Here is a 57,671-nt window from a genome sequence, read left to right on the forward strand (position 1 = left end):
TCTAGCTGGGCGATTAGGATCAATAACTGCTTTAACGGTGTCTTTTGGAACCAAAGAAATCTCTTCTTGTGCTCTTCCTTCAAAACTCAGAAAAAGACAAGTTAAAATAAATATGTATTGAAGTTTTCTCACTAAGAATTAATTAGTTTCAAGATGCGATTAAAATCTTCTTCTGAATGGAAAGGAATCGTTATTTTTCCTTTTCCGTTACCCGCAACTTTAACGTCAACTTTTGTTCCGAAATAGTTAGCAAATGCTTTTTTCTCATCTTCTTTGATGTCAAATGAGTTACCTTTTGTAGGTTTAGCAGTTTTTGGTTTTAAACTATCTTGATAATTTTTAACCAAAGTTTCTGTTTCTCTAACCGAAAGATTTTGCGTTACCACTTTATGATAAATATCGCTTTGAACATCTTGATTGTCAATGTTAATCAACGCTCTTCCGTGTCCCATCGAAATAAAACCATCTCTCATTCCTGTTTGAATAATTGGATCTAATTTCAATAAACGTAGATAATTGGTAATAGTTGAACGTTTTTTACCTACGCGCTCGCTCAATTCTTCTTGGGTTAAATTAATTTCTTCGATTAATCTTTGGTACGAAATAGCAACCTCAATTGGATCTAAATCATGACGTTGGATGTTTTCCACCAAAGCCATTACTAATGATTCATTATCATTCGCTAAACGAATGTATGCCGGAATCGTTTTCAATCCAATTAATTTAGAAGCACGCAAACGACGCTCTCCCGAAATTAATTGGAACTTATTAAATTCTAATTTTCTAACAGTAATCGGCTGAATTACACCTAATTCTTTAATCGATTTGGCTAATTCTTGTAACGTTTCTTCGTTGAAATTTGTTCTCGGTTGAAACGGATTAATTTCAATCGATTCAATATCTAACTCAATAATATTTCCTACTACTTTATCTGCGTTTTTGTCCTCAACCGATTTAATATCGTTTTCAGGATCTTTCAATAAAGCCGATAATCCTCTTCCTAAGGCTTGTTTTTTTACCGCTTTTGTCATCTTCTCTATTATTGATTTTTCTTAATAATTTCCTCGGCCAAGTTCAAATAATTAGAAGCTCCTTTACTCGTAGCGTCGTAATTAATAATACTTTCTCCAAAACTTGGTGCTTCGCTCAATTTGATATTTCTTTGAATAATCGTTTCAAAAACCATATCGTTAAAGTGTTTTTGTACTTCTTCCACTACTTGATTTGACAAACGTAAACGTGAATCGTACATAGTTAATAGCAAGCCTTCAATATCTAAATTTGGATTGTGAATTTTTTGAACACTTTTAATGGTGTTTAATAATTTTCCTAAACCTTCTAAAGCAAAATATTCACATTGAATAGGAATTACAACACTATCTGCGGCTGTTAACGCATTAAGAGTTAATAAGCCTAATGATGGTGCGCAATCTATTAAAATATAATCGTATTTATCTTTTATACTTTCTAATGCTTGTTTTAGCATGTACTCGCGATTTTCTTTATCAACAAGTTCAATTTCAATAGCAACCAAGTCTATATGAGCCGGAATTACCGATACATTTGGTGCAGAACACGAAACTATTGCTTGCTCAGGAGTAGCACTATGTTCTAGAACTTGATAAGAACCAATTTCAACACTTTCTACATCAATTCCTAATCCCGAACTAGCATTTGCTTGTGGATCAGCATCAATTAAAAGTACTTTTTTTTCTAAAACACCAAGAGAAGCAGCCAAATTAACCGAAGTGGTTGTTTTTCCTACGCCACCTTTTTGATTGGCAATTGCAATGATTTTACCCATTTGATAATTAAAAAATTTAAGTGGTAAAAATACAATTATTTATGGTTTTTTCAAGGCAATTTTGTTAACAATGGGTTAAAGTGTAACTTAACTGATTTAGAGACAGAAAAATACCGAAATAAAAATATTTTGAAGCCACACTTTAGGCGTTTTTTAGAGGTCGTTTCCCGCTTTCCGTTACAATAATTTTGCATTTTTTTTTTAACTTTTACAAAATGGATTTTCACTACAATCGGGGCTACAATCAATCGTTTAGGAATTAAAAACAAAAACACGAAGATAATTCGTGTTTGGATGTGTATTAATCACGCTTTGGCGTATTTTTTTTAGTTCGTTTTTCTTCTTTTTTCTCTTTTGCGGTTTTCAAAGGTTCTTTCTTTGCCGTTTTCTTCGCGTCTTGACTTTTTGCCATAATTTCTAGGTTTTTAGTAAATGTAGTAATTAAAAAGCAAATAGCACTTAATTTTTCTCATTTAACTATCATCGAATCAAACTGAAATTAGCTCTAAATTTCTTAGTGGCATTACTTTCTTGGTAATCAATTGTAAACCAATAATCACTTGATGGTAATTGATTTCCATTGTATCTGCCATCCCAAGATAAATTAGTTTCAGAAAGTTGTGTAATTAATTTTCCATAACGATCAAAAATCGAAATTTTCCAATTTTCAAAACTATTCATACCTACAATTGTCCAAAAATCATTTATACCATCACCATTTGGAGTGAAATAATTAGGATAGTTAATTACAAAAATATCTTCAGATAGAAAATTGCCACATCCATTCTGATCCATTACGGTTATGGTGTGATTTCCTGCGCTAACATTTTCGAAGATATTACTTTCTTGAAGCGCTCCATTATCTAGTTGATAATAATAATTTCCTGATGGAATTGCAGTAATAGTAATGCTTTGATTGTTTGTGAAAATATCTGAAATTAAATAAAAGAAATCTTGTAATTGAGATTCTAAAATGCTTACCGCAATAGTTTGAGGATTAGCACACGATCCCAAATTTGGTGTAAAAGTATAACTGCCTGAAACTAAATTATCAATTATACCAGGTGACCAAGTTCCTGAAATTCCATTTGGTGAAGTAGTTGCTAAAATAGGAGGTGTTTCTCCTGTACATAATGAAATGGTGCTAGGAAAATCGGGAGAAAAGCTGTTTCCAACCGTAATATTTATTTGGTAGGGAAGAATATTTTGGCAAGAACCCACTTGCGGCGTAAAAGTATACGTTGTAGTTCCTGATGTTGTTGTGTTTATCGTTGAAGGATTCCAAGTTCCTAAAATTGGAGTTGTATTTGAAGATGATGTTGGTAAAACTTCAGGTGTTGCATTTATACAGTAAGTAGTAGTTATTGGTGGAAAAACTAAAGCAATAGTAGTTGCAGGCGTTACAGTTACAACAATAGTTTGGGGAGTTCCAGTACAACCATTTAAAATGGGTATAACCACATAAGTTACAGTTCCTGTTGTTGTTCCATTATATTGTAATGTTTGATTGATACTTGTTCCCGAACCATTTGAAAATCCAGTAACATCAGTAGAGGAAGCAGTCCAATTTAAAGTAGCATTTACATCAGAAGCTACAAGTGAAATAGCTGTATTGCTATTCGTGCATAAAGTTGTTGGTCCTGAATGTATAACTGAAATTGCGGGCAATAATGTTACTGTCGTTCTTGTTGTGCTTCTGCATCCGTCAGAAATTGTAACTGTTTCCGCATAGTAATTTCCGATGGAAGGTGGAGTAAAAGTGTTTGAATTTGCTAATAAAAGATTTCCGTTTGTGGAACTATCATACCAATTTACACTTTCTCCAGCCAAAACACTAACGCTTAAACTCGTTGCTTGATTGGTACAAAAACGTTGGTCACCATTAGAAATAGGTGCATTAGGTAATGGAATAAAAATAACACTATAAATATCTGAAAAAGTAGAACAAAAGGGATTGTTTAAATTAGCAATGTCTTGCGCTACTTTAACTCGGTAATACGTTGTAGTTGTTATGTTTGGAATGGTATAGTTTGCTGTATTTTCACCAGGAATATCTGTGAAATTTATGTTGTCATTACTTTGTTGCCATTGGTAAACATGAGAAATACTTCCGGTTGTAACCACTTGTAAATTTGGGTTAGTAATGCTTGAATTTTGACAAACGGTCATCGCACTTCCAGTTGTAGCTGTGTTTATAATGGCGCTATTTTCGCCACAAGCTTTAAACATGATATCATCAATAGCTAAATCATTTCCACAACCTCCAGCACCATTATTTCGCATTTTTAAAATCGCTGAAGTTTGTCCAGCTGGCATAGTAAAAACCAAACCAAATTGATTCCATATTGGAGTTGAAGTTCCTGCAATATTTCCTGTATTACCAGATTGTAATAAAATGGTATCGGTTTGATCCCAAATTTCAAAAGTAACGTTAATTGGAATTCCAGTTCCAGAACAACCACCTGAAGCTGAGTTGTATATATTCAAAACCCAAGCCGAAAATTCAAAGCGTGTATTACTGCATAAACCAGTAACGGTTCTTCTGTAAAATTGTCCAGGCGAATTACTAGCATTTACAATTAAACATTTTCCGTTTAAACCGTCAACTTCATTATCGGGTGTGCGGTCTAGTGAAAAAAGCCAATTAGGAGAATTCGGAATTATGTTTGTTCTGTGAAACAAAGTATATTGACCATCTTGAGGAAAGCCAGTATTAACGTAGCTATAATTGGATACTCCAGTAGGTAATGCCGGACCGTAATCTAAACCGCTTCCAAAGTTTTCTAAAAAAATAGGAGCGCCACTACTACCATTACAAAAACCTAACTGTCCATACGAAAAGAGAGAATAAAAAAGTAAAATGGTAAAAAAGTAAAATTCCTTTAATTTTAGTGACATGTTTTTCGAGATATTCATAACCTCTTAAAATTAGAATATCTTTTCAAGAGTTAGAAGCTAAAATCTGTCATAAAAACTATACAAATATTCATGAAGCAATTAATATCAACATTTACTGACTTTAAGGCTGATTTGATGGTTTAAATCGTTATTTTGTATAGGTATTGTTTAGGTTAAAATTAAATTTGCAAACAAATAAATTCGTTGTTTTTAAATATAACACAGTTTTTTTGCCGCTGCAATCAAAGTTTCATCGGTCTTTGCAAAACAAAAACGAAGCATGTGTCTGTCTGTAGCATCATTATAAAAAACTGAAATCGGAATAGAAGCTACACCGTGATTTACAATCAATTCTTTAGCAAAATCCACATCATTTTTAGTTGAGATTTGATTGTAATTCACCACCTGAAAATACGTTCCATCACAAGGCATTAATTCAAAACGGCTGTCTTTGATTAGGTTTTGAAACAAATCGCGTTTGCGTTGGTACATTTTTGAAACTTCGCTAAAATCAACCACATCCAAATATTCCGAAATCGCATGTTGCGAAAAACTATTCACACTAAATACCAAAAACTGATGCACTTTTTTCATTTCGTACATTAGATGTTCAGGAGCAATTAGATAACCTACTTTCCAACCCGTAACATGCAACGATTTTCCAAAAGAAGAAGCAATAATTGTTCGTTCTACTAATTTTGGACGTGTATTAAACGAAATATGCGGTTGCGAAAACGTAATGTATTCGTACACTTCGTCGCCCAAAATAAGAATTTGAGGATGTTTTTCTAAAATAGTTTCTAAAGATTCAAAGTCACTTTCTGTCCAAATTCTCCCAGTAGGATTGTGCGGATTATTGATGACAATCATTTTGGTTTTAGGTGAAATCGCACTTTCAATACGGTTGAAATTAGGAGTATAATCATCGTTTAATGAAACACGAACTGGTTTACCACCCGCTACCAAAACTGAAGGCTCGTAACTGTCATAACTTGGATCTAAAATCAACACTTCATCACCATGATTTACAAACGTGTTTATCGCTGTAAAAACGCCTTGTGTAGCGCCAGCGGTAATTAACATTTCATTTGTGGGATTGACTTTTCTACCGTATTGTTTTATCGTTTGTTTCGCAATTTTTTCCAATAACGAAGGTAAACCTGCCATTGGTGTATATTGATGAATGTTTTCTCGAATAATACGTTCCGAAATTTGAAGCAAACGTTCGTCTTCAGGGAAATTTGGAAATCCTTGTGATAAATTAATGGCTCTGTGCTCGTTCGCTAATTGCGACATTACAGAGAAAATACTGGTGGTGATGTTAGGTAGTTTTGACATGAGATAATTTATTGAAAACGAAAATGCAATTTAAATTTGGTTATATTGTTAATAATTTTCTTATTGATAATGAATTAACCACATAGAAACATAGTTAAAAAGATAGTTATAGACAATTCATTGTTACACATAGCTATGTTTTTTATTGCAAAGTGAAACGACTTTTAGAGTTTATGAATATCTATGTTTCTATGTGGTTTAAATTTTCAAAAATAAATTCAATTTGATTTTATAATTTTTCAAAAATATAAAAAATATACACGCTATAATTTCTTCAAATTACTTTATTTTGTGATTTAATTCAAAGATTTTGAAGATAATCATCCTAACACCGATGGAAATTGAGCGAGAAAAAGTCCTAAACGCTTTAGCTCGAATTCCTAATTTGAATCATACTTACGAAGTAATCGTTTCTGGAATTGGTCGTGAAAGTACGGCTAAGGCGATGATGCAAATGCCACCACACGATATTTGTGTGTTAATGGGTTTTGCCGCTGTAGTTGGAAAAGAAGCCCATTTACCCGATTATTTGCATTTAGGAAAACCCATCGAAATTACCAATGCTTCGTTATACGGTTACGAAGGCGGCTTGTTTGAAAATGGAAAACCCATTATCACCGAAAAGCCAAAGCTAAATTTACCTTGTTTGTCGTCTTTAACTTCCGATAAATTTGTAAGAACAACCGATTTAGCCGAAAAAACGGTTGTAAATATGGAAGATTACACCTTTAAATATTTGAAAAAACCACAAGATTTTATCGTGCGCATCATCTCCGATTTTTTACCTCACGAAACCGAAATCGACTTTTTTGAAGAAGTGAAAAGTATTGATTTTTTGGAAGGTGTAAAGGCAATGGATGAGCATATTTATAAGAAATTTTAAAATTTATTTGGAATATTGAAAAAATTAACCAAATCTTTGCATCAGAAAATTAATAACCTTTTAAAACGAAGAAAAATGTTTGTATTCAAATCATTACCTCAAAGCAATTCATCAGTGGGAACTGGTGTGGCTCTTCTTCGTGGCTTAACGCAATCATAGATAAAAAACATATATGAAAAAGCCCGAAGACATTTAGTTTCGGGCTTTTTTTTGTTTATTCTAGAACCTTCAAAAAATTTCCCGAAACGTATTCAAAAATATTGCAATGTGCTAAGTATGCCTTTTTGGTTTGCTGTAGTTCATTGTTATGAATCATTTTTAAAATAATCATGGGAAATAAACTATCTGGGAAAGACTTAATTAAATTAGGCTTCCCAAAAAATAATGCAATAAACATTGCCTTAGGGCAAATTAACAGATATCGAAAAAGAGAAAAAAAGGAAAGTATTTTAACCGAAGCCAAACAAGTATTGCTGCATCCAGAAAAATTCAAAGGAGATGGCACTTGGGGAAAAGTAGCGGAAGGTTTAGTAAATCCAGTTCAAGTAAAATTCAATCAATTGAAAACAACTCGAGCACCTTTTTCCATCTTTGGAGAAAACGAAATTGATGAACAAGCTAAGTTTCAATTGTACGATGCTTTAAAATTACCAATTTCGGTAAAAGGTGCTTTAATGCCCGATGCGCATTCAGGTTACGGATTACCAATTGGCGGTGTTTTAGCTACCGATAATGCAGTGATTCCATACGGAGTAGGAGTGGATATTGGCTGTAGAATGAGCTTGTCGATTTTTGATTTACCAGCGTCTTTTTTCAAAGGGAAAGACCATCAATTACAAGCCATTTTGAAAGACAATACCAAATTTGGAATGAGTGAAACGCATAAAGTTAAAGCCGATCACGAAGTGTTTTACAAAGACGAATTTAAAACCATTCCAGTTGTGAAACAGTTGTTAGACAAAGCGTACAAGCAATTAGGTTCATCTGGTGGAGGGAATCATTTTGTGGAATTCGGAATTGTGAAATTAGACAATCCATTGCCGGAATGGAAATTGGAAGCCAAAGAATACGTAGCGGTTTTATCGCATAGTGGTTCTCGTGGATTGGGTGCCAATATTGCTAAACATTATACGTATTTGGCAAGTAAGCAATGTCCGTTACCAAAAAATGTACAGCATTTAGCTTGGTTGGATTTGAATACGCATGACGGTCAAGAATATTGGATGGCTATGAATTTAGCGGGAGAGTATGCCAAAGCTTGTCATGAAGATATTCACAGAAGATTGGCTAAAGCTTTAGGAAAACGCATTGTGGTAACCATTGAAAATCATCACAATTTTGCTTGGAAAGAAATGGTGGATGGCAAAGAATGCATTGTGCACCGAAAAGGAGCAACACCAGCAGCTAAAGGGCAATTGGGAATTATTCCAGGTTCAATGACTGCGCCAGGATTTATTGTAATGGGTAAAGGAAACGAAGACAGTTTGCAATCGGCTTCTCACGGAGCGGGTCGTTTGTTTTCGAGAGCGAAATGTAAAGCTACTTTTACCCAAAGTCAGATTAAAAAAGTCTTGGCAGATAATGATGTGACGTTGATAGGTGGAAATATTGACGAGGCACCAATGGCGTACAAGAACATTCATACTGTTATGAATTTACAAACCGAATTAGTAGATGTGTTAGGAACTTTCACACCGAAAATTGTTAGAATGAACCGATAAGATGGAAAAGATAATTCAAATAACCTCAGGAAGAGGACCTGCTGAATGTACTTGGGTTGTGGCGCAAGTATTGAAAAAAGTGTTGCAAGAAGCAGAAGCTTTACAATTAAAAGCGACTGTTCTGCAACACGAAGCAGGTCAAGAAAATGGAACGGTAGCATCGGCTATGGTTCAAATTATAGGAAATGAAGCAGATGAGTTTGTTGCTTCATGGGTGGGAACCATTCAATGGATTGGAAAAAGTACGTTTAGAAAATTTCATAAGCGAAGCAATTGGTTTATTGGAATTTTTGAAGTAGATGCGATTCAATCTAGAGCATTTTCAGAAAAAGACATTCAATATCAAGCGATGCGAAGTTCTGGAGCGGGCGGACAACATGTAAATAAAGTCAGTTCTGCTATTCGAGCGACACATGTACCAACAGGAATTAGTGTGGTGAGTATGGATTCACGTTCGCAACATCAGAACAAGAAATTAGCTACTGAGCGTTTATTACTGAAACTAAATGAAGCCCAATTGAATCTTTTGAAACAACAATTTCAAAGTCAATGGACGAATCAATTAGCTGTAGAACGTGGAAATCCAATTCGAACTTTTGAAGGTTCTGATTTTAAGAAACTTAAAGTAGAAAAGAAATTTAAAGCTGTACGACAGCAATTAAAAAACGAATTAAAAAATGAAAAATATAGATAAATACTTGTTTCAGGCTTTAGATAATTATCCTTATTCTTTGGAAGAAACCATTGAATCTTTAGATTATGCCATGTCCTACGATGCGAAGAATACAACCGCTTTGTGTTTGTATGGAAGAATTCAAACAGAGCAATTGCTAAATTATGAAGAAGCAAAACGTTATTTTCAAGAAGCATTGGCGATTAATATAGATGCCGTAGCGGTATATCCATATTATATAGAAACCTTGCTTTTGAATGAAGATTATGAAGAAGCTTCTAAGTTAATTGACTTTGCAATGACAATAAAAGGCATTAATAAAATGGTGATTTTGTTAAAGAAAGTTCAATTGTTAGAACGTCAAGCAGCTATTAAAGAATCTTTAAAATTAATCGATGAGGTTAAATTGAATACGTTTACCAATGAAACTTACGAAACCGATGAGGTTGAAAAACGATTAAAGGCAAAAAAAGAACTTTTGAAACCTAAGAAAAAGGCGAAGTCTCAAAAAGCTAAGAAAATTAAAAAATAAGAAAACCAGCTGTGAGGCTGGTTTTTTTGGTATTTATTCAGATGTTTTAAATACATCTTCTCCGACTTTTTTGAAAAAGTGAAAGGGATTGATTTTTCAGAGGAAATTTAAGTTATTGATTCTAACTTAATTTTTTAGAATTTACATATAACCATACGAATATCCATCGGCAGATCCCTCTCTTTTTATTAATAGCCAATAAGGACCTGGAAAGAAATCACATTTTACAAACCAAATCCAATAATCATTAACGGATTCTCCATTTTCGGGTGGAAAAACACTAAAATCATAGGGTGAATTTTCACAATCAGAAGGTAATAAAGCAAATTTTAAATTTGAATCCGCATTTATAGTTTTGATAAGGGTGTTTTTTACAATTTCAGGCGAAGGATTATTTTCTAAACCAAATGCATCAGGTGCACTTGTAACCATATTATAAAAATTATCTGTGTTTTTTGTTTCTACAAATAATCCATTTAAACTTCTTTTAAATGCTTCTAAAATATCAATATTTGATGCTAAGTTTCCTTGTTTAGAAGCTTCAACTTCGTTTTCAATATACGGTTTGTTTATTGAAAAACTGCTTAATATTTCTTCAAATTTATTCATAATTGTTGATTTTTATTCTTCAATTAAAATTTTTAAAATCGTAATCGCAGCATCACTAATTTTTGTGCCTGGACCAAAAACCGCTACAGCTCCAGCGTCGAATAAGAATTGGTAGTCTTGTGCTGGGATAACTCCGCCCACAATTACCATAATATCTTCTCTTCCGTATTTTTTTAATTCTTCAATTACTTGTGGTACTAAAGTTTTGTGTCCCGCAGCTAAAGAAGAAACGCCTAAAATGTGTACGTCGTTTTCCACCGCTTGTTTTGCAGCTTCTTGTGGTGTTTGGAATAATGGTCCAATGTCAACGTCAAAACCTACGTCAGCATAACCTGTTGCTACTACTTTCGCTCCACGATCATGACCGTCTTGTCCCATTTTCGCTATCATAATACGTGGACGACGCCCTTCTTTCTTCGCGAAAGCATCAGCTAATTGTTTTGCTTTTTCAAAACTTTCGTCGTTTTTAATTTCTTTACTATACACGCCGCTAAAACTTCTAATTTGTGCTTTATATCTTCCGAAAACTAATTCTAAAGCATCACTAATTTCGCCTAATGTCGCTCTGTTTCGTGCTGCTTCTACTGCTAAAGATAGTAAATTTACACCGTTGTCATTCCCGTGTATATGGGAATCTGCGCTTTCGGTTAATTTTGCTAAACATTCGGCAACTTTAGCGTTATCGCGAGCCGCTTTAATTTGTTCTAAACGTTCAATTTGTTGTTTGCGCACCATTTGGTTATCCACATCCAAAATATGTAACGGATCTTCTTTTTCCAAACGGTATTTATTCACCCCAACAATAATATCTTGACTGCTATCGATACGTGCTTGTTTGCGTGCAGCAGCTTCTTCAATTCTTAGTTTTGGAATTCCTGCTTCAATGGCTTTAGTCATGCCACCAAGTGCTTCTACTTCTTCAATTAAAGCCCACGCTTTTTCAGCAATTTCAGCTGTTAAACTTTCTACATAATAACTTCCTGCCCATGGGTCAACTGTTTTACAGATTTTAGTTTCTTCCTGTAAAAAGATTTGTGTATTACGAGCAATTCGTGCTGAGAAATCGGTTGGTAAAGCAATCGCTTCGTCCAAAGCATTCGTGTGTAACGATTGTGTTCCTCCAAAGGCTGCTGCGGCTGCTTCAATCGCAGTTCGAGCTACATTGTTAAAAGGATCTTGTTCCGTTAAACTCCAACCCGAAGTTTGGCAATGCGTTCTTAAAGCCAATGATTTTTCGTCTTTTGGGTTGAATTGTTTCAATAATTTTGCCCAAAGCATACGACCGGCACGCATTTTTGCAATTTCCATAAAATGATTCATTCCAATCGCCCAGAAAAAAGAAAGGCGAGGAGCAAATGTATCAATATCCATTCCAGCCGCTAAACCGGTGCGAATGTATTCTAAACCATCAGCTAAAGTGTACGCCAATTCAATATCAGCAGTAGCTCCCGCTTCTTGCATGTGGTAACCCGAAATCGAAATCGAGTTGAATTTTGGCATATTTTTACTCGTATATTCGAAAATATCCGCAATAATTTTCATCGAAGGTGTTGGTGGATAAATGTAAGTATTTCGCACCATGAATTCCTTCAAAATGTCATTCTGAATTGTTCCTGATAATAGGTTAGGAGTAACGCCTTGTTCTTCCGCAGCCACGATGTAGAAAGCCATAATTGGTAAAACCGCACCATTCATCGTCATCGAAACCGACATTTCACCTAAAGGAATTTGGTCGAAAAGTACTTTCATATCTTCCACCGAGTCAATCGCAACTCCAGCTTTTCCAACATCACCAACCACTCGTTCGTGGTCTGAATCGTAACCTCTGTGTGTTGCTAAATCGAAGGCAACGGATAAACCTTTTTGTCCAGCCGCTAAGTTTCTTCTGTAAAAAGCATTACTTTCTTCCGCAGTAGAAAATCCCGCATATTGACGAATTGTCCATGGTCGGCGAACGTACATGGTAGCGTATGGTCCGCGTAAATTTGGTGCAAAACCAGCGCCAAAACCAAGATGCTCTAAATTAGAAATATCTTCTTTAGTGTAAGTTGGTTTTAACTCGATGTTTTCGGCTGTGGTGAAGTGTTGTTTTTCAGAAACTTCTAACTTCTGACTTCTAACTTCTAACTTTAAATGTTGTATATCTTTTCTCATGATTATTGCTCTTGAGATAATCGTTCTTGTTCTAATTTTTCAGCCAAACGTTTTTCGATAATCGGTGTGATTAACGTTTTTCTGGCGTTTTGTTTTACGAAAGGATACAATTCCAAATCGTTTTTCATTTGGTCGTTTTTGTTTGGATATTTGTTGGTTCCCAATAAAACTTCTTTCCCTGAATCGAAAAGTTCTTGTTCTTTTTGAGCACTTTCGTTGATTTTTCTTTGAATCGTTCCATCGATTAATTGCGAAATTAAACCGCCATTTTTCTCGATATCTTTGAATAATTCTAAAGCTTTTTCTGCTAATTGTTCCGTTAAGGTTTCAATATAATACGCGCCATCAGCAGGATTATTCACTTTGTCAAAATAACTTTCGTGTTTTAAAACTAACAATTGGTTTCTCGAAATTCTATCGCCAAACTCGTTGTCTTTGTGATAAATCGCATCGTAAGCTAAATTTGCAACAGCATCGGCTCCACCTAAAATTGCCGACATACATTCTGTAGTCGTACGCAACATATTTACGTTATAATCGTATAATGTTTTATTGCGTTTGGTTGGTGTTGCGATGATATGACAATCCAAATTATGATTGTATTCTGATGCTAAAGTATTGAATAAAAGACGTAATGCTCTTAGTTTTGCTATTTCGAAAAAGTAATTTGTTCCAACAGCAACTTCAATCGTAATGGGTTGGTTGATGGCTGGAATTCTATTGAAATATTCGTTTGCTTGTGCTAAAGTGTAAGCTAATTGTTGCACTATATTCGCACCAGCGTTTTGATAAATTCCGCTTGAAATAGTTAAAAATGGAACAGTTGTTTTTGAAGCAATTGTATTTAGTTTCTCAATATCTTTTTCAAGGTTTTCAAACCAATTTCCATCTTTTACTAATTGTCCGATTGGATCATTTTGGATAAAGATATTAGCTTTGTTTTTTGAAGCGAAATCATTGATATTATTCGTAAATTCAACAGAAAGAAAAGGTAAATTGAAATAATAATTTACATTCTCTAACGGAAGATTTTGCATTAATTCTTCAATTGAAACCGTATCATTTTCTAATGTAAAACGAACGCTTTCTGCTCCTCTCTGTAAAGTTTCAAGCGCACGAGCATTCGATTTTTTCACATCATGAACAAAAATATTTTGAACAATTGCAAAAGGTTTTGTTGGAACAATGGCGTCAAGATTTATTGCTGTTTCATCATTGTGATAAAACGGTTTTACTTTAATGCCTTCTGGACTTTCCCAAACTAATGTTTCGTTGTAATCAGCTCCTTTTAGTTCGTATTGAATTTGTTGCTTCCATTGTTTAGAAGAAACGGCTTCAAAATCGGAAAATAAATTATTGTTAGCCACGAATTATATTTTTAATTGTTACTAGTTGTTTTTTCAGATTCAGCTTTCTTTTCGCCTTCAAATTCTATGATGTAAATATCTTCGTTTTCGCGTTTCATATAATATTTTTCGCGAGCGTATTTTTCTACACGATCATCATTTTTAAGGTGTTTTATATTGGCACTGTCTTTTTTGATTTCGGTTTTGTAATACTGAATATTATCCTCAATTTCCTCAATTTCTTTATCTAAAACGCGGTGTTCTAAATAGGAGTAATTGTCAAAAAATAACATCCAAACAATAAAGAAAAGTAATACCAAAACATAACGGTTCACTAAAAACTTTAGGAACGGATAATTGGCAATTAAATTCTTTATTTTTTTCATTTTAAGCGATTCTTTGATTAATTACAGCTCGCACTACGTCGATAGCAACCGTGTTGTATTTGTCATTTGGAATGATAATATCAGCAAAAGCTTTTGTAGGCTCGATGAATTGCTCGTGCATTGGTTTTAACGTGTTTTGATAACGGTTTAAAACCTCTTCCATATCACGTCCACGTTCTGCAATATCACGTTTTAAACGACGAATTAATCGTTCGTCAGAATCGGCATGAACGTATACTTTAATGTCAAACATTTCCCTTAATTCTGGATTGGTTAGAATTAAGATGCCTTCAACAATCATTACTTTTCTTGGATGTGTGATGACTTTGTCGTCAGTTCTATCGTGAGTAACGAAAGAATAAACAGGTTGTTCAATTGTTTTTCCGGCTTTTAAGTCTTTTAAATGAGCAACTAAAAGTTCAAAATCAATCGCTCTTGGATGATCAAAATTAATTTTGGTACGCTCTTCATAGCTTAAGTGATGCGTTTCTTTATAGTACGAATCCTGAGAAATGATTCCCACTTCTGAAGAAGGTAACTCATTCATAATTTGATGTACTACTGTCGTTTTTCCACTTCCGGTACCGCCGGCAATTCCAATAATTAGCATAAAGATTCTTAGGTTGATTGTTTTAGCAAAAATAGAAATAATATTCTATGTGTTTTTTGTTTTGGTGAGAAAGTTTGGGAATAAATGCTAAAAAAATATAGGTTTTGGAACGCGGATAAAACAGATGCTTTGCATCGCAGATAGAAAACAGATTTTTATAAATGAAAAAAGACCCTCAATTGAAGGTCTTTTGTCGGGGTGGCAGGATTCGAACCTGCGGCCTCCTGCTCCCAAAGCAGGCGCGATAACCGGGCTACGCTACACCCCGAATTTGTGAGTGCAAATATAGAACTATATTGTTATTTTCAAAACGTTTTTTAAAAATAAATTTAGTTTATTATGAAATAGTGAATTCTAATCTATTTTTAAGAAATAATTTTAATTAAAAACTTACATTTGCTACTCTTAAAAGAATAAAGTTATGTCAAATACAATTGAAAAAGTAAAATGTTTAATTATAGGTTCTGGTCCAGCGGGTTATACTGCGGCTATTTATGCGGCTAGAGCGAATATGAATCCTGTTTTATATCAAGGACAACAACCGGGGGGTCAATTAACAACAACCAATGAAGTTGAAAATTTTCCTGGATATCCTGAAGGTGTAACCGGACCTGAAATGATGGTTCAGTTGCAAGAACAAGCAAAACGTTTTGGTTCAGATATTCGTGATGGATGGGCTACAAAAGTAGATTTCTCTGGAGATATTCATAAAGTTTGGATTAACGATACCATAGAAATTCACGCAGATACGGTAATTATTTCTACAGGAGCTTCTGCTAAATATTTAGGATTAGAATCGGAACAACATTATTTAAAATTAGGTGGTGGAGTTTCCGCTTGTGCGGTTTGCGACGGATTTTTCTATAGAAATCAAGAAGTAGTAATCGTTGGCGCAGGAGATAGCGCTTGTGAAGAAGCACATTACTTGTCTAAATTATGTAAAAAAGTAACGATGTTAGTTCGTAGTGATAAATTTAGAGCTTCTAAAATTATGGCTGAACGTGTTCAAAAAACAGAAAATATCGAAATTTTAATGCACACTGAAACAGAAGAAGTTTTAGGCGACGGTCAAGTAGTAACAGGAGTTAAAGCAAAAAATAGAGCTACTGGTGAAGTTGTTGAAATTCCAGCAACTGGATTTTTCGTAGCCATTGGTCACAAACCAAACACTGATATTTTTGCTGATTACATTACGTTAGATGAAACGGGTTACATCGTAAATGTACCAGGAAGTTCTAAAACAAATGTAGCAGGTGTATTTGTAGCAGGTGATGCGGCTGACCATGTATATCGTCAGGCTATTACGGCTGCGGGAACTGGTTGTATGGCGGCATTAGATGCAGAACGTTATTTAGCGGCGAAAGAGTAATATTTAAATTTTAAAATCATGAATGCTAAAAAAATCTTTTTATTGGTGTTTTTTATTGGTATCTCTGGATTAGTGTATTATTTTACAAATTCAAACAGTGCGTCATCTTTACCATTTCCAAAATTCGTCTCTTTAGACGAACAAAATATAGTTAGCTTTTACGATTGGGCTTTGATTGGTCCAAGTGGTGTTAGTAAAAATATGATTGCGGACGAAAAAAATGTGATTTTAATTCATATGTGGGATGTAAACGATCCAAATGTAGTGGAAGAATTAGAAACGTTGCAAACTATATATGATGAGTATAAAACCAAAGCACAGTTTTATTTTGTAACTAAAAATACCCAAATTGAAGTTCGAAATTTTATTGAGCAACATCAATTTACTTTCCCAGTATATTTTAGTTTGAGTCGAATTCCAAAACCTATGGAATTTACTTTTCCATCAAGTACTTATTTGTTAAGTAAAAAAGGAAGAATTGTAGTGGAATCTAAAGTAGCAACCAATTGGGATGACGATGCATTAAGGTTAGTTTTGAATAATTTGGTTAAGTAATAATGTAATAAATAAAAAAGCTCCTAGTTTTCACTAAGAGCTTTTGAAATTTTATGCTATCTACTAATAGTAGCTGTATCTTCTTACTTTAGCAATGTATTTTGCTAAACGAATAACTTGATGACTGTAGCCATACTCGTTATCATACCATACATACATTACAATGTTTTTTCCGTCTTCAGAAACAATAGTAGCATTGCTATCAAAAATAGCAGGAGCTGATGTTCCTACAATATCAGATGATACTAATTCATTGTTTAAAGAATATTTGATTTGCTCTACAAGATCTCCTTCTAAAGCATATTTTTTCATAATGTTGTTTACTTCTTCAATCGAAGTTGCTGTGCCAACTTCTAAATTTAAAACTACTAATGAACCGTTTGGAACAGGAACACGAATAGCGTTTGAAGTTAATTTACCTGCTAATGTAGGTAATGCTTTTGCGACAGCACTTCCAGCACCAGTTTCTGTAATAACCATGTTTAAAGCAGCAGCACGACCTCTACGGTATTTTTTGTGCATGTTGTCTACTAAGTTTTGGTCATTTGTGTAAGCGTGTATGGTTTCTAAGTGTCCTTTTATAACACCTAAAGTATCTTCAACAGCTTTTAAAACTGGAGTAATTGCATTGGTTGTACAAGAAGCTGCAGAGAAAATATTTACTTCATCTGGATTGTAATCTTCGTGATTTACTCCGTAAACAATATTTGGAATTCCTTTTCCGGGAGCCGTTAATAAAACTTTTTCAACACCATTTGAAACTAAATGTCTTTGTAAGGCTTCTTCATTAGTGAATGCTCCAGTGTTATCAATTAACAAAGCGTCTTCAATTCCGTAAGCAGTATAATCAATTTCTTCTGGTGAATTTGCAGTAATGATGTGAACGGTAGTTCCGTTAATCAATAAAGCATTGTTTTCTGGGTCAGCTATAACAGAACCTTGGAAATCGCCATGAACTGAATCATAACGTAATAAAGAGGCTCTTTTTTCTAATAAAACTGCATCATTTTTATCTCTTGTAACAATTGCTCTTAAACGTAATTGTTGTCCTTTTCCAATTTTAGACATGATTTCACGTGCTAATAATCGTCCAATTCTACCAAATCCATAAAGCACTACATCTTTAGGTTTGATTTCTTGAAAGTTTTTAGCGTTTTTTAACTTGTCGATAACAAATGCTTTTGCATCATTGTATTTATCATCTTCTAAATGATATTCATAAGTTAATTTTCCAATATCAATTCTTGATGGAGGTAAATCTAAATCAACAATAGCACTTGCAATTTCAACTGAATCAAAAACGTTGATTGGTTTTTCAACGAAAGCACCAGCATACTCGTGTAAATTGATGATTTCGCTTACGTTTTTGTCGATTAATTGATTGCGGAATAATACTAATTCGATTGATTTATCAAACCATAAATCACTTATGATTTTAATGAATTCTACACCTGCTTTTCTTCTGTCTGCTTGAAAAGCTAATTCTTTTTCGTATAAAGAAATATTGCTCATGTAAATATAATGTGTTGTTTTGTGGTGCAAAAGTATAGATTTCAATCGTTTTCGTGAAATTTTTTTAATAAAAAAACCAGACATTATTTTGTCTGGTTTTTTGAAGTCATTTTTTTAAAGAAATTCTTTACATGATTATGCTATACATTTGACCGTTTTTAGATATTAATTGATATCTAGCTTTTTGATTTTCTTTTTTAGCCAAATAGCTTGAAATGGTTTCCATATCTTTTGCTTTCATGCCATCAATACTTAAAATTACGGCACCATCTAAAATATCACTATATTCTGCATACTCAGGATTGTTAACTTTTTTAATCTTGATGCCTTCTTTAACGTTGAATTGTTTTTTATCTGTAGCATCTATATCTTCAAATTCAATTCCGTTGAATTCGTAATTTAAAATTTCTTTTTTGGTCAGTTTCACCGGAAGTGTTTTTTGTTTCCCATCACGTAAAACACTTACTTGAATAACATCATTTGGTCGTTTGGTATTTATATAGGCTGATAATTCAGAATAACTATTGATTTTTTTATTATCTAATTGTATAATAATATCTCCGATTTCTAAACCCGCTTTTTCAGCACCAGAATTTTTAGTTACTTTATTAATGTAGAATCCTTGCGTTTCTTTTATGCCTAATTCTTTAGCGTAATTCGAATTCAATTCGCCACCTTCAATTCCTAAAACACCTCGTTGTACATTACCAAATTGCATTAAATCTTCAATAATTTTTCGTGTTAAATTCGATGGGACAGCAAACGAATATCCCGCATAACTCCCTGTTGGTGAAGAAATCATCGTATTAATTCCGACTAATTCTCCACGAGTGTTTACCAAAGCACCACCGCTATTTCCTGGATTTACCGCAGCATCGGTTTGAATAAACGATTGAATACCATTGTTTGATAAATTTCGAGCTTTTGCCGAGACAATTCCAGCAGTTACTGTTGAGTTTAAGTTATACGGATTCCCAACTGCCAAAACCCATTCCCCCACTTTAATAGCGTCAGAATCACCAAAAACTACATAAGGTAATTTTTCATCCGCTTCAACTTTTAAAAGCGCGACATCCATTTTAGAATCGGTTCCGACTAGTTTTGCTTTATAAGATTTATTGTTGTTTAGTGTTACCTCTAATTCGGTTGCATCTTGTATTACATGATTGTTGGTTACGATATAACCATCTTCGGTAATGATAACTCCAGAACCGGTTCCGATTTGTGTTTGTTCCCTTGATCCTTGATAACCATAGAAAAATTCCATCAAAGGGTTGCTTGGAACTTTGGAAACACTCACGTTTTTTACGTGAACTACAGCGTGAATCGTGTTTTCGGCTGCTGCTGTAAAATCAATGTTTTCTGCGCCTAAATTTACATTTTTGGCATAATTAGGTGATGCAAGAGTTAGTTTTTCTGCATTATTTGGCTCTAAAAATAATTTGTAAGCACCTAATGTTACGGCTCCACTCAAGAGCGATACGAGAAATAAACTTCCAAATTTTTTCATAAGTATTAATTTTTGTTCACTCAAAATTATAACAAAAAATATTCCAAAAAATCACTTTAACGCTCGATTAACAATGTTTAACATCTTATTAATATTTGTACTTTTGTATAAACTAATTTGACAATGCAACTAACATTTTATAAATATCAAGGAACAGGGAACGATTTTGTAATGATTGATAATCGTTCTGACTTTTTTTCTAAAAATAACACCAAACTTGTCGAGCAATTGTGTGACAGAAGATTTGGCATTGGTGGTGATGGCTTGATTTTGTTAGAGAATCATCCACAATATGATTTTAAAATGGTTTACTATAATTCGGATGGGAATGAAAGTTCGATGTGTGGTAATGGTGGTAGATGTTTAGTAGCTTTTGCCAAACAAATGGGCGTTATCGAAAACAAAGCTGAGTTTGAAGCGGTTGATGGTTATCATTATGCAACAATAGATGCGGATGGAATCGTGGCACTTCAAATGAAAGATGTTGATACAATTAATCAACAAGAAAATTATACTTTTTTAAATACAGGTTCGCCTCATCATGTACAAGTAGTTGATGATTTAAAAATATTAGATGTAAAATCGGAAGGAGCAAAAATTCGTTATTCTGATTTGTATGGAAAAGCGGGAAGTAATGTCAATTTTGTGAGTCAATTGGAAAATGACATTTTTGCTGTTCGCACCTATGAACGTGGTGTAGAAGATGAAACTTTGTCATGTGGAACAGGAGTTACAGCAGTTGCAATCGCGATGCATCAAACAGGTATAACAAACAATAATATCATAGACTTAAACGTAGAAGGCGGAAAATTAAAAGTACAATTTGATGTCGATAACGGAAAATACACCAACGTTTTCTTAATCGGACCAGCAACTTTTGTTTTTGAAGGAAAGATTGATTTAGATTTTTGATTGAAGAGTAACGATTTTTGATTTTTGAACTTGTATTTGAACTTGTAATTGAAAATGATAACATTAAAAGGAACCAGCATATACCTACGCGCACTCGAACCCGAAGATTTAGAGTTTATCTATGCTATAGAAAACAACGAATCGGTTTGGGAAGTGAGCAATACGCAAACTCCATATAGTCGATTTTTGATTCGTCAGTATTTAGAAAATGCGCACCAAGATATTTATGAAGCCAAACAATTGCGCTTAGCTATTTGCTTAAATGATACTTTTGAAGCAGTAGGTTTAATCGATTTATTTGATTTTGATCCTAAAAATAATAGAGCAGGTGTGGGAATAGTTATTTCAAATGAAACTAATCGAAATTCAGGAATTGGTTCTGAAGCATTGCAGCTTGTAATCAATTATTCTTTCAATCAATTGCAATTACATCAATTGTATGCAAATATTGGTTCAAAAAATGAAATTAGTATTTCCCTTTTTACTAAATTTGGCTTTCAGAAAATCGGAGTAAAAAAAGATTGGAATAAAATCAACAATCAATACGAAGACGAAATGTTATATCAATTAATCAATCACAATTAAAAAAAAATAACCCTTTGAACGTAAAAAAACTTATTTCAATCATAGCTGTTGCCGGAATTGTAGTTGCAACAGCAGTTGGTGTTTATGTATATTTTAAAGCTTTTACACCTAATACACAGTTTTCACAAGACGAAGTTTATGTTTACATTCCTTCGAATTCAACTTATGAACAAGTAACCGAAATTGTAAAACCATTCATCAAAGATTTTGAAAAATTTGATTTTGTTGCCACATCAAGAAATTATAGTACGAATGTTAAAGCAGGAAAATTTCTTTTCAAAAAAGACATGACTAGTTTTGATATGGTAAGAAGTTTACGTTTAAATGTTCCTGTTAAAGTAGCATTTAACAATCAAGAAACGTTAGGTAAGTTAGTACAACGTTTAGCTACCCAATTAGAACCAGATAGCTTAAAATTAGATTTAGCGTTTACCAATTCACCTTTTCTAGAGGAAAATGGCTTAACAGAAGAAACTGTTTTAGCGCTTTTTATTCCAAATACGTATGAGTTTTACTGGAATACACCAGCTGAAAAAATCGCACAAAAATTAGCTAAAGAATACCAAATTTTTTGGAATAATGAGCGTACAGAAAAAGCAAAAGCGTTAGGTTTAACACCTATTCAGGTTTATACTTTAGCTTCAATTGTGCATAAAGAAACGGCAAAAGTAGATGAAAGACCAACAGTAGCTGGTGTTTATTTAAACCGTTTAAAACAAGACATGCCATTGCAAGCTGATCCAACCGTAATTTTTGCTATCAAAAAACGTTCGGGCGATTTTGACCAAGAAATTAAACGTGTTTTTTATAACGATTTACGAATTAATTCTCCTTACAATACTTATATCAACAAAGGATTGCCTCCTGGGCCAATTGCTATGCCTGATGTTTCAGCTATTGATGCGGTTTTAAATGCTACAAATCATGATTATATTTACTTCTGCGCAAATCCAGATAAGCCCGGTTATCATGCTTTTGCATCAAGTTACGAAGCGCATCAAGTAAATGCAAAAAAATATGCCGATTGGGTTAGTAAATTAGGTATTAATCGATAATTTCTGAAGCGAATGGTATGGGCGTTTTTGGTTTCCGTGTTCCTGCTTTTCGCTAAATCTTTTTTTTCAAAAATGGATATCGCTTCAATCAGGGCTATTTTGTTGTCCATTTTTCTGTTTGTTTCTGTTTTTTCTCAGGCGCAATCAAGTATCAATACTTTTTTAAAACCTTCGGATACTCTAAATAAGCCAAGAAGAACAGGAGTTTACATTGGTGAATCTGTTGCTTTGGGAGCTACTTTAATTGGTTTGAACCAACTTTGGTACAAAGATTATCCAAAATCTAGTTTCCATTTCATCAATGATAACAATCAGTGGTTGCAAATGGATAAATTAGGACACCTATATTCTACCTATCATTTAGGAAGGGTAGGAGCTGAAATGTTGCATTGGAGTGGCGCTTCAAAAAATGAGCAACTCATTTATGGCTCTACTTTAGGATTAGGATTTCTTACGGTAGTTGAGGTTTTTGATGGCTTTTCACAAGAATGGGGAGCTTCATCAGGTGATATAATTGCCAATGTTTCTGGAACGGCGCTATATGTTTCTCAAGAATTGCTTTGGAAAGAACAACGAATTACTCCAAAATTCTCCTTTCATCAAACTAAATTCGCTTCACAACGTCCAGAAACTCTGGGAGCATCCTTTAACGAAGAAATTTTAAAAGATTACAACGGTCAAACTTATTGGTTTTCGTTTAATGTTCATTCGTTTACAAAAGATAGATTTGTTCCAAAGTGGTTAAATCTAGCAATTGGTTATGGCGGTGAAGGTATGTTGTATGGAAAAGACGCAGAAGCTATTCAAAATAGTGTTTTTCAAAACCCATATCGTCAATTTTACCTAAGTTTGGATGTTGACTTAACGAAAATTACTACAAAATCACAATTTTTAAAGACACTTTTTTCGGTTTTTAACACAATAAAAATTCCAGCACCTACTTTGCAATACGATGAGTATAACGGACTTAAAGCGCACTTCATCTACTTTTAGGAATTATTAACATGCTGTAAATCAATATTGTAATTTTTTTTGTATATTTGCACCGGTAATTTCAGAAGGGTGACAGACGCTGAGAAATAACAATTCATGATAAAAAAAAGGTCTTACTTTATAGGATTGACACTCCTAGTCTTAGTCGTTTCTTCAGGTTTTATAACCTTTAAGAAAGAAAAATTAGAAGGATTTCATTTGTCGAACTCAGAGGTAATTAAATACCACGTTCCAAATGAATACGAAAACGAAGAGGTTTTACCAATTAAAGTGCCACAAGTTGGTAAATCTTTTATAGGTTTTGCTCAAAAAATGGCTTACAAAGAGTCAAGAGGTATATTACACTTAGTGAATCCATACGGATACATGGGTAAATACCAATTCGGAAGAAGTACACTGCGCACTGTAGGTATTTATGATTTTCAAGAATTTTTACGTAACGCTGAATGGCAAGATGAAGCATTTAAAGCTTTAATCGCTAGAAACAAGTGGGAATTACGTAAAGAAATTCAAAAATACTCAGGTAGAATCATTAACGGTGTTGAGATTACAGAATCTGGTTTAGTTGCTGCAGCTCATTTAGGTGGTGCAGGTTCAGTAAAAAAATATTTGAGAAGTAATGGGCGTAATGGTTTCAAAGATGGTTTTGGAACATCGTTATCAAGCTACATCAGAAAATTTTCAAATTACGATATTACGCACATCGAAGCAGATGCAAATGCTAAGGTAGATTTAGAGTAATTTTACATTTTGTGAATAATAAAAATACAAGGTCGATTATGTAAATCGGCCTTTTCTTTTTTCCATTCGTTAACCGTTTTGGTTTTGATGAATTCCGTTGGTAAAGTAATGTCACAAGCTACACATAAATAAGTACTTGGTTGTAAAATTTGCAACAAATCTTCCATCAATTTATTATTTCGATACGGAGTTTCAATAAACAATTGAGATTGATTTTTATCTTGCGACAAACGTTCAAAATTTTTCAACGCCTGCTTTTTATCGTTTTTATCGATTGGTAAATAGCCGTTAAAAGCAAAACTTTGTCCGTTCATTCCACTAGCCATCAAAGCCAATAAAATAGAACTTGGTCCTACTAAAGGCACAACTTGAATTCCTTTTTCATGAGCCAATTTCACAATTACAGCACCAGGATCTGCTACACCAGGACAACCAGATTCACTCATTAATCCGATGTTTTCACCTCTTAATAATGGTTGGATAAATTCGTTGTGTTCTGCAATTTCAGTATGTTTATTTAAGACTGAAATCTTTAAATCGGGTTGTTTTTTCTCAGGATGAATACTTTTGATAAATTTTCGAGCGGTTTTCTCGTTTTCAACAATATAATAATCTACGAAATCAATGGTTCTTTTTATGGTTTGAGGTAAAACATCTTCAGGAACTACCGAAGTTTCTCCAGGATTTGAAAGTGTAATAGGAATTAAATACAGTTTGCCTAAAGTGTTTGATTTCATGATTTATTTCTTAAGTTTTCTTGCAATTTCTTCACAAGCTTGGTCTAGCATGTCAAAAACATTTTCAAATCCGTCTTGACCTCCATAATAAGGATCGGGAACATCAACATTTTCGCCAGGAAAAATTTCGTTTAAAATCAGTTTGACTTTCGATTTCGCTTCTTCATTTGGTGCCAAAGCTAAAACATCTCTATAATTGGAATTGTCCATTACAAATATATGGTCAAAAGTATCAAAATCACTTTTTTTGAATTGTCTTGCTCGTTGATTGGTAATGTCTAAACCTCTATTTTTTGCTGTTGATATCGAACGTTTATCAGGTAATTCGCCTGCATGCCAACCGCCAGTTCCTGCTGAATCTACAATGAAATCTTCGGAAAGTTTAGAACGCATAATGCCTTCTGCCAAAGGAGAACGGCAAATATTTCCTAAGCAAACCATTAAGATTCTAGAAGCCATGAATTATAGCGATAATTTCTTGTTGATATCGTCAACGAATTTACGGAATTGTTTGTCAGTAGTAACTAAGTTATCAACCGTTTTACAAGCATGAAGAACCGTTGCGTGATCTCTATCTCCAATTTGCGAACCAATGTTTGCCAAAGAAGCTTTCGTAAACTTCTTAGCAAAAAACATCGCTAATTGTCTAGCTTGCACAACGTGACGTTTTCTAGTTTTTGACTGTAGAGTTTCAACATCTAATTGGAAATAATCAGAAACAATTTTCTGAATATAATCAATTGAAATTTCACGTTTTACGTTTTTAACGAATTTCTCAACTACTTGTTTTGCTAAATCAATTGTAACTTCACGTTTGTTAAAAGAAGATTGAGCGATTAAAGAAATAATAGCACCTTCTAATTCACGAACGTTAGATTTAATATTCTTAGCAACGTATTCAATAATTTCTTCTGGTATTTCTACTCCATCACGGAATAAAATGTTCTTTAAAATTGAAATACGCGTTTCGTAGTCAGGTTGGTGTAATTCTGCAGATAATCCCCATTTGAAACGAGATAGTAAGCGTTGCTCAATATCTTGCATGTCAACAGGTGCTTTATCAGAAGTAAGAATCACTTGTTTTCCGTTTTGGTGTAAGTGATTGAAGATGTGGAAAAATACATCTTGCGTTCCTGATTTACCGGATAAGAATTGAACGTCATCGATAATCAAAACATCAATTAATTGATAGAAGTGAATAAAATCGTTACGTGTGTTTTTCTTAACAGAATCGATATATTGTTGTGTGAATATTTCAGCTGAAATATACAACACGGTTTTTTCTGGATATTTATCTTTAATCTCAACCCCAATAGCATGTGCTAAGTGTGTTTTTCCTAATCCAACACCACCAAAAATTAATAATGGGTTGAAAGAAGTTCCACCTGGTTTATTAGCAACAGCCATACCAGCACTTCTTGCTAAACGGTTCGAATCTCCTTCAAGGAAATTGTCAAAACTGTAATTAGCATTTAGTTGTGATTCGATTTTTAAATTACGAATTCCAGGAATAACAAAAGGGTTTTTTAATTCTGGATTTTTATTCACAATTGGCACATCTACTTCCTGAGGTTTTACCGCTGTTCTGTTATAACTCGGAATTTGCTCAGTAAATGGAAGTTTATTGCCATAAGTGTTTTCCATCTTAATTTTATACAATAACTTTGCGCCTGGTCCTAATTCTTTAGTTAAGGCTACTTTTAATAATTTTACATAGTGTTCTTCTAACCATTCGTAGAAAAATTTACTAGGTACCTGAATAGACAACGCGTTATCGTTTAGCTCAACTGACTGAATAGGTTCAAACCAAGTCTTGTAAGCTTGATCTTGAATATTGTCTTTTATGAAAGACAGACAGTTATTCCATACCGATTGCGCAGTTTTTGTCATAAATTCATTTAATTATTACTTGTTTATTTTAGTTTTGTATAGGTTACAAAAGTGAAAAGAATGGATATTCTATTCGGATAATTTGGGATAGCAAATATGTGAACAAAATTCTGTAAAAAAAATTTTTTTGTACTTGATTTTTAAAAAAAAATATTGTAAGCCTTAAGGGATTTTTTTAAAGTTAATTTAATTTAGATTTAATATGAGAGAATATCAATTTAAAGTTCGTGTGCGTTATGCGGAAACAGATCAAATGGGAGTCGTTTATCACGGAAATTACGCACAATATTTTGAAATGGGACGAGTGGAATGGCTAAGAAATATGGGGGTTTCTTATAAATGGATGGAAGAAAACGGTGTAATGCTTCCAGTAGTTTCGTTATCAATGAATTATAAAAAACCTGCTCGTTATGACGACTTGCTAACTGTTAAAACTATATTAAAAAGTCAGACTTCAGTAAAGATAGAATTTGACTACGAAATTTATAATGAGGCAAATGAGTTGTTAACAACGGGCTACTCCATGTTGGTGTTTGTAGACATGAAAACAGGACGTCCAATGTTGCCTCCAAATTATGTTTCGGAGAAGATAAATGCATTGTGAAATTTTTAAATTTCGGTTAATTTAATTTCATACAAACTTTCAAAAGTGTCTAATAAATTTTGGACATTTTTTTTTCGGATTGAAATTTCAATTTCGCAATCCATTTCCATTTTTTGAGAAACGATTTGAAGATTTTTTTCTTTAATAATTCGCATCACTTTATTCATGTGTGCATAACCAAATGAAATAATAAAATGTTTATTAATTGTTTTTTCAACAATAGTCGCGTTTTCTAAAGCCATTTGAGCTGCCGTTTTGTATGCCGAAATCAATCCACCAACGCCGAGTTTTACGCCACCAAAATAACGAACCACCACAACTAACACATTCGTGACTTCAAATGACTGAATTTGTCCGTAAATTGGCATTCCGGCACTATTATTCGGTTCGCCATCGTCATTTGCACGGTATTGAATTTTCTCAGTGCCAATTTGATACGCATAACACCAATGACGCGCCGAAAAATGTTCTTTTCGCAAACGTTCTAAATTCTCTTTTACATCTTCTTCAGAAGTTACAGGAAAAGCGTAGCCAAAGAATTTACTGTTTTTTTCTTTAAGTAAAACTTCTTCCGAAGGAAAATCTATGGTTTTGTATATATCGTTTTCTAGAAAATCCATTTTAATAGGTAACTAAATAAAGGGCGAATAAAGCCAATCCAATTCCGAATGCGTTGCGAAGCGAAATTTTTTCTTTAAAAAAAAGAATGCCGACAAAAGTAGAAACTAAAACGATAGAAATATTGTGAATAGTAAATAAAGTAGCACTTTGAAAGGCTTTTGCTTCTAACATTTTAACTAAATAATACAAAGAAAAGTAATTGGGTAAGCCCAAAGCTATTCCTCCTAAAACATTTCTTCCCGAAAATTTAATCTTTCCTCGAATGGCAAAAAAGAGTATTGTTAAAACACCAACACTAAAAGCACAAAAAAAAGTAACTGTTGAGAATAATCCAATCTGATTGGCAGGAACATGATAGGTTTGCAAATATTTTAAACTGGCATCGATAGTTCCAGCGCCAAGAAATACTAAAACTGGGAAAAGTAAATTGTTAGCTTGTTGTACTTCGCCGGTTTCTTTTTTGGAAGTAAAATAAACGGCAATTAACGCCAAAAGTATTCCGATTATTTTGACGAAACCTAGAGATTCATTGTATAAAATAACACCCAGAGTAATAGGGATAATTACCGACATTTTAGAAGCTACCGAAGCTACTGAAAGTCCATTTCGTTGTGAAGTTATCGTGGTAGCATAAAAGGTGGAAATGAAAACAAAACCTAAAAGAATACTTCCTTTAAACCAGTCTTCATTAACTATTTCTATTGAAATAGTACTCGAATCTAAAAAGAAAAGTCCAACCAAAAAGGCAACAAAATAATTTATTACTAATGCTTGTAATGCATCAATATTAAATTTGGCAAACAATTTAATTATAACAAATAATACGGCATTAAATAAAATGCTTAGTAGTAAATATATCAAAGTGTTTAAATTATTTTTTTATCAAATAGTTGTGTAATATCTTCAACCCCTGGTTGTAAGTTCCAAACTTGGAAACCTAGTTTTTCGGCAGCATCTGTATTTTCTTTTTTGTCGTCAATAAACAAAGTTTTTTTAGGATTTAAGTTGTGATTATTTATCACATATTTAAACGCATTTTCATCGGGTTTACGAATTCCAATTTCGTATGAAAAGTATACTTTTTCAAAACAACTATAAAAATCACGAGCAAAAGTTTGTCCTTCTTTGTGTTCAAATTTTTCAATGTGAGTGTGATCGGTATTACTTAAAAGAAATAGACGGTATTTTGATGCAATCATTTGTAAAAATTCCAATCGATACAATGGGAAATCACCTAAAATAGAATTCCAAGCCGCTCTTATTTCTGTTAAATCTGCATTAGGTAAATGTTTTTGAAAGCCTTGCATGAATTCGAGTTCGTCAATTTTTCCAATTTCGTACTTTTTATTCAAAGCATCCAAATCGTCATGCCAAGCGGTTAGGCCTAATTTTCTAAATTCGGTATCAATAGCTTGTTTGTTTAAATCGATAAAAACATCGCCAAAATCAAAAATAATTGCTTCAATCATAATTCTTGAAAATTTTAAGTTCATCATTCATTATGTCAAAACCAGCAACCGGATTTCCGGAAATGTTTGGGGCTAATGTGCCGTTTTGAAATGTTGTTCTACCAGAAAAAACTCTTGCTTCATCCCATAAATTCGCATCTATGAATGATTGGAGAGTCTTGCTTCCTCCTTCAATAATAACAGACTGTATATCGTTTTTATACAAAATGTCACAAATTGAAGAAATTAGGTGAATATCAAAGATAGTATTTTCATAGATACAATTTTCAGTTGAAATGAAATTTTCGCTTTCAGTTATAAAAATTGTTTTTTGCGAATTGTCTTTTACATGATAGTTTTGCGAAATTTTTCCTGATTTATCCAACACAATTCGAACCGGATTATTCCCTGAAAAATCGCGAGCATCCAATTTTGGATTATCGTCTAAAACAGTATTGGTTCCTACTAAAATTGCTTGTTCTTCTGTTCTCCATTTATGAACCAATTGTCTGGAATATGGATTGGTAATCCAAACGGGTTTCAATTTGTCATGCTGAACTGGTTTCAGCATCTCAGGTGCAATAAATCCATCAGTTGTTTCGGCCCATTTCAAAATAATATAAGGTCTTTTCTTTTGATGAAAGGTGAAAAAGCGTTTGTTGAGTTCGTTGCATTCGTCTTCTAAAATACCAACGGTTACATTTTTGCCACTTTCCACCAACTTTTTGATACCATTTCCAGCCACTTTTGCAAATGGGTCAATGGTTCCAACAACTACATTCGGAATTTCATTTGCAATAATTAAATCGCAACACGGAGGTGTTTTTCCAAAATGACTACAAGGTTCTAAACTCACGTAAATCGTAGCATCTTTCAGCAACGATTTATCTTTTACCGAATTCACCGCATTGACTTCCGCATGAGGTTCGCCTGCTTTTTTGTGCCAACCTTCGCCAATAATTTTACCTTCGTGAACAATCACACTTCCCACTAACGGATTAGGATATGTGGTTCCTAAACCATTTTTGGCGAGTTCAATACAGCGTTTCATGTAAAATTCGTGTGTTGTCATAATACAAAAGTAGTATTTTTAAGATAGAATTAATAATCGATTCTATCAATTTACGTACTTTTACCCAACAATAAAAATGTTATGTTAATTAGAGAAATCCAACAAAAAGATAATGAGTCGATTGCTAAGGTAATTCGTGATATTTTTCATGAATTAGATGCGCCAAAAGTAGGAACGGCTTATGCGGATCCAATTTTAGATTCTTTATACGAAGTCTATCAAGCCCCTCGTTATGTTTATTATGTTGTGGAAAAGGACGGAAAAGTCGTTGGTGGTTGTGGTGTTGCTCCTTTAGAGATGCTGAAACCAGTTCAGCATGACACCATTAAAGTATGTGAGTTACAAAAAATGTATTTTGCTCCCGAAATCAGAGGAACAGGTTATGCAGAGAAAATCATTGAAAAATGTCTGGAATTTGCGAAAGCACAAGAATTTGAAATTTGCTATTTAGAAACCTTATCGTTTATGACAACCGCACAAAAACTATACAAAAGAATAGGTTTTGAAAATATTGATGGTCCAATGGGAAATACAGGTCATAATAGTTGTGAAGTTTGGATGACGAAGAAATTAGTTTAAAATTATGCTACTAAAACAATACAAAACCCACTTTTTCGAATCACTGAAAAACATTCAAGACGAACAAGAAATCGAGAGTTTCTTTTTCATCCTCACCGAATATTTACATAATTCGAAGCGAGTAGATGTGGCTTTGAATCCGAATTTTGAGATTTCAGAAGAAGAAGTTCAAAAATGGAATGATATTTTAGTGGATTTACAACAAGAAAAACCAATTCAATACATAACGGGTGAAGCTTGGTTTTACGGCTTGCAATTTGAAGTCAATGAAAACACTTTAATTCCACGGCCGGAAACAGAGGAACTTGTTGAATGGGTTTTAAATTCAGCCACCACCCAACATCCATCACCCATCACCATTTTAGACATTGGAACGGGTTCTGGTTGTATTCCAATTTCATTAAAAGCAAATTTACCACAAGCCAATGTTTCAGCAATTGATGTTTCGGAACAAGCGATAGAAGTTGCTAAAAGAAATGCAGTTTCAAATAAAGTTGACATTAATTTCATTCAAGCTAACATTTTAGAAGTTGAAGATTTATCTCAACTTCCATCACCCATCATCCATCACCCATCATCCTACAATATTATCGTCTCCAATCCGCCCTACGTTCGCAATTTAGAAAAGCAAGAAATCAAGAAAAATGTTTTGGACTACGAACCGCATTTAGCTTTGTTTGTAGAAGATACGGATGCTTGGCTTTTTTACAGAAAAATTGCGCAATTGGCGTTAAAAAACTTGTCTCCAAACGGATTATTATTCTTCGAAATCAATCAATATTTAGGAAAAGAAACAGTAGAATTACTTGAGAATCTAGGTTTCAAAAATATCGAATTGAAAAAAGATATTTACGGTAATGATCGAATGATTAAGTGTTCGATTTAGGTTTGTAGCACAAAGTTTCACAAAGAAAATATCCTTGTGTTCTTAGTGTCTTCTTTGTGTCCTTTGCGTTTAAGTTTATTCGTAACGCAATGCTTCTACAGGGTCTAATTTCGAAGCTTTTATGGCAGGATATAATCCTGAAACAATGGTTACAATAAAAGTCGTAATAAAAGCCGCAATAATCGCCATCCACGGAATTACAAAGTCAAAACCAATGGCAGATGCAATGGCAAAACCAATCAGGATTCCTAATAAAATTCCAACCAATCCACCTAATTGACCAATTACTAATGTTTCAGTAAAAAACTGCCATGCAATTGTGCTTCTTTTAGCTCCAAGCGATTTTCTAACACCAATTTCACGTGTGCGTTCGGAAACGGAAACCAACATGATGTTCATTAATGCAATCGACGAACCAAAAACCGTAATAATTCCGATTACCCAAGCCGAAATTCCTAAAACTGCTGTGTTAGAAAGTAAGGTTTGAATTAAATCATCACTACGTTCAATTCCGAAATTTTCTTTTTCTACGGGACTTAGTTTTCTGACTCTTCGCATCGTGATAATGGCATCGTCAACCGCTTCGTCTAAAAGCGCTTCATTAGTAACCATTACGTCTAAATCGTAGTTGATATTGGGTGCCGAGAATAACGATCGAGCCACCTGTGTTGGAATTAAAACACGTAAATCTTGACTATTTCCGAAAGTAGAACCTTTCTCTTTTAAAACACCAATTACTTTAAATTTTGCACCTCGAATCGAAATAATTTTATCAATAGGATTCAAATTAGCAAACAAACCTTTTTCAAAATCTGAGCCTAAAATACTAACGTAATTATTGTTAGAAATATCAAATGAGTTCATATTTCGACCTTTAACAACTTCTAAACCTTTGTTTGGACAAAAATTTTCATCCACACCCACAACCGAAATTTCTGGGTCGGTTTTCTTTTCACCATATTTTACTTCTATTGCTGAACCCGCAGTAAATGAAAGTGAAGTGGAAGTAAATGGGAAATTAAATTTATCTTGAAAAGCCTTTGCTTCTGGATAACTGATGATAGGATTTACGCGTTGTTCTGTATCGTTTTGATTAATTTCAGAAGAAAAATCGTATTGACTTATCGAAAAAGTATTCGCTCCCATAGAAGCAAAATCCTTCAAAATGGTGTTTTCTAAAGCCGAAACTACCGTTAGAATTCCAACTAAAGCCGTGATTCCAATAGCAATAATCATTACCGTTAATGAAGTACGCAAAGCCTGACCTTTAATAGAATCAAGCGCAATTTTTGTATTTTCTTTAAATAATCCTACCATGACTATAAGACTAAAAAGTTGTTTGAATGTTACAATTTTGTAGTGATTTTTTTAAACACATACTTGTTTTCGCTACTTTGTCATTTCGACGCAGGAGAAATCTCATAATGGAATTCAGATAATGTGATTTCTCCTGCGTCGAAATGACAGAAATAAAATCTATTGGTACCAAAATAGATTTTTTAAACTGCCGAATATGTTCGATATTTGCAATGAAATTAGAAAAACGATAAAGATTTTCAAATTTTCAAATCATCAAATTTTCAAATCGAATCATGGCACAAAAACCAAGCATACCAAAAGGAACCCGAGATTTTTCACCAGCAGAAGTGGCGAAACGCAATTATATTTTCAGTACGATAAAAACCAATTTTGAGAAATTTGGCTTTCAACCTATTGAAACACCTTCGTTTGAAAATTCCGAAACCTTGATGGGAAAATATGGTGAAGAAGGCGATCGATTGATTTTTAAAATTTTGAATTCGGGGGATTATTTGGCTAAAGCGGATGCAACTTTATTGGAAAATAGAGATAGTTTAAAATTGACTAGTCATATTTCAGAAAAAGCACTTCGTTATGACCTAACCGTTCCTTTTGCGCGTTATGTTGTGCAACATCAAAACGAAATTGAGTTTCCGTTTAAACGTTATCAAATTCAACCGGTTTGGCGTGCTGATAGACCTCAAAAAGGACGTTTTAGAGAGTTTTATCAGTGTGATGCCGATGTGGTGGGTTCGAATTCGCTTTGGCAAGAAGTGGAGTTGGTGCAATTGTATGACTCGGTTTTTAGTCAGTTAGGTTTAGGTGGCGTTACCATTAAAATTAACAATCGAAAAATACTATCTGGAATTGCTGAGGTGATTGGTGCTTCGGATAAATTGATTGATTTTACGGTAGCTTTAGATAAATTAGATAAAATAGGAGAGGACGGAGTGAAAAAAGAAATGTTAGAAAAAGGCATTTCGGAAACGGCGATAGAAATAGTACAACCGTTGTTCAATTTCACAGGAACTATCAACGAAAAAATAGAAAAATTAGCTAATTTATTAGCGAATTCAGAAGAAGGAATGAAAGGTGTAAACGAATTGCAATTTATTTGTGATAACGTTACGACTTTAGGTTTGCAAACCGCTTTCTTGGATTTAGATGTTACATTAGCGCGAGGTTTAAATTATTATACTGGCGCCATTTTTGAAGTCGCTGCGCCAAAAGGTGTTGCTATGGGTTCGATTGGTGGCGGTGGTCGTTATGATGACTTGACGGGGATTTTCGGATTGAAAAACATGTCTGGTGTTGGAATTTCATTTGGTTTAGACCGAATTGCTTTGGTAATGGAAGAAGTAGGTTTATTTCCAGAAGCCGTTTTAGCAACATCAAAAGCCTTGTTTTTAAACTTTGGAGATAAAGAAGCATTGTATTCGATGAAAGCCATCGGAAAATTACGTCAAAAAGGAATCAAAGTCGAATTATATCCAGATAAATCAAAAATCGATAAACAATTCAAACACGCCGATAGAAGAGGTATTCCATTTGCCGTAATTGTAGGGGAATCGGAAATAGAGCGAGAAGAATTTGGCTTGAAAAACTTAGCTACTGGCGAGCAACAAAAAGTAGACTTTGCAACATTAGTTACGTTATTACAATAATTAAAAGCCGAACTTTGCTACACGTAAACTTGTCACGCTGAAATGCGTCTCTTTTTACACAGAGATTCGCCGAGTTTTTTTGACTTTGATTGTGTTGAAAAGAGATACACAGAGCGTTTCACTTACATGAGCTTGATTTTGCCCTTGAACTTGTAATTGAATTTTGAACTTGTAATTGAATTTTGAACTTGTAATTGAATTTGTAATTGATTTTTGATATGAATGTAGACGACGAAGCTAAAAAAGTAATTTGGTCCCTTCAGAACAATAAACGTACTGAAGCAGAACGAAACGTGTTTGAACCAACAGGCAAAAAACCGATGAATAAAAACGTGATTTATGTTTTGTCGGCTATCGGAATTACTTTTTTGATGAGTTTTGCGTTGTCTCAATTTTCTAAAGAAACTACCCAATTTTGTTTTTTGATTGAGAGTTATTGCTTCAATTCAAGTGAAAATCCATTAGCGTACACGTTTTATATTTTCATGAACCTTTGGATTTTAATTATAGGAATTGGAATCGCTTATTTGATTGGAAAGAAATTAGGAGATAAGTTTAAAGTATAGTTTTTACACAGAGATTCACAGAGCGATTTACTTATTGAAATTCTACTTGATTTTAATTTTGAACTTGAACTTGAACTTGAATTTGAAGTTGATTTTGAAGTTGATTTTGCCCTTGCTTAACCGTTTTTAAAAATTTCCTTAACAGCCGCTTCATAATTCTTGCTATTTCCCGCTTTTTTAATCTTTTTAAAAGTCTTTTGAGGGTTGGAAAATGATTCCGAAAAGTATTCCCAAAAACCTAACATTTTCATGCGAATTGGCGTTGGACCAGATAGATAAGCATCATATTCTTGATAAATTTCATCATGAAAAGCTTCAAAAATTTCCAATCTATTTTTCGGATATTCTGTAGTGTTATTTTTAATCATCGAAGGTAAAAATGGATCGGCAATTAAGCCTCTTCCTATCATCCAATGATCAATAGAAGGGAAACGTTCTTGTAATTCGTTAAATTTTGCTACCGAAGTTATATCTCCGTTATAATAAATCTTCTGTTTTGATGTGTCTAAACATTTTTGAAACGAATCTAAATCGACACCACCTTTGTATAATTGTTTTCCAATTCGGGCATGAATCGCAATATTTTTAATAGGATATTGTTCTAAAATTGGGAAAACATCTAAAATTTCGCTTGCATTTTCATAACCCATTCGCATTTTCATTGAAACGATAATATCCGTTTCGTTATGAACACGTTTTAAAATATGTTCAATTTGGTCCGTATTTTTAATCAATCCAGAACCCATACCGCATTTTGCCACCATTGGATAAGGACAACCTAAGTTCCAATTCAATTCTTTATATCCAAATTGTTGTACATATTTCGCAACGAATAAAAATTCTTCGGCATCATTGGTTATAATCTGCGGAATAACTTCTAAAGTACTGTTGTTTTCAGGAAGAATATCACGTTCGTACGAACCTTTTACTGCCAATTTTCCATTTAATTTGATGTATGGCGAATAAAATGTATCGATGACACCAAAGTGTTTGTGAAAAGCGTTTCTAAATCTAAAATCGGTAAATCCTTGTAGAGGGGAAGATAATAAGGTAATGCTCATGAGGCAAAGGTAATAGATTATTCTCTTTTTTGTTCAAATAACCAATTATACATAGCATCTTGATGAAAAATATTTTCCACACTTCCGTGATTTCCGCCTTTTATAATGGTAAAAATTAGTTTTGCTTTTTCATTACATTTTCTAATTGCATTTACAACTTTCTGTGATTCAGAAACTGGAACAATGTAATCTTTATCACCATGCTGAATCCAAAGCGGAATTGTGCCTAATTTGCAACCATCACTTACATTTCCGCCACCACAAATTGCAACTGCGGCAGTAATTTTATCGGCGTGTTTACCTGCAAAATGCAAGGTTCCATACCCGCCTAAACTCATACCGCAAACATAAATTCGGGATTCGTCTACGTTGTAGTTTTTCTTTATATATTCTAAAACTTCCAATACTTTATCTGGATTCCAACTTCCATTTGCTAATTGTGGCGCTACAACAATAGCAGGAATTTTTCTTCCTTTGTCTATTGCACGAAGCACACCATATCTTCTCACACGATTCAAATCGGTTCCAGAAAGACTTTTTCCGTGAAGAAAAATTAAAATGGGTTGCTTTTCGGTACTTTCCTTTTCGGGAACATTAATCCAAAATGGGTATGTGGTTTTATCGGTTATAGTTTTTAGTTGAGAATATGCTGAGAAATAATTAATTAGGAGTGTAAGGTATATGATTTTTTTCATAAAGACATAATTTATTTACAAAATTAAGATATTGAGCAAATTAAATACAAATAAAACATCGACAAAAAAATATTATTTATTTTGTCGATGTAAAATTATTTGAGAAGGATATTTTATTTAACTACAATTTTTTGACTATTGACAGTACCATTTGTTTTCTTTGTCTGGATTAAATATACTCCTGTTGAAAGTTTTTTTGTATTTAACTCAATATTTTTTTGGTTATCATTTAGTGTATTCCAAGTATTAATTAATTGTCCGTTAATACTAAAAATTGTAACCTGATTTATAGCTATATCATCATTGTTTATAATAGTAATAAGTTGTTTATTGTTATTATAAAAAATAACAGATTGATTAACTGTTAATTCTTCTTTTTCATATACATTTTCGTTATTAAACACGATAAAAAATCTATTTTTTATTTCTCCAGGGTTTAATTCAATTATTTGAGTTTCTTCAGAAATATTGTAATATAGATTATTTAAACTATCAAATAAATGAATGTTGTATCTATCAACAAAATTTTCTGTTTCCATAACTTTAATTTGATAATTTCCTTGGTTAGCAATATTAAAAGTTAAAGGAATCATCATGTTGTTGTTATAATAACCCAAACCTTGAATGGCTAATTTTGAATTGTTAGTTTCAAAATAAAAATCAGTTGGTTGAATATCAATAATATTTGCATCATAGCCCGGATTAATATCAAAATTTGCATTTTCATTCATAAAACCAACTAATAATTCTCTTTTTAAATTTGAGTTTCCTTTAAATCCAATTCTAATTGTAGCATGTTCGTTATTAACATAATATGGATCTTCTGAATTATCTAAGTTTTGTTCATTAGAGTCATTTTTAAAAAGTTCATTAGAGTTAATATTATCTTCTTTTATAAAAATTCTTTGACTATTGTTAAATGTGATTTGTCCACCGGTGTTATTTCCTTTCATATAAAAACCCTGTGCAACAGGAATAAAACGACCCGGTACTTTTGAGCTATTGCCAACTCCGCTTATAAGTTCTGGAGCTATAGGAGCCACACCTCCAACTAAATTTCTAATTGCATAGCCTCCAGTATATCCAGATAAGTTATGTGTGTTATTATTAACAGCATGTTCCCAAAAATAAATTGATCCGTTTGTAGAAGTTAAATTGTCTAATATTAATGAATTTGCATCAATTGCAGAAGGATATGGATTTCCAATTAAGTTCAAATTATTGGCTATTACTTGTAAACCAGAGTGGTTAATTATTCCATTGTTTGGTTTACCAACAAATACATAGTTTTGATTGTTTATTGAACTTGGTGCAGCTATACCAGTGCCTTTCATCGTGTAACCTTGTCCAGCCATAATAATGCTGTTTTCATTTATTTGTTGCCAATTTGCATATTCATTTGTAAGGTTTGTAAATTTATACAGCCAGTATCTTGCAATTTGAACAGGAGAATTATTTCCATTATACCCTCCAATCCAAGTTATAGTTTGTGGATTTATTGGATTCGTTCCATCTTTCAATATGTTTGTCAATGAATAGCCACCATTGTTAAGTGTTGTTGTGTTTTCAGAACTTACGGGTGATGACCAATAGTTGTAATTGAACAAATTACCAGTTCCTTGTTGATCTCTTTCAACTTTACCTATACTTAAAGGATCTAAATCACTTTCAATTGTTTGAATCAATTGAGATCTTCCTTGTAAATCTATGGTGCCATCTAATTTTAAATACCAATCGTTTTGAATTTTTGTATGATTATTCATTTCTATTAAAACTCCAGGAGCAACAAAAAGGCCTAAATCTATATGATTAGTATAAGAAATAATGTTATGATTTACTTGAATAATAGACCAATCATTTTCTGAAGCATCTAAACCTCTAATTTGTTTTGAAATTGAATTAGTTGCAACTGCAAAATTACCCGTTTGTTCTGTAATGAAAGGCATAGGAGCTTGTTGTATATTAATAGTTTTTACATTGAATATTTTAGCGCCCGCTCCAACATCTATAGTTGCAGAAGTATGATTATCTATAATATCATTTTTGTAATTATCCATTCTAAAATAACACATTAAATTTGTCCATGGTAAACTTGTTATTTCTTTAGGAATAATTTCACCAGCAACTACTCCAGCATTATCTTTAATTTCTTGATATATCATTTTTCTGAGCTCGTCTATACTTAAAGCTGTATTAAATAATCGAACTTCATCAATTTTTCCTTTAAAAAAATTTGTATCACTTATAGGGTTTTTTGCGATTGTAAAAACACTCATATCTGAACCTAATCCTCCAGAAACCGATGTAGTTGCTACAATGTTTCCGTTTATAAATAAATTAGCTTCGCTTGTGCCAACATTGTAAGTTACAGCCACATGAATCCATTGAGATGAATTTAAAACTGTAGGAGAAGTAAGTGTAGTGTTTTTAACAATAGCTTGAAGATTTTTAGAAGTGTTTATTTTTAATTGAAAATTATTTTGGCCTACTATAACTGCTTCATCGATTAACAAATTATTAATATTTATCCAAGCCATTAGACTAGCATTATTTAAATTGTTTGTTAAATTACTATCGGTAGCATAATCATTTCGACCATCAAAATCAATTAATAATTTACGCTCTAAATCTCTTGGAGAACCAAATAAAGCATCGTTTGTATCAAATAAATCGACAATTCCATCACTATCCGTATCTGTATTATCATCAATAATTCCATCATTATTTGAATCTAAATTAGCATAAAGACCTAAACTAATGTCATAGTTAATGCCATTTGATGTAACATCTAAATAATCAGGAGCACCATCACCATCAGTATCTTTTACATAATTATTGAAAGGAGCAATGTTACTACCTTGATTAAGATTTCCATAAAAGTTAAAATTGTAATCATAAATATCTAAAATTCCATCTCCAAATCCTTCATTAACTCCATCACCATTAGTGTCTTTTAATCTGAAAGTTTCAGTTTCAGGACCATCGCCAACACCATCACCAGTTATATCACCGTCTCCATTTTCATAACCTGTATAAGCATTTATATTATTAGCCCAAGATTCATCTACATCAAAAAATGTATCATTGTCGCTATCTAGATCAATATAATTTGGAATACCATCACCATCAAAATCTAATGTTCCGCCCAAAGATTCTGCACTATCGTGAAGGCCATTTGAGTTAGCATCAACCCAAGATGCGGTGTTCATTTTTGCTTCACCATTACTTAAATTTCCTAATCCATTTTCAACAATATCTGGAATTCCATCATTATCAGAATCTAAATCATAAATATCAGCAACACCATCATTATCTATATCGCACAAGGTTTGAGAAATTATGATATCATCAATGGCTAAATCATTTCCTAAACCACCAGGATTATTATTAATAAAAATAACTTTGAAAGCACTTGTGTTTAAACTAACATTTGAAGTGAACTGATACCAATCTCCTAAAGGGTTCGCTGCATTTGTAACTTCAACATCACCTGTAACAATTGAAGTGATTAAGTTATCGTTCATATCTCTAAATTCTACACGGATATTTGGTTTAATATGTGCTGCAATATTATTTGCGGTGGTTTTCATTAAATTAATTACCCAAAAGCTATAAGTAATAGGTAAGGTAGGTAAGGCACCTGTAATAGTAGCAGTATAAAAAATACCTGGAGAATAGGACGCATTAAAAATTGCCATTCTTCCGTTTGGATTTCCTGTATGGTCTGGTCCTGCATACCACTGTGTTGCAGCCCAAGAAGCAATTTGAGCGGACTGACCTACAGTATATTTACCATCATTTAAATCAGGTGAATATAAATCTGGGCATTGAGGATTATATGGCTCACCTACACTTCCATCTTCAAAACAATATGAAGTAAAAGCATCATAAGTAGTATTAATTGTTGTTCTACCTCCAGAACCAAACGTTTCATTAAGAAATTTATAATTTACTTTTGGACCATTTGAATTGACGCAGTTTTGTTCTTCTGTTACATCAATTAAACCATCATTATCATCATCAATATCAATATTGTCGGTTATGCCATCACCATCACTATCAAAAAAAGCTTCAATTCCAATTCCTTTAATTTCAAAAAGGTAAGGGTTTTCATCGCTATCATTACTAGCTATTGAAACTGTTGCAGTCTTGGTTCCAATTGATGAAGGATTAAATCTAATTTGAAAGGTTGTATTTCCTGGTGAATTAATAGGTGTTGTAGGCATTGTAATTACTGTAAAATCTGGACTACCAATAATATTAACGAGAGGAGCTCCAGTTAGATTAATTGTATTTGTTCCTATATTTTTAATAGTAAATGTTTTGTCAACAGGTTCTACTAATACTTGAGTTTCGTTAAAGTTAGTTCCATTAAAATCATTTGATAGTGAATTATGTGGAACAGTTACATTGTTTAAGCCTTCAACAGTTAATGAAGTCCCAACTTTTGTTCCATAAACTTTTACATTATCAATAAAATAATAATCTGATGTATTTGAGGTGTTATCCCTTTCATCAAATCGAATTCTAATTTTAATTTGAGTATTTCCATTTGGAATATTTAAGATATAATGAGAGCCTACAGAAATTCCAGCAACTGGAGCATGAGTAAAAGGTAAATTATCTGGAGTGTATGCTCTTCCATCAATTAATTTAACCGTAGTGTAACTCACACCATTATTGTATGAATAATCTAAGTATAAATCATCATTATCATCAGGACTTCCATCAGAGGAGAAATTTATACTCAAAAAATTATTAGTGTAACCAGTTAAATCTAAATTATTAAAAGTGGTTTCTGGGTCATTGTTTGATGGGCCTGAACCTGAACCGTTAGAACCTCTAAACCTTAAGGAATTAGGAGTGGATGCCGAAAAAGTATTAACAATATCAACATAACCAGTATTTAAAGTATTTACATAGTTCCAGTCATCTTGAACAGAACTATCAAAACCTTGATTTGCAATTATAGCTTGGCTATAAGAATAACTACAAGAGAATAATAAAATAATTACGCAAACGATGTAGTTTTTTTTGAATGAAGTAATGTTGTTTTTCATAATAGTAGGGTTTATGAATTTGATTTCTTAAAGTTATTTATTTAATTTTTTGAAAAAAAAAAATAATGCACGCATAGTATTTTCATAACAAATTAATCCTTCTGAGTTTTATTTTTTTTATTTTTTAATCAAAATGTTAAATTAATGTAAATTTTTTGTAACCTTTTTATTAATAATCAAGTTGGAGTTGAAAAATTCAATTATATTAATGTGTTTAAACACTTGTTAAATTTTACTTTAAATTGCTTTTTTAATTGTTTACAATTATAAAATAACGATAAAATGACTATTATTGACGATGAATGAACTATATGTCAAGTGAAGAAGAGTATTTTTGATAAACCCAAATTTTTATGAAAAAAGTAACCTTGTTATTATTTGTATTTGTCGGTTTGCTGACTCATGCTCAGCAAGAGTATTTTGTTTCTTTGACAGGAAATGATACATCGGGAAATGGCACTTTAGCCAATCCATATGCAACTGTTGAAAAAGCGGCAACAGTAGCAAATAATTTTATTCAAAGCAATCCCACTACTAGTGTAAACATCAATATACGTGGTGGAATTTACAGAAATTCTACTTTTACAACCTTTTCAAATTTAACGACAGCTCAATATGATCCTGAAAATATTGGAGATATTATTTGGAAAGATGTTGGGAATAATGGCAGTGTTGTTCGATTAAATAACATAAATGGTACGGCTGATGCTTGGATTGCGATTCAACCATATGCAACCGAAAATGTTATTTTTGAATGCGATGGTGATATAGCATTAAATATAAGAAATTGTACTTATGTAAGCGTTCGAGATATAGAAATGGTAGGAGTTACAGAAAGAATACCATTGCAATTGGCTTGGATGTATTGGGGGACCTATCGTTATGATTCCGGTGGAAATTGGGTTTATGGCGACCGAAAGCAAGATATTTGTACAGCTTATGCTTTGGGGAGTTGTTCGGATATTCCACCCAATGTACTTACCAGTCACATTACTTATTCAGGGCTTCCGGACATTAGTGGATTAAATGTACAACGACCTAATATATTTGATGGTAAAGGTGTTTTAGTAAATCTTTCTAATAATGTTGAAATTTTAAGTTGTGAAGTACATCATTTTCCTGGAGGAGGTATAAGGGTTACGGGTTCAGATTATGTGAATTTAATAGGGAATAGCGTTCATCATAATAGTTTAAGAGCTTCTGTAGGAACACACGGTTTTGTTATCGAAGGATTAACTGCAGATTCAGGAACCAACAACAATGTTCAAAAGATATTGATTAAAGGAAATTTGGTATATAGCAATTATAACGAATTGTATTCATGGGTACAAAGCAAAACCATCTGCACAACTTCTATTGACGAAGGTAAAGGCATTGCCTTGTTGCGAAGCGGAACTACCTATAATGGGTTCAATGGAAAAATTCGGGTAGAGAATAATATTTGTTATGATAATGGCAAAAGTGGTATTCATTGTAACGATGTGGATAATGCTGAAATTTATAATAATACGGTTGCTTATAATTCGCATACTGATGTTTACAATTATGATTTGAGCGGTGGTGTTAATGCAGGAATTAGTATTCAAGTTAGTAATAATAATAAAATTATTAACAATATAGCGGTGGTTCATTCTGGATTTACCCCATCTTTAAAAGCGCTTTCAGAGGGGCAAAATTGTTCAGGAAATACGGTGTTAAATAATATCGTTTTTGGAAGTACAAACAATGATTTTCCTGGCGGGTTTACCGATGTTGATCCTCAATTTACAAATGCCTTAGTTAATGATTTTTCTTTAACAACAGGTTCGCCTGCCATTGATGCTGCCAATGCTTTGTATGCCCCATTAGAAGATTATTTTTTAGTTGTAAGAGACGCTAATCCAGATATAGGAGCAATTGAATACGACGAAGTGTTAGGAACTGTAGGATTCAATAGTAGCTCGTTGCGTGTTTATCCAAATCCGGCTTCCAATAGGCTTATAATTGATGGTTTAGATGGGTTTTCGAATACGTTATACTTGTTTACTTTGTTAGGTGAAAAAGTAATTGAAATGGATACCCAACATAATAATGAATTGCATGTAGATGTATCCACTTTAACAAGCGGAATTTATATCCTTACAATAGGGGAGCGCGTCTTTAAGGTAATCAAGAACTAATTTAATTTCCGATTATAAATCTTTCAGAAACTGAATTAAATTATCGGTTTTTGAAAGATTTAATTTTTTACGAATACTAGCTCTATAATTATTTACGGATTGATTGGTGATTGATAAAATGGAAGCAATTTGCTTGGTTTCATAATTCATTCGCAAATAAGTTAATATCTGAATTTCTTTTTCATTCAAATCGGGAAATTGTTCTTTAAGCTTGAATAAAAAGTCATCAGTTACATTACTAATTTCGGTATTTAATTTAATCTTGTCATTATTCAATTCAATTACGTTATTAATATCGTAAATGATTTTCTTGACTTCGTTTACATTTTCTTGATTTTCAATCGATTTAATTACTTTACCTAATCGATCTTTAAAGTTTTGAAAATGTTTGTTTTGGTCTTGAATTTGAATAGCAAACTCGGTTATTTGATTGCTCGAAAAGTTTATTTTTTTTGTTAAAGCAATTTCTTTTAAATTGTTAATTTCTTCTAAGTATTCTGCATTCGATTTTGTTATGCGATTAATTTTTTTCTGTCTGTAAATAAAGAGACTTAAACCAAATACCACTAACAACAGCATTATAAATTGATAATTTTGCTGCGTACTTTTTAGGTTTAGTAATTCAATTTGCTTGTTTTTATTTTGAAGTTCTAATTCGTATTTGGCAATATTATTCTTAACATCAATTATTTTTAGTTCTTTTTCTTTTTCGGATTTATAAATTTTCTCGTTTAACTCAATTTTTAAGTTAAGAAATGTTATGTTTTTTGCGAGTTGGTTCGTTTTTTTAGATAAGGCAATTAATTTATCTAATGCTTCCACCACGATATCCGTTTTATTATTGCTTTTTCCTAATTCATAAGCATCTTTATAAAACTTTTCAGCATCAGCATATTGCTTTTTTGAGTTGAAAATGTCAGCTTTATTGATATATGCAATAGCTAAGACTTCATGAAGCTTTAATTCTTGGGTTTGAATGATTACGTCATTCGTTAATTTTAAAGCTTCGTCATAATCGCCTAATTTGTATTTGTTTTTTGCAGTTAAAACAGCATTGAAATAGAAAAGATAATCGTTTTTCGTGTATTTAAAATAGTCTTGAGCTTTGCTTAACGTTTTTAATGATTCGGAATATTTGCCTTGTTCTGTATATAAATAACCAATGTTGTTAAACATTAAAATCGTTTGAAGATAATTTTTTTGTTCAACTGCTAATTTTAATGATTTTTGGGAATACTCTAAAGCTTTCGGGATATCTTTATTAAAATGATAAACCACCGAAAACATATTGTAAACTTTAGCTAATGAAGTTTTATTGTTGTTTTTTAAAGCTTCCTCTTGTGCTAAATTTGCAAATTCTAACGATTTTTTTATTTCGATAAAATCAAAATAAATGACACTTAGGTAGAAATATAGTTCTGATTTATCATTAAAAAATTCTTTTTCTTTCTCAATTTCAACTAATAGTTTTAAAGATTCATCGTATTTTTCATTTCTACGATAGATTTGACTAATGAAAATCTTGTTTTCTAAAACTCTGTTTTTATAATTTAATTTTTTAAAAGCATCTGAACTTTTATTAAAAGAAATTAAAGCATCGTTATACTTACTTTCCATGTATAAAGTTTTGGCTTTATAAAACGAAAGTTCGGCTTTCAATGAATCGGAAAGTTTTAGTTGTTCTATTTCTTTGATTAATTTATTGTTTTCAACAGTAGATTCCGATTTTTTTAGCTTTTCAAATAACTCATTTATGTTGTTTGAAAAACAAAAATTGCCGTAAAGTGCTAGTAATATGATTATTAATTTATTTTTCAAAATCTGTCCTTTTTCAGCAAAAATACTAAAATGTTATTGAAATAGTATTGAAATGTTATTGATTTTTATTTGTAGGTTATATAAATAGTATTAATGTTTGGTACGTTGGGTTTTATTATTTCGCAATTTTGCTTTGTTAAAAATGAAACCCAAATTTAAATTAGCCATGAAACAAAAATTATTACTTTTCTTATTTTTAAGTTCGTATGCTTTACTTGCTCAAGTAGGGATTGGTACAACAACACCAAATGGTGCTTTAGAAGTTACTAGTGCAAATGATGGTATGGTGGTTCCTAGAGTCGCATTATCAAGTACTACAGATGCCGCAACAGTTCAAACTTTAGTGGAGTCAGAATTGGTTTATAATACAGCAACTGTATCGGATCTAACCCCAGGTTATTATTATTGGGATGGTGTTGCTAATTGGATAAGAATTAATCCTACTGCATCTAATGACTGGACATTAACAGGTAATGCTGGTACTTTACCTGGTACATGGGCTGCTCCAGGAACAAACTTTATTGGAACAACAGATGCTCAAGATATGTTTTTTAGAACAAATAACCAAAATAGACTTAGGATTTTAAGCAATGGTAGAATGGAATTTGGTCCTATGTCTGCAAACCCATCAACTGGAACTGCAACATATTATTTCAGTAATGAGCCCACAAATACGTCTAATTTTGTAGGTATTAATAATAAATATGAAAACAGTTGTACAGGGAGTAATTTTGGTTTTTATAATAGAAATATAAGTTTAACAGCTGGATCAAATGGCCATCAGTATGGTTTTGTGAATGTTGTAAGTGGTTTAGGTAATGGATTGAAAACTGGAATTTCAAATACTATTTTCGACACTCAAAACGTTTCAGGAGGTTCGGTAAGATTGATATATAATGCAACAACAATAGGTAGTACCAATACAAATGCTTCTATTGAACATTTAGGTGTACATAATCATTTGTATTTTAGAGCAACAGGAAGAGGAATACTTAAAGGTGTTTATAATGACATTTTAACACCATCTGGATCAACTCATACCGAGGGTATATTTGGCGTGCATAATATGTTTACGATTCGATCATCTGGTACAACTTATGGTTCGGTTTCTCAATACTCAACCGGGTCTACAGGGACAGGGGATAAATATGGTTTTTATGCCCTTATACCAAATGGATTAGCAGGTACTCATTATGGGATGTATTCTGATGTAACAAATGCATCTGGATATGCGGGTTATTTTTTAGGTAGAGTGTCAATTGGAACTACTGCAGGTAACGAATATATTCTTCCAGCGTCTAGAGGAACAAATGGACAGGTTATGACTACAGACGGAGCTGGAAATGTGAGTTGGACATCTTCATCAAGTAGCACATTAGCTTTTGATAATGCTTCTGTTGCTGCAACTTTTACAGTTACCTCTTCTATGTATACTGTTAGAGTAGCCAACGCTGTTACTGATATTTCGCTCCCAGATCCAACAATCGTAACTGGTAAAGTTTTTGTATTGATTGGAACAAATGGTATTACAGCAAAAGCAATTACAGTAACTGGTGGTGCAAGTGTTATTGACGATGTTACTAATACTACCATTACCAACTTAAATGCAAATGAAAGATATACCATTCAAAGTGATGGCACCAATTGGATTGTAATTGGGAATTAATAATATAAAATTAAAATTTATATGATTTTAACGAAGTTGTTTTAATTATATATTTAATTAATTTGTTAGAAATATATAAATGAAACTATTAAGATAGTATTTAAACTTATTTAGATGATAATTATACTTTTTGTGAATATAAAGGATATAAATTTGTTTTATAATTAATAAAGTTTGATATTATGAAGCTAGATGTATTTGTTTTTCTTTTAAAAAAGATAAATTTATTATTTACTTTTTTTGTTTTGACAATATTAATTTTGTTTTCTATTCAAAATAATGTTAATAGTTTTTTTTATAATTTGGTATTAAATGATTATTTTATTATGATTATAACATTAATTTTTGGAGTAAATTTTCTTTTTCACTTAAGAGATATTTTTGTTATAAAGTAAGAATTAAATATAATTAGTAAAAGTTAGATTTTTTTGTTAGTGGATGTTGATTATAAACTATTTGTAATCGTAGTTTAAGTCAATTATTTTTTTTAAAAAGGTAGAATATTCATTCTACCTTTTTTTATTTTTAGTGGATTATTTTTGAAGCATTTCAATTGTTGCTATTGTTCTAAAACCTACATGGTCTGAACTTGAGTCTTCTGTCATGCCCATTCGGGCAGAAATTCTGAAGCTTGAACAATAATTTTCGTTGCATAAAAACGAACCTCCTTTAATTATTTTTTCGGCTTGGTATGGATTATTAGGATTTTTTGAAGTGCTGGCTCCATTTGGGTTTTTAGTTGTTATTCCTGTATTAAATAACTCTTGATAGTAATCTGTATTATACCAATCTGAAGTATATTCCCATACATTTCCCGACATTTCAAATAACCCTAAACTATTAGGCTGAAATGATTTTACCGGAGACAATAAATTATATCCATCTACTTTGGCATTTTGAATAGGAAACGAGCCTTGCCAAGTATTTGCTTTTTTGTCTAATTTGTTTTTATCGTCTCCCCATGTATAAATGGCATTTTTTAAGTTCCCCATTGCTGCTAGTTCCCACTGAGCTTCAGATGGGAGTTTTCTATTTGCCCACTTACAATAAGCTAAGGCATCTTCATACGAAATATGAACAACCGGATAATTGTCTTTCCCATTGATATTTGAATTTGGTCCATACGGATGTCTCCAATTAGCGCCAAGTGTCCATTTCCACCATTGTTGCCAGTTATTTAAACCAGAGACACTTTTAATTTCTTCATAGAAAACTAACGAGCCTGGAGCCAAAATTGAATCGTGAGGTTTTGGAGTTCCTTCAGGAAGTGTTTTTTTCATTTCTTCCCAATTAATTGGTCTTTCAGCAGTAGTAAGATAACCTGTTGCTTCTATAAATTTTCTAAATTGGGCATTGGTTACTTCCGTTTCATCCATAAAAAAACCATCAACTGTAACAGAATGTGCTGGTTTTTCATGTGGTAACGCTAAATTATCGTTGTCTTTTGCTCCCATAGTAAATGTATTACCTGGAATCCATACCATGCCTTTAGGTATTGTTATGTTTTTTGGAAAAGTTGTAATTATTTCTTCATTTGAATTGTTTTTGCAAGAAAATAAGGATAATACAAGAGAGAAGTAAAATAAATATCGCATTGTTGTAAATTTAGTTCAATTACAAAAATACTCAAATTATAGTACTATTTCCCGAAAGTTTATTTATTTTTACAACTAAAATTCCAATAATTTTGAAGAAAAAGACGTCTTACTATTTAATATTATTTTTTTTATTTATCACTGCTTTTCACTCCAACAAAGTAGTGGGTCAGGAGTCTGTTATTTTTGAAAAATTAAACTTTGAAAACAATGATATTCAAAGTATTGTTTATAGTATTTCTGATGATATTGATGGAAACCTTTGGTTTGCTACCGAAGAAGGTATCATTCGATATAATTCAAAAGAGACCTATTTGTATGACTCAAACAAAGGTCTTCCCAAAAGTATAAGTAATCGTGTTTATTCTGTTTTAAGAGATAAAAACAATTCTATTTGGATAGGCTCTACTAACGGAATTGCTAAATACAATAATGAAAAAGATGTTTTTGATAGTATTCCAAACGAAGGAAAGAAAATAGATCGAACAAATGCATTAGTCTTTGACAATAAGAACACTATTTGGATTGCTTCCGATAACGGTTTATGGCTATGTGACCAAAATAAAAAGTTGAAAAATATTGTCCCAAACATTAGGGTTTTTAACCTTTTTGCTTACCAAGGTGCTATTTATTACACTTCAACTTTAGGGATTTTTAAGTTGACTTATAATAATGGTAATATCGTTAACAAGCCATTAAATGGAAAAATTACCGATGCTTCTGTATTGAAAATTATAAATTCAAAAATTATTGTTGGAACTAAAATAGGAAAGCTCTATAAATCTGATTTATCAAATGTTTCGTTTAACGAATTTCAGATATCTCAAAAGCTTTCGGGTTTACGTATTAGAGATATTGAGTGTAAAGACAATCAATACTATTTTGCCACAGATGGTGTTGGAATTTTTGTAACAGATGCTAATTTTAAATTAAAAAAGCATCATTTTTTTGATAATGACAAACAGAATAATCTAACGAGTAATGGTGTTTATGATATCTTTTTTACTAACGATATAACTTGGATTGCTACTTATGGAGGAGGTGTAAACTATTATTCTAGAAACAAGCAATTATTTACCATTATTAAACATCAAATTAATAATTCAAATAGTCTAGCTAATAATACGGTACGATCTATTTTAGAAATTAAAAATGAAATTTGGTTTGGTACTAAAAATGGGATTAGTATTTTTAATGTTTCTTCAGATAATTGGACCCATTTATTTAATGGAAAAGATGAAATCATCCTTTCATTAGCTTATCTAAACGATTATGTTTTTGCTGCGAGTTATAATAATGGGTTGTACAAGATTAATAAGTCCAACCGACAAATTCAAAACATTTATAATCCAAAACTTCACCCAAAGGGTGTTCAAAATATTTTTAAAGTATTTATTGATGCGAAGGAAAATATTTGGTTAGGTGGTATCGAAGGAAATTTAACGGTTATTCAAAATGACAATACAATAATTCATTATCCTATTAACGATGTAAGGGATATCAATTGGTATCAAAACAAAATCCTAGCCGTTGGTCGAAATGGTGTTCATTTAATAGATCACAAACAAAAAAAATATTTTAAATTCAAGATTTTTGATACTGAAAGGTTAAAATATAACTTTAATACCATAAACACAGTTGTTGTAGATAATAACAATATAATTTTAGGAACAAATGGCTCGGGTGTTTTATTTTATGATGGAGCTAAAAAAAGTGTTTTTAAAATTGATAAATCCAATGATTTAAGTTCAAATGTTGTACAAGGTGTAATTAAGTATGATGCAAACTCTTATTGGATTAGTACAACAAAAGGATTATCAAATTTAATGATTTCACCAACGGATACAATCATAAAGAATTTCAATAAAACCGATGGTATTTCAAGTAATGAGTTTAATTATAGTGCTTTTTTAAAATTAAAAAATGGTTCGGTTGCCTTTGGGGGAGTTGAAGGAGTCACTATTTTTGATCCCAAATTAATAAAACCCAGAAAAATTCTACCTAAGGTTGTTTTTGAAGATTTTTTAATAGACAACGATGTGGTAAAAGATACCGATATTTTACCTAAGCATATTAATCAGGTACAAGAAATAGACCTTTATTACAAGCAAAATTCTTTTGGATTTAAGTTTGTAGGTGTATTACAAGGATATTCTTCTAAAGTTAAATACTCTTATATGTTAGAAGGATTTGATCAAAATTGGTCAGAACCTTCTTCAAAAAATTTCGCCAATTATACCAATTTAAATTCAGGTCAATACATCTTTAAAGTTAAAGCAACTAATGAACAAGGTGATTTTGGTCCAGTTAAAACGGTAATTATTAATATTTCGAGTCCTTGGTATGCTAGTTTTTTGGCTTATTTAATTTACATTATTCTATTAGTTGCGGCCATCTATGCCCTAATTAATATTGTAAAAATTTTTGAGATTAAAAGAAATAAGGAAGAACAAATAGATTTTTTTAATAATATAACTCACGAAATAAAAACGCCATTGGCAATTTTACTTTCCACCATTGAAGAAGCAAATACCGAAGAAAATTTAAGAGTAAAATCTAGTATCGAACGAATCAATAATTTGATTAATCAAATGCTTAATTTTCAAAAATTTAGTATTGATTCTTCCGATGTTCAAATTTCTAAAATTAAATTAAACGATTTTATATTTAATTTAATGCAAGATTTTAAACCGTTGCTTAATGAGAAAAAATTAAAAATAACTTTCGAAAATAATTTCCAAAACGAAATATTTTATTTCAATGAAGAATATTTAACCAAAATATTATTTAATTTAATTTCTAATGCAATTAAGTATTCGCATGAAAATAATGAAATTATAATTGTTTTAAATACATTAGAAAAAGGGAGATTAGGAATTAAAGTTAAAGATTTTGGAATTGGAATTCCTAAAAGCGCTCAAAAAAATATCTTAACTAAGTTTTTTAGAGCTAAGAATGTTGCCAATAATCAATTTTCAGGCTCAGGTTTAGGGTTAATGATTGTAAAACAAATTGTAGATAAAACGGAAGGTAAAATTGCATTTAAGAGTACTGAGAATGGAACCACTTTTAAAATAAGTTTATTTAATTTTGAAAAAAAATATAATGAAAGTGCCATAATTAAAGTTGAATCAACTGATTTTGAAGTCACTGAAGAAATTCAAAAATTTAGCGATAAGAAAATATTATTAGTTGAGGATAATGATGAATTAAGAAGTTATCTTGTGCGAACACTTGAAAATTATTTCTTGGTTTATGAAGCTAAAAATGGACAAGAAGGATTTGATTTAGCGTCAAAAATTTTCCCTGATTTAATTTTAACCGATTTTATGATGCCAGTACTGGATGGATTACAATTCAGTAAGAAAATATTAGAGGATATCAATTTAAATCATATTCCAATTTTTATGCTAACAGCCTTACATAATACTATACATAAAAAAGAGAGTACAGAAATTGGTATAACAGAATACATTGAAAAGCCAATTAGTATTGCATTTTTATTAGCTAAAATTACAAGTACATTTTTATGGCAAGAAAAACTTAGAGAACATTTTATACATCAAAATGATATTTCTATAGCTGGTAAAAACAAAAACGAAAACGAAAATGAATTCCTAATAAAATTAGAAAACATAATTCTCGAAAAAATTAAAGATGAATCATTTTCTCTACAAGATATATGTAATGTTGTTGGAATGAGTAGAACTTCATTATATATGAAACTGAAAAATTTAATAGACTTGTCACCACAAGACTTTATAATACATACCAAATTAAAGTATGCTAAAAAACTTTTAATAGAAGGCAATTCTAATATCAAAGAAATTGCCTATAGTTCTGGGTTTTCAAACCCAAAATACTTTAGTACATCTTTCAAAAAGGCCTTTGGTGTATCTCCTTCAGAATATATCAAAAATCTAAATCAATAATTATTAATAACATTATTTTAATAGCTAATTAATATCAAATTGCTATTCAGAAGGTAATTTCAAACGTTTTCTTGATGATAATTATACCTTTTTTGATGTTTTCTAAACTATATTTCTCTCAAAGAAGAATAATTTTGATAAAATTTACTAACCATACCATATGAAAAATTTAATTAGCTTAATGTTTTTCTTCGTAGTGCTAAGTGAAAACTTATATGCTCAAGAAATTACTATTAAAGGAACAATTGTTGATGAAACAAATCAACCATTATCGGGTGCATCAGTTGCAATTAAAAATACGAGTAAAGGAGTTATTGCCGATTTTGATGGAAATTTCATTATTTCGGTTCCGTCTAAAGACAATATACTTGTTTTTAGTTTTTTGGGTTACCAAAACCAAGAAATCACAGTAGGAAATCAAAAAGAAATTAAAGTTTCTTTACAACCAGATGTTGAACAACTAAAAGATGTAATTGTTATTGGTTATGGTGAAGTTAAAAAAGAAGATATTACAGGGGCAATAACTTCTATTAAACCATCTGATGTAACAAAAAATCAATCTCAAGGAATTGAAAATATTTTACAGGGTAGAGCTGCTGGTGTTGTAGTTTCTCAAAATGGTTTCGAACCTACATCTCCAATCAGTATTCAAATTAGAGGTGTTAATAGTTTAGGTATGGGTACTCAGCCGTTATATGTTGTAGATGGAATTATTGTGAATTCTGCCGGAGAAGATAATGTAGATCCATTAGAAGGAGGAAATACCTATTTAGCTACTCAAAATGGTTTAGTTGGAATTAGTCCCAAAGATATTGAAAGTATCGAAATTTTAAAAGACGCTTCAGCTACTGCTATTTATGGTTCTAGAGGTTCAAATGGGGTAATTATAGTCACAACTAAACAAGGTAAGGAAGGTAAAACTGTATTTAGTTATAATGGTTCTACTAGAATTGGTGAAATTGTTAGGGATATAGATGTTTTAGATGGATATGAGTATGCTAATTATAATAATCAATCTAGAATTTTAAAAGGATTTACAACTAATTATATTGTAGACGATGCTACAAAAGTAGTAACAGATTTAACAGGTAATGTTTTAACACCAAAAAATTGGAGCGATGAAATATATAAAACTTCATATAGCCAATCACATCGATTTTCAGCTTCAGGAGGAAAAAATGGAGATAAATTTTATTATGCAATTGGTCATGTTGAAAATCAAGGTATCATACCAAGATCATTTTCTAAAGTAACAGACTTAAATGTAACTAATTCAAAGCATTTAACAACTAAATTAACTTTAGATTCTAAAGCAACTATAAGTTTAATAAAAAATTCAGCTTCCAAGGGTACAGAGTTTTTAGGAGGTTCAGATAATAATATGGTAAGACAAATTATTGGTGCAGTACCTTTTGAAAATGCAATAGATAATGCAATATCTGGAGTAGATCCTGAAGATGCTATTGATGGACCACTTGCATGGATTAAAGACTATGATGATTTAGCGGAAGAAATTAGAGGATTAGGTTCGTTAAAATTGGAATATAAAATTAACGACGTTTTTAAATATAGAGTATTAGGTGGTGTAGATTTCAGAAAAAAAGAAAGAAAAATTTGGTATGGTACCTCTTTATTTAGAGGTGCTCAAGTAAATGGAGAAGCAGGTATAAGCGATTTAGAACGATTTAGATATAATGTAGATAATACATTAATGTTTAATAAAAAGTTTAATAAAAACCATCGAATTAATGGAACAGTAGGGGTTGTTTTTGAAGAATTAATGTTGAAAAGCAAAGCGGTTACCGCATCAGATTTTCCTATAAAAGATTTAAGAGCTGATGGTATTCGTAATGCACAAGTAATATCTCCATACAGATATAATGAATCACAAGAATCTATTGCTTCATTTATTGGTCGTGTAAATTATACATTGGCTAACAAGTATAACTTTACAGCAACTTTTAGAGCAGATGGATCAAGTAAATTTGATCCTGATAATCGTTGGGGATATTTTCCATCTTTAGCTTTTGCTTGGCAAATAAATAGAGAGAAATTTTTAGAAAATTTTTCAAAATTAAATGAAATGAAATTAAGATTAGGTTGGGGTACAACGGGTAACCAAAATACACCAGCTTATCAGTATTTAAGTTCATATAGCGCTAATCCTAATCCATATCCAGGTAATAATGGTGGCGAAATTGCAATGGTACCAATAAATGTAGCTAATAGATTATTGACATGGGAAACCACCTATCAAACAAATGCTGGTTTAGATTTAGGATTCTTCAATAAAAGACTAACAACGTCTATTGATTTTTATCATAAACGTACAGAGGATTTATTACAAAGAATGCCATTAGCACCGTCAGATGGTTATGATTTTATTCTTGCAAATGTTGGTACTTTAGAAAATAAAGGATTTGAAGTTAATTTAAATTTAGATGTAATAAAAAATGATAATTTAAAATGGAGTATTTATGCAAATTACTCTATGTATAGAACTAAAATTGTTAAACTTGGATTATCTCCTTCTGAATGGGGTGATCAAACATTGATTGCTTTTCAAGGAAATGAAATATCTGGTGGTAACTACTTTAAAACATTTGCCAATATTTATGCACAAGGATTACCTGCAGGTTCGTTTTTTGGATACGAAACAAATGGAATTATTAACACACCAGATGAACTTGCTCTTGCGGGTACAATTAATGGTATCGCACCACAATTTGGAGATGTGTTAGTTATAGATCAAGATGGAGATGGATTAATTACAGATAGAGATAAAACAGTTATTGGTGATCCAAACCCTGATTTTACATATGGTTTCGGTTCAACGTTAGAATACAAAAACTTCAGCTTAAGTTTGGCATTTAATGGGGTTTATGGAAATGAAATTGCTAATGGTAATTTAGCTAGAGAAGCATATGCAGATGGAACTACTCAAAATATAAGATCATCAGCATTTTATAATGCATGGGACGCTACAACAAATCCTAATGGTTCCGAACCAAGAATTAATTATGATTTAAATGATGATTTAGGTTTTACAGATAGAATGTTAGAAGATGGAAGTTTTTTACGTCTTCAATATGTAAGTTTGGGTTATAGTATTCCACTTTCAAAGAAATCAATTTTTAGCTCTGCAGATATTTCTGTTGCAGGAAATAATCTATTATTATTTACTAATTATTCAGGTTATGACCCTGAGGTTAATAGTTTTAGTTCAGACCCGTTGAGAACAGGTATCGATTGGATGTCTTTTCCTAATCAAAGAAGCTATAGTATCAATTTAAATTTAACTTTTTAATATTCACATCATGAAAAATAGAATTATAAAAATTATAGTGTTAGGCCTTTTTACTGGTCTAGGTTTTGTGAGTTGTGATGATTTCTTAGATAAACAACCAATCACAGAATATAATCTTGAGCAATTGTTTGCTACTGAAGAAGGCGCAGAAACAGTATTAAATGGGTTGTATGCAAGATTAGCAGGTCCTGGTTATTATGGATCAAGTTGGCATGGTATGGTTAACCCACATTCAGGCAGGATGTTTTCAAATCAGTCTGTAACTGCTGATGCTACAGGTTTAAATTGCTCAACAAGTAATAGATGGTTAGAAGATTTATGGCCTGCAATGTATGGTACAATTGAGCAAGCAAATATTGTTATTGATAATATGGAAAATAGCAATTTGGCTAATAAAGATTTTGTTTTAGGACAAGCCTATTTAATTCGTGGTATTGTTTATTTCGATTTAGTACGATTATTTGGTGGCGTTCCTATTAAAAATGAACCTACAAGTCTTGATAATTTAAACAAACCAAGAGCATCTAAAAGCGAAGTATATGATTTAATATTGAGTGATTTAGATAGAGCTAAAGATCTATTGCCAGAAGATTTTTCAAACTATAGATCAGATCGTCCTTTAAAATGGGCAGCTATTGGTTATAAAGCTAAAGTATACATGCAACTAGCAGGTGAAGATGGTGGTAACCCAGCATTGTGGCAAAACGCTTATGATGAAGCAATTCAAGTTTATACTAAATATAGTTTGCATCCTAATTATGGTAATATGTTTTTATCATCAGGTTGGAATGAAAACACTGCAGAAGCTATATTTGAATTGCAATAC

46 protein-coding genes and 1 tRNA gene (2 of these 47 cut by a window edge) are annotated in these 57,671 nt (G+C 32.1%); 21 read left to right on the top strand and 26 right to left on the bottom strand.

Annotated features, from left to right (window positions below; translation table 11 throughout):
• The 5 genes from GFJ94_RS11105 to GFJ94_RS11130 form a co-directional block, all read right to left on the bottom strand.
• Positions 1-132: the 5' portion of a DUF5683 domain-containing protein gene (locus GFJ94_RS11105; RefSeq protein WP_162523843.1), read on the bottom strand. 429 nt of this gene lie to the left of the window's left edge; the window shows 132 of its 561 coding nt (coding positions 1-132); the start codon lies at positions 130-132; the stop codon falls past the left edge of the window.
• Positions 132-1,031: a ParB/RepB/Spo0J family partition protein gene (locus GFJ94_RS11110; protein ID WP_153201583.1), complete on the bottom strand. Its 900-nt coding sequence runs from the start codon at positions 1,029-1,031 to the stop codon at positions 132-134. Before GFJ94_RS11110 ends, GFJ94_RS11105 begins: the two co-directional genes overlap by 1 nt.
• A gap of 8 nt (positions 1,032-1,039) precedes the next feature.
• Positions 1,040-1,804: a ParA family protein gene (locus GFJ94_RS11115; protein WP_153201584.1), complete on the bottom strand. Its 765-nt coding sequence runs from the start codon at positions 1,802-1,804 to the stop codon at positions 1,040-1,042.
• A 480-nt stretch (positions 1,805-2,284) separates the two neighbouring features.
• Positions 2,285-4,702: a T9SS type B sorting domain-containing protein gene (locus GFJ94_RS11125; RefSeq protein WP_162523844.1), complete on the bottom strand. Its 2,418-nt coding sequence runs from the start codon at positions 4,700-4,702 to the stop codon at positions 2,285-2,287.
• Between the two features lie 210 nt (positions 4,703-4,912).
• Positions 4,913-6,040, bottom strand: a complete 1,128-nt coding sequence (locus tag GFJ94_RS11130; protein ID WP_153201586.1) for a methionine aminotransferase — start codon at positions 6,038-6,040, stop codon at positions 4,913-4,915.
• A 310-nt stretch (positions 6,041-6,350) separates the two neighbouring features.
• Here GFJ94_RS11130 and GFJ94_RS11135 point away from each other — a divergent pair, with 310 nt between their 5' ends.
• The 4 genes from GFJ94_RS11135 (at position 6,351) to GFJ94_RS11150 (ending at position 9,849) form a co-directional block, all read left to right on the top strand.
• Positions 6,351-6,923, top strand: coding sequence for a hypothetical protein (locus GFJ94_RS11135; RefSeq protein WP_238989461.1), 573 nt, complete (start codon positions 6,351-6,353; stop codon positions 6,921-6,923).
• A gap of 329 nt (positions 6,924-7,252) precedes the next feature.
• Positions 7,253-8,644, top strand: coding sequence for an RtcB family protein (locus GFJ94_RS11140; RefSeq protein ID WP_153201587.1), 1,392 nt, complete (start codon positions 7,253-7,255; stop codon positions 8,642-8,644).
• Position 8,645: 1 nt separating this feature from the next.
• Complete coding sequence (gene prfH / locus GFJ94_RS11145; protein ID WP_153201588.1) at positions 8,646-9,338, top strand: peptide chain release factor H; 693 nt, start codon at positions 8,646-8,648, stop codon at positions 9,336-9,338.
• Positions 9,322-9,849, top strand: coding sequence for a hypothetical protein (locus GFJ94_RS11150; protein WP_153201589.1), 528 nt, complete (start codon positions 9,322-9,324; stop codon positions 9,847-9,849). The genes prfH and GFJ94_RS11150 overlap by 17 nt, the downstream gene beginning before the upstream one ends.
• A gap of 141 nt (positions 9,850-9,990) precedes the next feature.
• On the opposite strand, the gene GFJ94_RS11155 is transcribed toward GFJ94_RS11150, so the two are convergent.
• From GFJ94_RS11155 to GFJ94_RS11180, 6 genes are all read right to left on the bottom strand, one after another.
• Complete coding sequence (locus tag GFJ94_RS11155) at positions 9,991-10,458, bottom strand: hypothetical protein (protein WP_153201590.1); 468 nt, start codon at positions 10,456-10,458, stop codon at positions 9,991-9,993.
• Between the two features lie 12 nt (positions 10,459-10,470).
• Positions 10,471-12,615 (bottom strand): methylmalonyl-CoA mutase, encoded by a 2,145-nt coding sequence (gene scpA, locus GFJ94_RS11160; protein ID WP_162523856.1) that lies wholly within the window; start codon positions 12,613-12,615, stop codon positions 10,471-10,473.
• Positions 12,615-13,979: a methylmalonyl-CoA mutase family protein gene (locus tag GFJ94_RS11165; RefSeq protein WP_162523845.1), complete on the bottom strand. Its 1,365-nt coding sequence runs from the start codon at positions 13,977-13,979 to the stop codon at positions 12,615-12,617. The genes scpA and GFJ94_RS11165 overlap by 1 nt, the downstream gene beginning before the upstream one ends.
• Before the next feature lie 11 nt (positions 13,980-13,990).
• Positions 13,991-14,344: a septum formation initiator family protein gene (locus tag GFJ94_RS11170; RefSeq protein ID WP_153201592.1), complete on the bottom strand. Its 354-nt coding sequence runs from the start codon at positions 14,342-14,344 to the stop codon at positions 13,991-13,993.
• A gap of 1 nt (position 14,345) precedes the next feature.
• The gene (udk, locus tag GFJ94_RS11175; RefSeq protein WP_153201593.1) at positions 14,346-14,954 is read right to left on the bottom strand and encodes a uridine kinase; all 609 of its coding nucleotides are present in this window, start codon (positions 14,952-14,954) and stop codon (positions 14,346-14,348) included.
• 193 nt (positions 14,955-15,147) lie between these two features.
• Positions 15,148-15,222 (bottom strand) — tRNA-Pro (locus tag GFJ94_RS11180).
• 153 nt (positions 15,223-15,375) lie between these two features.
• On the opposite strand from GFJ94_RS11180, the gene trxB reads away from it, so the two are divergent.
• Together trxB and GFJ94_RS11190 are read left to right on the top strand one after the other, a co-directional pair.
• On the top strand, positions 15,376-16,323 hold the full coding sequence (gene trxB / locus GFJ94_RS11185; RefSeq protein WP_153201594.1) for a thioredoxin-disulfide reductase: 948 nt from the start codon (positions 15,376-15,378) through the stop codon (positions 16,321-16,323).
• A gap of 18 nt (positions 16,324-16,341) precedes the next feature.
• Positions 16,342-16,878 (top strand): peroxiredoxin, encoded by a 537-nt coding sequence (locus tag GFJ94_RS11190; protein ID WP_153201595.1) that lies wholly within the window; start codon positions 16,342-16,344, stop codon positions 16,876-16,878.
• Between the two features lie 63 nt (positions 16,879-16,941).
• On the opposite strand, the gene GFJ94_RS11195 is transcribed toward GFJ94_RS11190, so the two are convergent.
• Complete coding sequence (locus GFJ94_RS11195; RefSeq protein ID WP_153201596.1) at positions 16,942-18,390, bottom strand: glyceraldehyde-3-phosphate dehydrogenase; 1,449 nt, start codon at positions 18,388-18,390, stop codon at positions 16,942-16,944.
• 127 nt (positions 18,391-18,517) lie between these two features.
• Positions 18,518-19,900, bottom strand: a complete 1,383-nt coding sequence (locus GFJ94_RS11200; protein ID WP_153201597.1) for a Do family serine endopeptidase — start codon at positions 19,898-19,900, stop codon at positions 18,518-18,520.
• Between the two features lie 123 nt (positions 19,901-20,023).
• Between GFJ94_RS11200 and dapF the strand changes: the two genes are divergently transcribed.
• The 5 genes from dapF (at position 20,024) to GFJ94_RS11225 (ending at position 24,186) form a co-directional block, all read left to right on the top strand.
• A complete protein-coding gene (gene dapF, locus GFJ94_RS11205; RefSeq protein WP_153201598.1) occupies positions 20,024-20,812 on the top strand; it encodes a diaminopimelate epimerase in 789 nt (262 codons plus the stop codon).
• Positions 20,813-20,866: 54 nt separating this feature from the next.
• Entirely contained in the window at positions 20,867-21,397 is a 531-nt protein-coding gene (locus GFJ94_RS11210; RefSeq protein WP_153201599.1) for a GNAT family N-acetyltransferase, read from the top strand.
• Positions 21,398-21,411: 14 nt separating this feature from the next.
• Positions 21,412-22,452, top strand: a complete 1,041-nt coding sequence (gene mltG / locus GFJ94_RS11215; protein WP_153201600.1) for an endolytic transglycosylase MltG — start codon at positions 21,412-21,414, stop codon at positions 22,450-22,452.
• Between the two features lie 72 nt (positions 22,453-22,524).
• Positions 22,525-23,445, top strand: a complete 921-nt coding sequence (locus GFJ94_RS11220; protein ID WP_153201601.1) for a DUF2279 domain-containing protein — start codon at positions 22,525-22,527, stop codon at positions 23,443-23,445.
• A gap of 96 nt (positions 23,446-23,541) precedes the next feature.
• Positions 23,542-24,186, top strand: a complete 645-nt coding sequence (locus tag GFJ94_RS11225) for a peptidoglycan-binding protein LysM (protein ID WP_153201602.1) — start codon at positions 23,542-23,544, stop codon at positions 24,184-24,186.
• Positions 24,187-24,188: 2 nt separating this feature from the next.
• Here the strand turns inward: GFJ94_RS11225 and GFJ94_RS11230 are convergent, their stop codons facing one another.
• Genes GFJ94_RS11230 through dnaA form a run of 3 tightly spaced genes read right to left on the bottom strand, consistent with a single transcriptional unit; the run spans position 24,189 to position 26,813 of the window.
• Positions 24,189-24,923, bottom strand: a complete 735-nt coding sequence (locus GFJ94_RS11230) for an SAM-dependent methyltransferase (protein WP_153201603.1) — start codon at positions 24,921-24,923, stop codon at positions 24,189-24,191.
• A gap of 3 nt (positions 24,924-24,926) precedes the next feature.
• Entirely contained in the window at positions 24,927-25,382 is a 456-nt protein-coding gene (locus GFJ94_RS11235; protein ID WP_153201604.1) for a low molecular weight protein-tyrosine-phosphatase, read from the bottom strand.
• A gap of 3 nt (positions 25,383-25,385) precedes the next feature.
• The gene (dnaA, locus tag GFJ94_RS11240) at positions 25,386-26,813 is read right to left on the bottom strand and encodes a chromosomal replication initiator protein DnaA (protein ID WP_153201605.1); all 1,428 of its coding nucleotides are present in this window, start codon (positions 26,811-26,813) and stop codon (positions 25,386-25,388) included.
• Positions 26,814-27,015: 202 nt separating this feature from the next.
• On the opposite strand from dnaA, the gene GFJ94_RS11245 reads away from it, so the two are divergent.
• Entirely contained in the window at positions 27,016-27,417 is a 402-nt protein-coding gene (locus tag GFJ94_RS11245; RefSeq protein WP_153201606.1) for a thioesterase family protein, read from the top strand.
• Between the two features lie 5 nt (positions 27,418-27,422).
• Here the strand turns inward: GFJ94_RS11245 and GFJ94_RS11250 are convergent, their stop codons facing one another.
• From GFJ94_RS11250 to ribD, 4 genes are read right to left on the bottom strand one after another with little or no spacing between them, the layout of a single operon-like run.
• Complete coding sequence (locus GFJ94_RS11250; RefSeq protein ID WP_153201607.1) at positions 27,423-28,037, bottom strand: YigZ family protein; 615 nt, start codon at positions 28,035-28,037, stop codon at positions 27,423-27,425.
• Between the two features lies 1 nt (position 28,038).
• Positions 28,039-28,899: a DMT family transporter gene (locus GFJ94_RS11255; protein ID WP_153201608.1), complete on the bottom strand. Its 861-nt coding sequence runs from the start codon at positions 28,897-28,899 to the stop codon at positions 28,039-28,041.
• Between the two features lie 5 nt (positions 28,900-28,904).
• Positions 28,905-29,507 carry an HAD family phosphatase gene (locus GFJ94_RS11260; RefSeq protein WP_153201609.1) on the bottom strand — a complete coding sequence of 201 codons (603 nt, stop codon included), beginning with the start codon at positions 29,505-29,507 and terminating at the stop codon, positions 28,905-28,907.
• Positions 29,500-30,558, bottom strand: a complete 1,059-nt coding sequence (gene ribD / locus GFJ94_RS11265) for a bifunctional diaminohydroxyphosphoribosylaminopyrimidine deaminase/5-amino-6-(5-phosphoribosylamino)uracil reductase RibD (RefSeq protein ID WP_153201610.1) — start codon at positions 30,556-30,558, stop codon at positions 29,500-29,502. The genes GFJ94_RS11260 and ribD overlap by 8 nt, the downstream gene beginning before the upstream one ends.
• An 81-nt stretch (positions 30,559-30,639) precedes the next feature.
• Here ribD and GFJ94_RS11270 point away from each other — a divergent pair, with 81 nt between their 5' ends.
• Positions 30,640-31,137, top strand: coding sequence for a GNAT family N-acetyltransferase (locus GFJ94_RS11270; protein WP_153201611.1), 498 nt, complete (start codon positions 30,640-30,642; stop codon positions 31,135-31,137).
• A gap of 4 nt (positions 31,138-31,141) precedes the next feature.
• Positions 31,142-32,023, top strand: a complete 882-nt coding sequence (gene prmC, locus GFJ94_RS11275) for a peptide chain release factor N(5)-glutamine methyltransferase (RefSeq protein WP_153201612.1) — start codon at positions 31,142-31,144, stop codon at positions 32,021-32,023.
• A 75-nt stretch (positions 32,024-32,098) separates the two neighbouring features.
• Here the strand turns inward: prmC and GFJ94_RS11280 are convergent, their stop codons facing one another.
• On the bottom strand, positions 32,099-33,340 hold the full coding sequence (locus GFJ94_RS11280) for an ABC transporter permease (protein WP_153201613.1): 1,242 nt from the start codon (positions 33,338-33,340) through the stop codon (positions 32,099-32,101).
• A 275-nt stretch (positions 33,341-33,615) separates the two neighbouring features.
• Between GFJ94_RS11280 and hisS the strand changes: the two genes are divergently transcribed.
• The gene (gene hisS, locus GFJ94_RS11285) at positions 33,616-34,986 is read left to right on the top strand and encodes a histidine--tRNA ligase (RefSeq protein WP_153201614.1); all 1,371 of its coding nucleotides are present in this window, start codon (positions 33,616-33,618) and stop codon (positions 34,984-34,986) included.
• A gap of 218 nt (positions 34,987-35,204) precedes the next feature.
• Positions 35,205-35,552, top strand: a complete 348-nt coding sequence (locus GFJ94_RS11290; RefSeq protein WP_153201615.1) for a hypothetical protein — start codon at positions 35,205-35,207, stop codon at positions 35,550-35,552.
• A 116-nt stretch (positions 35,553-35,668) separates the two neighbouring features.
• On the opposite strand, the gene GFJ94_RS11295 is transcribed toward GFJ94_RS11290, so the two are convergent.
• The 3 genes from GFJ94_RS11295 to GFJ94_RS11305 all read right to left on the bottom strand — a co-directional run bounded on the left by GFJ94_RS11295 (position 35,669) and on the right by GFJ94_RS11305 (position 42,368).
• Positions 35,669-36,613, bottom strand: a complete 945-nt coding sequence (locus tag GFJ94_RS11295; RefSeq protein WP_153201616.1) for a tRNA-dihydrouridine synthase — start codon at positions 36,611-36,613, stop codon at positions 35,669-35,671.
• 17 nt (positions 36,614-36,630) lie between these two features.
• Positions 36,631-37,308: a prolyl oligopeptidase family serine peptidase gene (locus GFJ94_RS11300; protein ID WP_153201617.1), complete on the bottom strand. Its 678-nt coding sequence runs from the start codon at positions 37,306-37,308 to the stop codon at positions 36,631-36,633.
• A 113-nt stretch (positions 37,309-37,421) separates the two neighbouring features.
• Complete coding sequence (locus GFJ94_RS11305) at positions 37,422-42,368, bottom strand: LamG-like jellyroll fold domain-containing protein (RefSeq protein WP_153201618.1); 4,947 nt, start codon at positions 42,366-42,368, stop codon at positions 37,422-37,424.
• 353 nt (positions 42,369-42,721) lie between these two features.
• On the opposite strand from GFJ94_RS11305, the gene GFJ94_RS11310 reads away from it, so the two are divergent.
• Positions 42,722-44,527 (top strand): right-handed parallel beta-helix repeat-containing protein, encoded by a 1,806-nt coding sequence (locus GFJ94_RS11310; RefSeq protein ID WP_153201619.1) that lies wholly within the window; start codon positions 42,722-42,724, stop codon positions 44,525-44,527.
• 12 nt (positions 44,528-44,539) lie between these two features.
• Here GFJ94_RS11310 and GFJ94_RS11315 read toward each other — a convergent pair whose 3' ends face one another.
• Complete coding sequence (locus GFJ94_RS11315; RefSeq protein ID WP_153201620.1) at positions 44,540-46,345, bottom strand: tetratricopeptide repeat protein; 1,806 nt, start codon at positions 46,343-46,345, stop codon at positions 44,540-44,542.
• 142 nt (positions 46,346-46,487) lie between these two features.
• Here GFJ94_RS11315 and GFJ94_RS11320 point away from each other — a divergent pair, with 142 nt between their 5' ends.
• Entirely contained in the window at positions 46,488-48,011 is a 1,524-nt protein-coding gene (locus tag GFJ94_RS11320) for a hypothetical protein (RefSeq protein WP_153201621.1), read from the top strand.
• 533 nt (positions 48,012-48,544) lie between these two features.
• Here GFJ94_RS11320 and GFJ94_RS11325 read toward each other — a convergent pair.
• Positions 48,545-49,606: a formylglycine-generating enzyme family protein gene (locus tag GFJ94_RS11325; RefSeq protein WP_153201622.1), complete on the bottom strand. Its 1,062-nt coding sequence runs from the start codon at positions 49,604-49,606 to the stop codon at positions 48,545-48,547.
• A gap of 92 nt (positions 49,607-49,698) precedes the next feature.
• Between GFJ94_RS11325 and GFJ94_RS11330 the strand changes: the two genes are divergently transcribed.
• From GFJ94_RS11330 to GFJ94_RS11340, 3 genes are all read left to right on the top strand, one after another.
• Positions 49,699-53,538, top strand: coding sequence for an ATP-binding protein (locus GFJ94_RS11330; protein WP_153201623.1), 3,840 nt, complete (start codon positions 49,699-49,701; stop codon positions 53,536-53,538).
• A 160-nt stretch (positions 53,539-53,698) separates the two neighbouring features.
• Positions 53,699-56,845: a TonB-dependent receptor gene (locus GFJ94_RS11335; protein ID WP_153201624.1), complete on the top strand. Its 3,147-nt coding sequence runs from the start codon at positions 53,699-53,701 to the stop codon at positions 56,843-56,845.
• A gap of 10 nt (positions 56,846-56,855) precedes the next feature.
• Positions 56,856-57,671, top strand: partial view of a RagB/SusD family nutrient uptake outer membrane protein gene (locus GFJ94_RS11340; RefSeq protein WP_153201625.1) — the 5' portion only. The gene runs 735 nt beyond the window's last position; only the first 816 of its 1,551 coding nucleotides appear in the window; its start codon is at positions 56,856-56,858; its stop codon lies off the right edge, out of view.

It is taken from the genome of Flavobacterium sp. LMO8, from assembly GCF_009495755.1.
Taxonomy (GTDB): domain Bacteria; phylum Bacteroidota; class Bacteroidia; order Flavobacteriales; family Flavobacteriaceae; genus Flavobacterium.

Excerpts from the sequence above, each read along its gene's own strand:
- GFJ94_RS11110 (WP_153201583.1), bottom strand. The coding sequence starts at position 1,031 with ATGACAAAAGCGGTAAAAAAACAAGCCTTAGGAAGAGGATTATCGGCT.
- GFJ94_RS11115 (WP_153201584.1), bottom strand. The coding sequence starts at position 1,804 with ATGGGTAAAATCATTGCAATTGCCAATCAAAAAGGTGGCGTAGGAAAA.
- GFJ94_RS11125 (WP_162523844.1), bottom strand. The coding sequence starts at position 4,702 with ATGTCACTAAAATTAAAGGAATTTTACTTTTTTACCATTTTACTTTTT.
- GFJ94_RS11130 (WP_153201586.1), bottom strand. The coding sequence starts at position 6,040 with ATGTCAAAACTACCTAACATCACCACCAGTATTTTCTCTGTAATGTCG.
- GFJ94_RS11140 (WP_153201587.1), top strand. The coding sequence starts at position 7,253 with ATGGGAAATAAACTATCTGGGAAAGACTTAATTAAATTAGGCTTCCCA.
- prfH (WP_153201588.1), top strand. The coding sequence starts at position 8,646 with ATGGAAAAGATAATTCAAATAACCTCAGGAAGAGGACCTGCTGAATGT.
- GFJ94_RS11150 (WP_153201589.1), top strand. The coding sequence starts at position 9,322 with ATGAAAAATATAGATAAATACTTGTTTCAGGCTTTAGATAATTATCCT.
- GFJ94_RS11155 (WP_153201590.1), bottom strand. The coding sequence starts at position 10,458 with ATGAATAAATTTGAAGAAATATTAAGCAGTTTTTCAATAAACAAACCG.
- GFJ94_RS11170 (WP_153201592.1), bottom strand. The coding sequence starts at position 14,344 with ATGAAAAAAATAAAGAATTTAATTGCCAATTATCCGTTCCTAAAGTTT.
- udk (WP_153201593.1), bottom strand. The coding sequence starts at position 14,954 with ATGCTAATTATTGGAATTGCCGGCGGTACCGGAAGTGGAAAAACGACA.
- trxB (WP_153201594.1), top strand. The coding sequence starts at position 15,376 with ATGTCAAATACAATTGAAAAAGTAAAATGTTTAATTATAGGTTCTGGT.
- GFJ94_RS11190 (WP_153201595.1), top strand. The coding sequence starts at position 16,342 with ATGAATGCTAAAAAAATCTTTTTATTGGTGTTTTTTATTGGTATCTCT.
- GFJ94_RS11195 (WP_153201596.1), bottom strand. The coding sequence starts at position 18,390 with ATGAGCAATATTTCTTTATACGAAAAAGAATTAGCTTTTCAAGCAGAC.
- GFJ94_RS11200 (WP_153201597.1), bottom strand. The coding sequence starts at position 19,900 with ATGAAAAAATTTGGAAGTTTATTTCTCGTATCGCTCTTGAGTGGAGCC.
- dapF (WP_153201598.1), top strand. The coding sequence starts at position 20,024 with ATGCAACTAACATTTTATAAATATCAAGGAACAGGGAACGATTTTGTA.
- GFJ94_RS11210 (WP_153201599.1), top strand. The coding sequence starts at position 20,867 with ATGATAACATTAAAAGGAACCAGCATATACCTACGCGCACTCGAACCC.
- GFJ94_RS11220 (WP_153201601.1), top strand. The coding sequence starts at position 22,525 with ATGGATATCGCTTCAATCAGGGCTATTTTGTTGTCCATTTTTCTGTTT.
- GFJ94_RS11225 (WP_153201602.1), top strand. The coding sequence starts at position 23,542 with ATGATAAAAAAAAGGTCTTACTTTATAGGATTGACACTCCTAGTCTTA.
- GFJ94_RS11230 (WP_153201603.1), bottom strand. The coding sequence starts at position 24,923 with ATGAAATCAAACACTTTAGGCAAACTGTATTTAATTCCTATTACACTT.
- GFJ94_RS11235 (WP_153201604.1), bottom strand. The coding sequence starts at position 25,382 with ATGGCTTCTAGAATCTTAATGGTTTGCTTAGGAAATATTTGCCGTTCT.
- dnaA (WP_153201605.1), bottom strand. The coding sequence starts at position 26,813 with ATGACAAAAACTGCGCAATCGGTATGGAATAACTGTCTGTCTTTCATA.
- GFJ94_RS11245 (WP_153201606.1), top strand. The coding sequence starts at position 27,016 with ATGAGAGAATATCAATTTAAAGTTCGTGTGCGTTATGCGGAAACAGAT.
- GFJ94_RS11250 (WP_153201607.1), bottom strand. The coding sequence starts at position 28,037 with ATGGATTTTCTAGAAAACGATATATACAAAACCATAGATTTTCCTTCG.
- GFJ94_RS11260 (WP_153201609.1), bottom strand. The coding sequence starts at position 29,507 with ATGATTGAAGCAATTATTTTTGATTTTGGCGATGTTTTTATCGATTTA.
- ribD (WP_153201610.1), bottom strand. The coding sequence starts at position 30,558 with ATGACAACACACGAATTTTACATGAAACGCTGTATTGAACTCGCCAAA.
- GFJ94_RS11270 (WP_153201611.1), top strand. The coding sequence starts at position 30,640 with ATGTTAATTAGAGAAATCCAACAAAAAGATAATGAGTCGATTGCTAAG.
- prmC (WP_153201612.1), top strand. The coding sequence starts at position 31,142 with ATGCTACTAAAACAATACAAAACCCACTTTTTCGAATCACTGAAAAAC.
- GFJ94_RS11280 (WP_153201613.1), bottom strand. The coding sequence starts at position 33,340 with ATGGTAGGATTATTTAAAGAAAATACAAAAATTGCGCTTGATTCTATT.
- hisS (WP_153201614.1), top strand. The coding sequence starts at position 33,616 with ATGGCACAAAAACCAAGCATACCAAAAGGAACCCGAGATTTTTCACCA.
- GFJ94_RS11290 (WP_153201615.1), top strand. The coding sequence starts at position 35,205 with ATGAATGTAGACGACGAAGCTAAAAAAGTAATTTGGTCCCTTCAGAAC.
- GFJ94_RS11295 (WP_153201616.1), bottom strand. The coding sequence starts at position 36,613 with ATGAGCATTACCTTATTATCTTCCCCTCTACAAGGATTTACCGATTTT.
- GFJ94_RS11300 (WP_153201617.1), bottom strand. The coding sequence starts at position 37,308 with ATGAAAAAAATCATATACCTTACACTCCTAATTAATTATTTCTCAGCA.
- GFJ94_RS11305 (WP_153201618.1), bottom strand. The coding sequence starts at position 42,368 with ATGAAAAACAACATTACTTCATTCAAAAAAAACTACATCGTTTGCGTA.
- GFJ94_RS11310 (WP_153201619.1), top strand. The coding sequence starts at position 42,722 with ATGAAAAAAGTAACCTTGTTATTATTTGTATTTGTCGGTTTGCTGACT.
- GFJ94_RS11320 (WP_153201621.1), top strand. The coding sequence starts at position 46,488 with ATGAAACCCAAATTTAAATTAGCCATGAAACAAAAATTATTACTTTTC.
- GFJ94_RS11325 (WP_153201622.1), bottom strand. The coding sequence starts at position 49,606 with ATGCGATATTTATTTTACTTCTCTCTTGTATTATCCTTATTTTCTTGC.
- GFJ94_RS11335 (WP_153201624.1), top strand. The coding sequence starts at position 53,699 with ATGAAAAATTTAATTAGCTTAATGTTTTTCTTCGTAGTGCTAAGTGAA.